This is a genomic window from Streptomyces sp. NPDC031554, assembly GCF_055580685.1.
Window position 1 is genome coordinate 662063 of the sequence record NZ_JBVIKX010000001.1, and the last position, 57285, is coordinate 719347.

General features: G+C 72.0%; 49 protein-coding genes and 1 pseudogene (1 of these 50 running past the window's edge). 24 read left to right on the forward strand and 26 right to left on the reverse strand.

Annotation, left to right across the window (positions count from 1 at the left end; translation table 11 throughout):
- Positions 1-563, reverse strand: partial view of a peptide ABC transporter substrate-binding protein gene (locus ACZ5FU_RS02870; protein WP_451525399.1) — the beginning only. 1066 nt of this gene lie to the left of the window's left edge; 563 of the gene's 1629 nt are visible here — the first part of the coding sequence; it begins with the start codon at positions 561-563; its stop codon lies beyond the left edge, outside the window.
- 699 nt (positions 564-1262) lie between these two features.
- On the opposite strand from ACZ5FU_RS02870, the gene ACZ5FU_RS02875 reads away from it, so the two are divergent.
- A complete protein-coding gene (locus tag ACZ5FU_RS02875; protein WP_469044290.1) occupies positions 1263-1700 on the forward strand; it encodes a hypothetical protein in 438 nt (145 codons plus the stop codon).
- 371 nt (positions 1701-2071) lie between these two features.
- Here the strand turns inward: ACZ5FU_RS02875 and ACZ5FU_RS02880 are convergent, their stop codons facing one another.
- From ACZ5FU_RS02880 to ACZ5FU_RS02920, 9 genes are all read right to left on the reverse strand, one after another.
- A complete protein-coding gene (locus ACZ5FU_RS02880) occupies positions 2072-3193 on the reverse strand; it encodes an ABC transporter ATP-binding protein (protein WP_451525397.1) in 1122 nt (373 codons plus the stop codon).
- 13 nt (positions 3194-3206) lie between these two features.
- Complete coding sequence (locus ACZ5FU_RS02885; RefSeq protein ID WP_451525396.1) at positions 3207-4268, reverse strand: ABC transporter ATP-binding protein; 1062 nt, start codon at positions 4266-4268, stop codon at positions 3207-3209.
- A 15-nt stretch (positions 4269-4283) separates the two neighbouring features.
- Entirely contained in the window at positions 4284-5261 is a 978-nt protein-coding gene (locus tag ACZ5FU_RS02890; protein WP_451525395.1) for an ABC transporter permease, read from the reverse strand.
- 98 nt (positions 5262-5359) lie between these two features.
- Positions 5360-7165, reverse strand: a complete 1806-nt coding sequence (locus tag ACZ5FU_RS02895) for an ABC transporter substrate-binding protein (RefSeq protein WP_451525394.1) — start codon at positions 7163-7165, stop codon at positions 5360-5362.
- Positions 7166-7266: 101 nt separating this feature from the next.
- Positions 7267-8313 carry an ABC transporter permease gene (locus tag ACZ5FU_RS02900; RefSeq protein WP_451525393.1) on the reverse strand — a complete coding sequence of 349 codons (1047 nt, stop codon included), beginning with the start codon at positions 8311-8313 and terminating at the stop codon, positions 7267-7269.
- Between the two features lie 549 nt (positions 8314-8862).
- A complete protein-coding gene (gene typA, locus ACZ5FU_RS02905; RefSeq protein WP_451525392.1) occupies positions 8863-10770 on the reverse strand; it encodes a translational GTPase TypA in 1908 nt (635 codons plus the stop codon).
- Positions 10771-10932: 162 nt separating this feature from the next.
- Positions 10933-13212, reverse strand: coding sequence for an ABC transporter family substrate-binding protein (locus ACZ5FU_RS02910; RefSeq protein ID WP_469044291.1), 2280 nt, complete (start codon positions 13210-13212; stop codon positions 10933-10935).
- A gap of 397 nt (positions 13213-13609) precedes the next feature.
- Positions 13610-14548 (reverse strand): class I SAM-dependent methyltransferase, encoded by a 939-nt coding sequence (locus tag ACZ5FU_RS02915; protein WP_451525390.1) that lies wholly within the window; start codon positions 14546-14548, stop codon positions 13610-13612.
- Positions 14549-14701: 153 nt separating this feature from the next.
- Positions 14702-15922: a glycoside hydrolase family 18 protein gene (locus tag ACZ5FU_RS02920; protein WP_469044293.1), complete on the reverse strand. Its 1221-nt coding sequence runs from the start codon at positions 15920-15922 to the stop codon at positions 14702-14704.
- Between the two features lie 90 nt (positions 15923-16012).
- On the opposite strand from ACZ5FU_RS02920, the gene ACZ5FU_RS02925 reads away from it, so the two are divergent.
- Entirely contained in the window at positions 16013-17743 is a 1731-nt protein-coding gene (locus ACZ5FU_RS02925) for a hypothetical protein (RefSeq protein ID WP_469044294.1), read from the forward strand.
- Between the two features lie 41 nt (positions 17744-17784).
- Here ACZ5FU_RS02925 and ACZ5FU_RS02930 read toward each other — a convergent pair whose 3' ends face one another.
- The 5 genes from ACZ5FU_RS02930 to ACZ5FU_RS02950 all read right to left on the reverse strand — a co-directional run bounded on the left by ACZ5FU_RS02930 (position 17785) and on the right by ACZ5FU_RS02950 (position 24407).
- Positions 17785-20427, reverse strand: coding sequence for a SpoIIE family protein phosphatase (locus ACZ5FU_RS02930; protein ID WP_469044297.1), 2643 nt, complete (start codon positions 20425-20427; stop codon positions 17785-17787).
- 654 nt (positions 20428-21081) lie between these two features.
- Positions 21082-21522, reverse strand: coding sequence for a (deoxy)nucleoside triphosphate pyrophosphohydrolase (locus tag ACZ5FU_RS02935; protein ID WP_469044299.1), 441 nt, complete (start codon positions 21520-21522; stop codon positions 21082-21084).
- A 128-nt stretch (positions 21523-21650) separates the two neighbouring features.
- Positions 21651-21818: an SPOR domain-containing protein gene (locus ACZ5FU_RS02940; RefSeq protein ID WP_451525385.1), complete on the reverse strand. Its 168-nt coding sequence runs from the start codon at positions 21816-21818 to the stop codon at positions 21651-21653.
- A gap of 465 nt (positions 21819-22283) precedes the next feature.
- Positions 22284-23036 carry a GntR family transcriptional regulator gene (locus ACZ5FU_RS02945; RefSeq protein ID WP_469044301.1) on the reverse strand — a complete coding sequence of 251 codons (753 nt, stop codon included), beginning with the start codon at positions 23034-23036 and terminating at the stop codon, positions 22284-22286.
- A 147-nt stretch (positions 23037-23183) separates the two neighbouring features.
- A complete protein-coding gene (locus ACZ5FU_RS02950) occupies positions 23184-24407 on the reverse strand; it encodes a DUF4190 domain-containing protein (RefSeq protein ID WP_469044303.1) in 1224 nt (407 codons plus the stop codon).
- Positions 24408-24735: 328 nt separating this feature from the next.
- On the opposite strand from ACZ5FU_RS02950, the gene ACZ5FU_RS02955 reads away from it, so the two are divergent.
- Positions 24736-25257 carry an AAA family ATPase gene (locus ACZ5FU_RS02955; RefSeq protein WP_451525382.1) on the forward strand — a complete coding sequence of 174 codons (522 nt, stop codon included), beginning with the start codon at positions 24736-24738 and terminating at the stop codon, positions 25255-25257.
- Between the two features lie 318 nt (positions 25258-25575).
- On the opposite strand, the pseudogene ACZ5FU_RS02960 reads toward ACZ5FU_RS02955, so the two are convergent.
- Positions 25576-26115 (reverse strand): annotated as a pseudogene (locus ACZ5FU_RS02960) (DUF234 domain-containing protein); the annotation flags it as partial.
- A gap of 439 nt (positions 26116-26554) precedes the next feature.
- Here ACZ5FU_RS02960 and ACZ5FU_RS02965 point away from each other — a divergent pair.
- From ACZ5FU_RS02965 to ACZ5FU_RS02995, 7 genes are all read left to right on the forward strand, one after another.
- Positions 26555-26806, forward strand: coding sequence for a hypothetical protein (locus ACZ5FU_RS02965; protein WP_451525381.1), 252 nt, complete (start codon positions 26555-26557; stop codon positions 26804-26806).
- A complete protein-coding gene (locus tag ACZ5FU_RS02970) occupies positions 26806-27198 on the forward strand; it encodes a DNA-binding protein (RefSeq protein ID WP_451525380.1) in 393 nt (130 codons plus the stop codon). Before ACZ5FU_RS02965 ends, ACZ5FU_RS02970 begins: the two co-directional genes overlap by 1 nt.
- 290 nt (positions 27199-27488) lie before the next feature.
- The gene (locus tag ACZ5FU_RS02975) at positions 27489-27878 is read left to right on the forward strand and encodes a CPCC family cysteine-rich protein (protein ID WP_451525379.1); all 390 of its coding nucleotides are present in this window, start codon (positions 27489-27491) and stop codon (positions 27876-27878) included.
- On the forward strand, positions 27875-28249 hold the full coding sequence (locus ACZ5FU_RS02980; protein ID WP_451525378.1) for a HEAT repeat domain-containing protein: 375 nt from the start codon (positions 27875-27877) through the stop codon (positions 28247-28249). The genes ACZ5FU_RS02975 and ACZ5FU_RS02980 overlap by 4 nt, the downstream gene beginning before the upstream one ends.
- A gap of 497 nt (positions 28250-28746) precedes the next feature.
- Entirely contained in the window at positions 28747-30039 is a 1293-nt protein-coding gene (locus tag ACZ5FU_RS02985) for a hypothetical protein (RefSeq protein ID WP_451525377.1), read from the forward strand.
- The gene (locus ACZ5FU_RS02990) at positions 30036-30305 is read left to right on the forward strand and encodes a type II toxin-antitoxin system Phd/YefM family antitoxin (RefSeq protein WP_030774626.1); all 270 of its coding nucleotides are present in this window, start codon (positions 30036-30038) and stop codon (positions 30303-30305) included. The genes ACZ5FU_RS02985 and ACZ5FU_RS02990 overlap by 4 nt, the downstream gene beginning before the upstream one ends.
- Positions 30298-30561 carry a type II toxin-antitoxin system RelE family toxin gene (locus ACZ5FU_RS02995; RefSeq protein WP_451525376.1) on the forward strand — a complete coding sequence of 88 codons (264 nt, stop codon included), beginning with the start codon at positions 30298-30300 and terminating at the stop codon, positions 30559-30561. The genes ACZ5FU_RS02990 and ACZ5FU_RS02995 overlap by 8 nt, the downstream gene beginning before the upstream one ends.
- An 84-nt stretch (positions 30562-30645) precedes the next feature.
- Here the strand turns inward: ACZ5FU_RS02995 and ychF are convergent, their stop codons facing one another.
- Positions 30646-31734 carry a redox-regulated ATPase YchF gene (gene ychF / locus ACZ5FU_RS03000; protein ID WP_451525375.1) on the reverse strand — a complete coding sequence of 363 codons (1089 nt, stop codon included), beginning with the start codon at positions 31732-31734 and terminating at the stop codon, positions 30646-30648.
- Between the two features lie 418 nt (positions 31735-32152).
- Here ychF and ACZ5FU_RS03005 point away from each other — a divergent pair, with 418 nt between their 5' ends.
- Entirely contained in the window at positions 32153-32677 is a 525-nt protein-coding gene (locus ACZ5FU_RS03005; RefSeq protein WP_469044305.1) for a DUF6542 domain-containing protein, read from the forward strand.
- A gap of 447 nt (positions 32678-33124) precedes the next feature.
- Here the strand turns inward: ACZ5FU_RS03005 and ppgK are convergent, their stop codons facing one another.
- Positions 33125-33874: a polyphosphate--glucose phosphotransferase gene (ppgK, locus tag ACZ5FU_RS03010; RefSeq protein ID WP_451525373.1), complete on the reverse strand. Its 750-nt coding sequence runs from the start codon at positions 33872-33874 to the stop codon at positions 33125-33127.
- Positions 33875-33903: 29 nt separating this feature from the next.
- Entirely contained in the window at positions 33904-34929 is a 1026-nt protein-coding gene (locus ACZ5FU_RS03015) for a 4-hydroxy-3-methylbut-2-enyl diphosphate reductase (RefSeq protein WP_451525372.1), read from the reverse strand.
- Positions 34930-35029: 100 nt separating this feature from the next.
- On the opposite strand from ACZ5FU_RS03015, the gene xseA reads away from it, so the two are divergent.
- The 3 genes from xseA to ACZ5FU_RS03030 all read left to right on the forward strand — a co-directional run bounded on the left by xseA (position 35030) and on the right by ACZ5FU_RS03030 (position 37230).
- Positions 35030-36253 (forward strand): exodeoxyribonuclease VII large subunit, encoded by a 1224-nt coding sequence (gene xseA, locus ACZ5FU_RS03020; RefSeq protein ID WP_451525371.1) that lies wholly within the window; start codon positions 35030-35032, stop codon positions 36251-36253.
- On the forward strand, positions 36250-36474 hold the full coding sequence (locus ACZ5FU_RS03025; protein WP_451525370.1) for an exodeoxyribonuclease VII small subunit: 225 nt from the start codon (positions 36250-36252) through the stop codon (positions 36472-36474). Before xseA ends, ACZ5FU_RS03025 begins: the two co-directional genes overlap by 4 nt.
- A gap of 165 nt (positions 36475-36639) precedes the next feature.
- Positions 36640-37230, forward strand: a complete 591-nt coding sequence (locus ACZ5FU_RS03030; protein ID WP_451525369.1) for a malonic semialdehyde reductase — start codon at positions 36640-36642, stop codon at positions 37228-37230.
- 162 nt (positions 37231-37392) lie between these two features.
- On the opposite strand, the gene ACZ5FU_RS03035 is transcribed toward ACZ5FU_RS03030, so the two are convergent.
- Positions 37393-37920, reverse strand: coding sequence for a DUF4245 domain-containing protein (locus ACZ5FU_RS03035; protein ID WP_451525368.1), 528 nt, complete (start codon positions 37918-37920; stop codon positions 37393-37395).
- A gap of 124 nt (positions 37921-38044) precedes the next feature.
- Here ACZ5FU_RS03035 and glpX point away from each other — a divergent pair, with 124 nt between their 5' ends.
- Complete coding sequence (gene glpX / locus ACZ5FU_RS03040) at positions 38045-39079, forward strand: class II fructose-bisphosphatase (RefSeq protein WP_451525367.1); 1035 nt, start codon at positions 38045-38047, stop codon at positions 39077-39079.
- A gap of 175 nt (positions 39080-39254) precedes the next feature.
- Here glpX and ACZ5FU_RS03045 read toward each other — a convergent pair whose 3' ends face one another.
- Both ACZ5FU_RS03045 and ACZ5FU_RS03050 read right to left on the reverse strand, forming a co-directional pair.
- Positions 39255-39629, reverse strand: coding sequence for a WhiB family transcriptional regulator (locus ACZ5FU_RS03045; RefSeq protein ID WP_451525366.1), 375 nt, complete (start codon positions 39627-39629; stop codon positions 39255-39257).
- A 121-nt stretch (positions 39630-39750) separates the two neighbouring features.
- Complete coding sequence (locus tag ACZ5FU_RS03050; RefSeq protein ID WP_469044307.1) at positions 39751-40440, reverse strand: DUF1707 SHOCT-like domain-containing protein; 690 nt, start codon at positions 40438-40440, stop codon at positions 39751-39753.
- A gap of 167 nt (positions 40441-40607) precedes the next feature.
- On the opposite strand from ACZ5FU_RS03050, the gene ACZ5FU_RS03055 reads away from it, so the two are divergent.
- The 4 genes from ACZ5FU_RS03055 (at position 40608) to ACZ5FU_RS03070 (ending at position 46939) form a co-directional block, all read left to right on the forward strand.
- Positions 40608-42275, forward strand: coding sequence for a fumarate hydratase (locus ACZ5FU_RS03055; RefSeq protein WP_451525364.1), 1668 nt, complete (start codon positions 40608-40610; stop codon positions 42273-42275).
- 124 nt (positions 42276-42399) lie between these two features.
- The gene (locus ACZ5FU_RS03060; protein ID WP_451525363.1) at positions 42400-43785 is read left to right on the forward strand and encodes a class II fumarate hydratase; all 1386 of its coding nucleotides are present in this window, start codon (positions 42400-42402) and stop codon (positions 43783-43785) included.
- Between the two features lie 72 nt (positions 43786-43857).
- Positions 43858-44550 carry a cytidylyl-2-hydroxypropylphosphonate hydrolase gene (gene fomD / locus ACZ5FU_RS03065; RefSeq protein ID WP_469044309.1) on the forward strand — a complete coding sequence of 231 codons (693 nt, stop codon included), beginning with the start codon at positions 43858-43860 and terminating at the stop codon, positions 44548-44550.
- Positions 44551-44845: 295 nt separating this feature from the next.
- Positions 44846-46939 (forward strand): SpoIIE family protein phosphatase, encoded by a 2094-nt coding sequence (locus tag ACZ5FU_RS03070; protein ID WP_469044311.1) that lies wholly within the window; start codon positions 44846-44848, stop codon positions 46937-46939.
- Between the two features lie 323 nt (positions 46940-47262).
- Here the strand turns inward: ACZ5FU_RS03070 and ACZ5FU_RS03075 are convergent, their stop codons facing one another.
- Positions 47263-49683 (reverse strand): transglycosylase domain-containing protein, encoded by a 2421-nt coding sequence (locus tag ACZ5FU_RS03075; protein WP_469044313.1) that lies wholly within the window; start codon positions 49681-49683, stop codon positions 47263-47265.
- Positions 49684-49998: 315 nt separating this feature from the next.
- Between ACZ5FU_RS03075 and ACZ5FU_RS03080 the strand changes: the two genes are divergently transcribed.
- The 5 genes from ACZ5FU_RS03080 (at position 49999) to ACZ5FU_RS03100 (ending at position 55141) form a co-directional block, all read left to right on the forward strand.
- A complete protein-coding gene (locus ACZ5FU_RS03080) occupies positions 49999-50946 on the forward strand; it encodes an SPFH domain-containing protein (protein WP_451525359.1) in 948 nt (315 codons plus the stop codon).
- On the forward strand, positions 50892-51272 hold the full coding sequence (locus ACZ5FU_RS03085) for a type II toxin-antitoxin system antitoxin (protein ID WP_468643034.1): 381 nt from the start codon (positions 50892-50894) through the stop codon (positions 51270-51272). Before ACZ5FU_RS03080 ends, ACZ5FU_RS03085 begins: the two co-directional genes overlap by 55 nt.
- Before the next feature lie 319 nt (positions 51273-51591).
- Entirely contained in the window at positions 51592-52116 is a 525-nt protein-coding gene (locus tag ACZ5FU_RS03090; protein ID WP_451525357.1) for a PadR family transcriptional regulator, read from the forward strand.
- Positions 52113-52802 (forward strand): ABC transporter ATP-binding protein, encoded by a 690-nt coding sequence (locus ACZ5FU_RS03095; protein ID WP_451525356.1) that lies wholly within the window; start codon positions 52113-52115, stop codon positions 52800-52802. Before ACZ5FU_RS03090 ends, ACZ5FU_RS03095 begins: the two co-directional genes overlap by 4 nt.
- Positions 52799-55141 (forward strand): ABC transporter permease, encoded by a 2343-nt coding sequence (locus tag ACZ5FU_RS03100; RefSeq protein WP_469044315.1) that lies wholly within the window; start codon positions 52799-52801, stop codon positions 55139-55141. The genes ACZ5FU_RS03095 and ACZ5FU_RS03100 overlap by 4 nt, the downstream gene beginning before the upstream one ends.
- A gap of 157 nt (positions 55142-55298) precedes the next feature.
- Here the strand turns inward: ACZ5FU_RS03100 and ACZ5FU_RS03105 are convergent, their stop codons facing one another.
- From ACZ5FU_RS03105 to ACZ5FU_RS03115, 3 genes are all read right to left on the reverse strand, one after another.
- Positions 55299-55727 (reverse strand): hypothetical protein, encoded by a 429-nt coding sequence (locus ACZ5FU_RS03105; RefSeq protein ID WP_451525354.1) that lies wholly within the window; start codon positions 55725-55727, stop codon positions 55299-55301.
- Between the two features lie 4 nt (positions 55728-55731).
- Entirely contained in the window at positions 55732-56127 is a 396-nt protein-coding gene (locus ACZ5FU_RS03110; protein WP_451525353.1) for a roadblock/LC7 domain-containing protein, read from the reverse strand.
- Positions 56128-56252: 125 nt separating this feature from the next.
- Positions 56253-57152, reverse strand: a complete 900-nt coding sequence (locus ACZ5FU_RS03115) for a MarR family transcriptional regulator (protein ID WP_451775286.1) — start codon at positions 57150-57152, stop codon at positions 56253-56255.
- Between the last annotated feature and the right edge of the window lie 133 nt (positions 57153-57285).

Consider the following 57285-nt stretch of genomic DNA (forward strand, 5'->3'; position numbering starts at 1 on the left):
GCGGGGTAGCCGAGGGTGTCGGGGAAGGTCGAGAACTTCTGGCTGAGCTTGACGGTGAAGGTCCTGTCGTCGACGACCTTCAGCCCTGAGAGGGTGTCGGCGGTCTGCTTGCCGCCGTCCTCGGGGTGCGTCTTGTCGTAACCCTCGATGTAGCCGAAGAAGTAGGCGTTCTTCTGGTTGTTCTTCAGGCTCGCGCCGTAGTTCCAGGCGTCGACGAAGGACTTGGCGGTGACCTTCTCGCCGTTGCTGAAGGTCCAGCCGTCCTTGACGGTGACGGTGAAGTTCTGCGAGTCCGAGGTCTCGATCTTCTCGGCGAGCATGTCCTCGGCCTTGCCGGTGTCCGGGTCGTACCTCTTCAGGCTCCGGAAGATCATGTCGAGGACCTTGCCGCCCTGCACCTCGTTGGTGTTGGCCGGCTCCAGCGGGTTCTGCGGGTCGCCCCACGAGGAGCTGAGCACCGCGCCGCTGTCGCCCCCGCCGTCGCCCCCGCCCCCGCAGGCCGTCGCCGCGAGGGCTGCGGCCGCCGCGCATGCGGCCCACCTGGCGTGCGTGGCTCCACGCATGGATGCCTCCTCTTGACCGCGCCTCACCCGAGCGCTGTGCCGTCGGTGTCGACGTCCGTATCGACGTACTGATTCCTTATCAGTAAATATCGACGCAAAAGACGCATGACGCACACGCGCGCCACCCGTCCGGGTGTGCGCGCGGTCCGGACGCCCACCCCCCCCTTCGGATCGCGTCAACGATCCGGCCGACGGATCAACCGGGTCCACCCCGGACGCGACGGGGAGAGCCGGCCATCACGGATCTGGGCAGCCGACTCACCATCGGGCCGCGGCGGCAACCTTTTCCAGAACCGTGCAGAACACCGAAGAAGCCCACTCGAGCACAAGGCAACGACACCCGGATGACCGCAGAAAATGGAATAACGCATTCATCCCGCATTCCGCAGACTCTCGACCGAGACGGTGGACACATCGAGGATCAATAACCATGCACGACATCCAGCCACCCTGGCCGGCAAAGTCACGGACACCGGCAGGTTGCGCCCGGGGCCCCATCGACCGCGACGCTCAAGTAACCCTCAAATAATCATATTCCAGCTTGCCGGACCCGACGGATCATGGAAACGTTGTCGCCACGGAGGCGCCAGCCTTCAACGTGCAGGGGGGAAAGCGAGCGTCCCGCAATAAAGGACGCGACACCCCTGTTGTCCTGCTGGATTCGCTTTATGCGAGAAGCTGGAGAACAGAGCTATGCGCATGACCAAGAAGAATACCCTGACGGGAATTGCGGGGCTGACGACCACAGCCGTCGCGATGCTCGTCCTCGCCACGCCAGGAACGGCACACGCCGCTTCCTACTGGATCGGCGACTGTGACGTATCAGCCGCCACCGCGGACCCCGGCTCCAACGACATGGTTGCCACTCTTCGGAGGCGCAACGACGCAAGCAAGCATGCCTACGCATCTTTCAGAGGCAAGGCCGAGTCCCTGTACATTTACAACAAGGCGGGGGCCTCGATGACCTTCAGGGTCGACTGGGCGAACGGCTCGCATCTCGAGAAATCCTGGGACTGGACCCTCGGCACCGGCGGGTCGAAGACTATAGACTTCAACATTCCTGAAGGACGTACGGTCTTCCTGCGGATCGGCACCCCGGGCGGGGACGACACGGCCTCGTGCAAGGGCAAGGCTTAGACATTTCTTCGACAGCCCCTGAGATCCAATCGGACCTTGAGAACTCAGGAACTGCGGGCGTCTGATCCAAACAAGAGACCCCAAGATTCCGCCACGAGGGTCGACCTCGGCAACCGTGCTCACGTGCCGTGCCGTAGGGATCTGGAAAGCGGCCAGTGGGTCCGGCTCGAACCCCTTTCTTGACAGGGGTTCGAGCCGGACCGTATGCCGATGCTGACGCGGCGGAGATCGACAGACGGCGGACGGTGACGGACTCGGACGGGCATCCCGAGTCGAACCCGGGCGGTATCGCGCGACATCAGCCATATACGCACAGGGGGTGGGAGCACGGACTCCCACCCCCTGTCTGCGTCTGCAAGCGCGCGGCGAAGCTACTCCTTGGCGGCAGGTTCCTCCAGCGCCTTGAGCGCCGGGTCGAGGACGACGTCCTCGTCGCGGGCCTCGGTGGTCGGGTCCTCCGGGAAGTGGCAGGCCGTCAGGTGGCCGGCCCGGTTGCCGGAGAGCTGGACCAGCGGCGGCTCCTGCGTCGCGCACTTGTCCTGCGCCTTCCAGCAGCGGGTGCGGAAGCGGCAGCCGGACGGCGGGTGGATCGGCGAGGGCACGTCGCCGGAGAGCCGGATCCGCTCCCGGGCGGGACCCTCGTCCTCGATCTCGACCTCGGGGACCGCGGAGAGGAGGGCGTGGGTGTACGGGTGCCGGGGCCGGTTGTAGATCGACTCACGGTCGCCGACCTCGACGATCTTGCCCAGGTACATCACCGCGACGCGCTGCGAGAAGTGCCGGACGACGGCCAGGTCGTGGGCGATGAACAGGAACGCGATGCCGAGTTCCCGCTGCACCTTCTGGAGCAGGTTGACGACCTGCGCCTGGATGGACACGTCCAGCGCGGAGACCGGCTCGTCCGCCACGATCAGCTTCGGCTCCAGGGCCAGCGCGCGGGCCACGCCGATGCGCTGGCGCTGACCGCCGGAGAACTCGTGCGGGAAGCGGTTGTAGTGCTCCGGGTTGAGGCCCACCAGCTCCAGCAGCTCGCGGACCTTCTTCTCCTGGCCCCCCGGCGGGTTGATCCCGTTGACCTCCATCGGCGACTTGATGATCGTGCCGACGGTCTGCCGCGGGTTCAGCGAGGAGTACGGGTCCTGGAAGATCATCTGGATCTCGGAGCGCACCGGCGCCATCTGGCGGCGCGAAGCGTGGGTGATGTCCTGGCCCGAGTAGGTGATCTTGCCGGAGGTGGGCTCCAGCAGGCGGGTGATGAGCCGGCCGGTGGTCGACTTTCCGCAGCCCGACTCGCCGACCAGGCCGACGCTCTCGCCGACGCCGACGGTCAGGTCGACGCCGTCGACGGCCTGGACCGCACCGACCTTCCGCTTGATCGGGAAGCCGCCGTAGATCGGGAAGTGCTTGGTCAGGCCCTCGACCGTCAGCAGCGGCTCGGGGGACGGGGTGTCGGTCGGTCCCTGCTGTGTGGGGAGGGTGAGGTTGTCGCTCATGTCTCGGTGCTCCCTAGCGCAGCCGGGGCTGGATCTTGTCGATGAAGATGGTCTGCTTCTGCTCGGCCGTCAGGTGACAGGCCGCCGCGCGCCCCGCGGCCAGCGCCGGCCGCTCCTGCGAGCAGAGGTCACCCGCGACCTGGTCCTTGAAGGCGCAGCGCGGGTGGAAGGGACAGCCCGAAGGCGGGTTGAGCAGCGAGGGCGGGCTGCCCGGGATCGGGTCCAGGGCCTGGTGGATGTCCCCGTCCAGACGCGGCATCGAGCTGAGCAGGCCCCAGGTGTAGGGGTGCTTCGGCGTGCGCAGCACCTCCTTGACGGAGCCGCGCTCCACCGCCCGGCCGGCGTACATCACCAGCAGGTCGTCGGCCATGTTGGAGATGACGCCGAGGTCGTGCGTGATGAAGATGATCGCGGAGCCGAACTCCTGCTGGAGGTCCTTGAGCAGGTCCAGGATCTGGGCCTGCACGGTGACGTCCAGCGCGGTGGTCGGCTCGTCGGCGATCAGCAGCTCGGGGTCGCACATCAGCGCCATGGCGATCATCGCGCGCTGGCGCATGCCGCCGGAGAACTGGTGCGGGTAGTCGTCGAAGCGGACCTTGGGCTGCGGGATGCCGACCTTCTCCAGCATCTGGACCGCCCGGTCCTTCGCCTCCTTCTTGGAGGCGCCCCGGTGCTTCATGAAGGGCTCGGACAGCTGCCGGCCCACCGTGTAGAACGGCGACAGGGCGGTCAGCGGGTCCTGGAAGATCATCGCCATCTTGTTGCCGCGGAGCTGCTCCAGCTCCCGCTCGCCGGCGGTGACGAGTTCCTTGCCGTCGAGGAGGATCTCGCCCTCGACGGTCGTGGTGCGCGGGTTGTGCAGGCCCAGCACCGTCAGGTTGGTGACGGACTTGCCGGAGCCGGACTCGCCGACGATGCCCAGGGTCTTGCCGCGCTCGACGTCGAAGGACAGGCCGTCGACCGCCTTGACGATGCCGTCCTCGGTGGAGAACCGCACCTTCAGATCACGCACCGACAGGAAGCTCTCCGGGCCGGTCGGGGCCGGGGCGTCCTCGGTCTTGGTCAGTGTGGTCACGGTGGTTCGTTCTTCCTAGGAGAGCCGGACGCGCGGGTCGATGTAGGCGTACGCGATGTCGGTGAGGATGTTGAAGATCAGGATGAAGAAGGCACCGAACAGCATGACGCCCATGGTCAGCGGCAGGTCCTTGGTGGTCGCCCCGTCGACCGCGAGACGGCCGATGCCCTGGAGCGAGAAGGTCAGCTCGGTGACGACGGCGCCGCCGAGCATGCCGCTGATGTCCATGCCGAGGACGGTCACGATCGGGATGAGCGAACCGCGCCAGGCGTAACGGAAGAACACGTACTTCTTGCTCATGCCCTTGGCCCGGGCGGTGCGGACGTGCTCCTCCGCGAGCTGCTCGATCATCGAGGAGCGGGCCATACGCGTGTACTGGGCGGTGAAGATGGTGGCCATCACCAGCGTGGGCAGCAGCATGCCCATGAACCAGCCGAAGGGATCCTCGGTGATCGGCGTGTACTTGGGGTTCTCCATCAGGCCCGAGCTGTACACGAAGATGATCAGGACGATGGGGCCGAGGAAGTAGATCTGGAAGGAGCTCAGCACCATCGACGCGCCGGTGGCGAACTTGTCGATCAGCGAGCCGCGCCGGTAGGCGGCGAGCATGCCCGCGCCGACACCGACCACCAGGAAGACGACGGCGCCGCCGGCGGTGAGGGTCAGCGTGGTCGGGAAGCGGTCCAGGATCGTCGACCACACCGGGTCGCCGGAGTAGAACGACATGCCGAGGCACGGGGCGTCGCAGTGACCGGTCGGGAACTCGCGGCCCGTCACGATCCCGGACATGAAGTCCCAGAACTGCGTGTGCAACGGCAGGTTGAGGCCGAGAGCGGCTCGGATGTCCTCAAGTCTCTGGGGAGAGCAGTCCTTGCCACAGGCCAGGGAGGCATAGTCGGAGGGTGCTGCGACGAACAGGAAGAACGTGGCGGCGCCGATGAGGAACAGGGTGACGAGGGCACCGACTGTGCGCCGGATGATGAACTGAAACATGGCGGGAGGGCTGCTCTCTGCGGAGACGGTGGGAGGTTTCACGGAGGTGCGGGGGTGCGCTCCGCCTGGTGCGCACCCCCGCGATCAGCCGTAGAGAGTTACGACTTCAGGAACAGGCGGTTGATGTCGAGCAGGCTGGACACCGAGCCGTAGCGGGTGCCACCGACGTTCGAACCGGAGAGCTGGAACTGCTTCGTGTACCACAGCGGAGCGGCCGGGAGGACGGTCTCCAGCAGGTAGTGCTGGGCTTCCTTCCAGGTCTTGGCGGCCTCGGTCGGGTCCTGGGTCAGGGCCTTCTGGATGAGCTCCTTGACCTTCGGGTCCTTGACGTGCGCGTAGTTCGGCGAACCGTCGGCGACCTGCGCCGGGTCGTAGACCGGCGTGATGACGGTGCCGGGCGACGGCCAGTCCTGGCCCCAACCCGTGATGTACATGTCGTACGGGTTGCTGAGCTTGCCGATCTGCTCGTAGTAGCTCGCGGAGTCGACCTCCTTGGAGACGACGTCCAGGCCGACCTTGCTCAGGGCGTCCTCGATCGCGACCTTGCGCTTCTGGCCGGCCTCGCTGTTGGAGTAGGCGAAGACGACCTTCTTCTCGGCGGCCGGGACGTCCGCCAGCAGCTCCTTGGCCTTGGCGATGTTGCCCTGCGGCGTCTTCATGCGGCCGTAGGGGTCGTACGTCTTCTCGTAGCCCGGCAGGGTCGGGGCGAAGTAGTTCGGGGCCACGTCGCCGCCGTAGGCGCCACCCTCACCGGCGATGAGGGACTTGGAGTTGACGGCGTAGGTGACGGCCTCGCGGACCTTCTTGTTCTTCACGCGGTCCAGGTTGAAGGTCAGCTGCATGACGTAGGGCTGGTAGCCCTTCACCGTGCGGGCGTTGACCGCGGCGTTGCCGATGACGTCCTGGATCTGCGTGGCCTCGACGGCGCCGGTGAGCTGGATGGCGTTCTTGTCCTCACCCTGGTCGGCGATCAGACGCTTGGTCTGGGTCGACTCGGTGATGCCGAACTGGAAGTTGAAGCCGTCCGGGTACTGGTGGCGCACGGAGTCGGTCTTCGGGTCCCAGTTGGTGTTCTTGGTGAGCACCAGGGACTTGCCGACCTTGTACGAGGCGATCTTGTACGGGCCCGTGGCGACCGGGGCCTTGTCGTACTTCTCCTTCGTGTCCGTCTTCGCGGGCACGACGGCGTAACCGGCCATGGCCAGCGTCTGCGGCAGGTCGGGGCGCGCCTGGTCGAAGTGGAAGACGACCGTCTTCGCGTCCGGGGTGTCCAGGACCGAGGCCGGCAGGTGCTTGCCGTCGTAGCCGCCGCCGGGCAGGAGCTTGCGGTAGTCGTCGGCGTACTTCTGGCCGGCGAGCCAGGTCTGCAGGTAGGGCGGGCCGTCGAAGATGAACTTCGCGAACTGGCGCTCGACCGTGTGGCGGATGTCGGCGGACGTGATGGCGGCGCCGTTGGCGTCCTTGATGCCGTCCTTCAGGGTGAAGGTCCAGGTCTTGCCGCCGTCGCTGGACTTGCCCGAGTCGGTGGCGAGGTCGCCCGCGACCGAGACGTTGCCCTTGTCGTCCTCCTGGAACTGGGTCAGGCGGCGGAAGAGCAGGTTGGCGACCTGGCCGGCGTCGGAGACGTAGATCTGGCTCGGGTCCAGGTGGGACAGGCCCGCCTCCTGGTAGACCTGGATGGTGCCGCCGGCCTTGGCGCCGGGCACCTCCTTGGCGGGGCCGGTGGAGCCGGCCGCGTCGATGTAGGCGACCGCCTTCGACTGCGTCGCGGCCTCCTTCTGGTCCTTCTCGGAGTCCGCGGTGGACTTGCCGCCCTTGTTCTCGGAGCAGCCGGTGAGCGCCAGGGAGCCGGCCGCTATGGCGACCACGATGGCACGCGTTCTGCGTGAGGTGAACGACTTCATGTGGCGAATGCACCTACCTGTCGGTTGTTATCCATGAGTACTGCCTGACGCGGCTGGTAGGCCGACGCGGGGGCGGCAGCCACCCCCCACCAATGGACGATCTACCGCCCGGACTTGGGGTCGAAGGCGTCCCGGACCGAGTCTCCGAGGAGGTTGAAGGCCAGGACGAAGATCACCAGCGCCACACCCGGGAAGAAGATGAAGGCGGGGTCCTGCTGCGCGTAGTCGGAGCCGGCGGCGAACAGACGCCCCCAGTCCGGGGTCGGCTCGACGAAGCCGACTCCCGCGAAGGAGAGGAAGGCGATGGTGAGGATGGTGCTGGGCAGCTGGTACGTGAACTGCACCAGGATCGGCGTCACCACGTTGGGCAGGATCTCCTTGCGGACGATACGCCACGGCGAGGCGCCGGAGACCTTGGCGGCCTCGACGAACTCCCGCTCCCGCAGGGACAGCACGGTGGAACGGACCAGTCGGGACATGCCCATCCAGCCCAGCAGCCACAGCACGATCAGCATCGCGAGGGCCCGGAAGTAGGTGGGTGTCTCCTCCCGCGGGTCCACGAAGAACGAGGTCACCACGGGCATGAAGGCGATGAAGAAGAGCTGCTGCGGGAACGACAGGAAGAAGTCGGTGACGCGGCCGATCCAGTAGTCCGTCCGGTTGCCGAAGTAACCGCCGATGAGGCCGATGACGACACCGGTCGTCATCACCAGGACGGTCACGCCGAGCGCCATGAGCAGCGACGTCCGCATGCCGTACACCAGCATGGCGAAGACGTCCCGGCCGAACTGCGGCTCCACACCGAACCAGTGGTCCCCGGAGACCCCTCCGAACCAGCCCAGGGGCAGTCCGAAGTCGTCCAGCACCGGCGTGTCCGCGTAGGTGGGGTCCTGGCCGTACAGCGTGTACGGGTCGGTCCCACTGATCTTGGTCAGCAGCGGCGCCGCGAGGGCGACCACGACGTACAAAATCACTATCGCCGCGCAGACGACACCGGTACGGTCACGCTTGAAGCGCTGCCACATCAACTGGCCGGGAGAACGACCCTCCAGCTTCGCCTCACCCTTCGCGGGCTCGGGTGTCGACTCGAGCTGGGGGTCCAAGGCGATCGCGGGCCCGGAGCCTTCAGCCTTGGCTGGACTGGTCATGTGAGTACTTCCCCCGGGGGGTTGGAGAGTTGAGCGCAGCACAGATACCGGCAGGTTCTGTGGTTTGGGGGAACTTTCGCCAAAGTGTTCAACGCGCGTCAAGGGCGAATGACATAGGGATCTCCCTACCGCGCATATTTTGAGGAAAAATTGCAAAGATCGACACCTGCGCGCGCTTGACAGGTGGGACAATGAACGGTCATTTCGGACATACATTGACTATTTTTTGTTTACATGTCCGAAACGCGTTGGCTGGTTAACCGATAAACGGACGGCTGTTCCTGGGGCGCGGACAGCGGGTCCACAGGCTTCCCGCCCCGCCCCACGCCCCACCTCACGTCACACTCCGTGCCGCCGCCGGAGCCGGCGTCGAGCGCCCGGACGCGCCCCGCCCGCACCGCCTCCGCGGGCTCTCGGCCGGAGCCCGCACCGTCCCCCTCGCCACGGCCCCGCCCGGAGGCCGCCCGCACCCCCGCCACGGCCCGCCGCGCGGGCACGGCGAAGTCCCGGCCCTCCGCCGAGGAGGGCCGGGACTTCGGCGTCGGGACGTCAGCCGTGCTTGGCGCGGCTCGCGGTACGGGCGCGGTCACGCTGGTCGAGGACGACCTTGCGGATGCGAACCGCCTCCGGGGTCACCTCGACGCACTCGTCGTCGCGGCAGAACTCCAGCGACTGCTCCAGCGACAGCTTGCGCGGCGGGACGATCGCCTCGAACGAGTCGGCCGAGGAGGACCGCATGTTCGTGAGCTTCTTCTCCTTCGTGATGTTCACGTCCATGTCGTCGGCGCGCGAGTTCTCGCCGACGATCATGCCCTCGTACACCTCGGTGCCGGGCTCGGTGAACAGCACGCCGCGCTCCTGGAGGTTCGTCATCGCGAACGCGGTGACGGCACCGGAGCGGTCGGCGACCAGCGAGCCGTTGTTACGGGTGGTCAGCGTGCCGAACCACGGCTCGTGGCCCTCGTGGATGGAGTGGGCGATGCCCGTGCCGCGCGTGCCCGTCAGGAACTCGGTGCGGAAGCCGATGAGGCCGCGGGAGGGGACCACGAACTCCATGCGGACCCAGCCCGAGCCGTGGTTGGACATGTTGTCCATCCGGCCCTTGCGGACGCCCATGAGCTGCGTGACGGCGCCCATGTGCTCCTCGGGCACGTCGATCGTCATGCGCTCGACCGGCTCGTAGACCTTGCCGTCGACGAGCTTGGTGACGACCTGCGGCTTGCCGATGGTCAGCTCGAAGCCCTCGCGGCGCATCTGCTCGACCAGGATGGCCAGCGCCAGCTCACCGCGGCCCTGCACCTCCCAGGCGTCGGGACGCTCGGTGTCCAGGACGCGGAGGCTGACGTTACCGATCAGCTCGCGGTCGAGGCGGTCCTTGACCTGGCGGGCGGTCACCTTGCGGTCCTTGACCGCGGCCTTGTTGTCGGCGCCCTTGCCGGTGCCGCCACGGCCGACCAGCGGCGAGGTGTTGGTGCCGATGGTCATCGAGATGGCCGGCTCGTCGACCGTGATGAGCGGCAGCGCGACCGGGTTCTCGGGATCGGCGAGGGTCTCGCCGATCATGATGTCCGCGATGCCCGCGACGGCGCAGATGTCACCCGGGCCGGCCTTCTCGGCGGGCTTGCGGGTGAGCGCCTCGGTCATCAGCAGCTCGGTGATGCGCACGTTGGCCATCGTGCCGTCGCGCTTGATCCAGGTGACCGTCTGGCCCTTGCGCAGCTCGCCCTGCTCGACGCGCAGCAGCGCGATGCGGCCGAGGAAGTTGTCGGCGTCCAGGTTGGTGACGTGCGCCTGGAGCGGGGCCTCCTCGTCGTACTCGGGGGCCGGGACGTGCGACAGGATCGTGGAGAAGAACGGCTCCAGGTTGTCGCTGTCCTTCGGGACCGTGCCGTCCTCCGGCTTGGTCAGCGAGGCGACGCCGTCGCGGGCGCAGGCGTAGACGATCGGGAACTCGATCTGGTCCTCGTCGGCGTCGAGGTCGAGGAAGAGGTCGTAGGCCTCGTTGACGACCTCGTCGATGCGCGAGTCCGGGCGGTCCGTCTTGTTGATGCACAGGATGACGGGCAGGCGGGCCTGGAGCGCCTTGCGGAGCACGAAGCGGGTCTGCGGCAGCGGACCCTCGGAGGCGTCCACCAGCAGGACGACGGCGTCGACCATCGACAGACCACGCTCGACCTCACCGCCGAAGTCGGCGTGACCGGGGGTGTCGATGATGTTGATCGTGACGACGTCCCCCCCGTCCTTGGGGTGGTACTTCACCGCCGTGTTCTTGGCGAGGATCGTGATGCCCTTCTCACGCTCCAGGTCGTTCGAGTCCATCATGCGGTCGTCGAGCGACTCGGCGGCGTGCGCGGCGAAGGCGCCGGCCTGCTTGAGCATGGCGTCGACCAGAGTCGTCTTGCCGTGGTCGACGTGGGCGACGATGGCTACGTTGCGAATGTCGTGGCGCGTGGCCATAAAGCGGCGATCTCCCGGAGTGTGAGGGCGGCCCTGCTGCGTACGTCTGTGTTACGCGGGCCCTGCCGGGCTTGACACGCCACGGCCTCACCCCATCGTACGTGGCCCGGCGGGGGACGGCCTCCGCAGGGGCGAACGGTTCATCCGGCGATCACCGCACGCTCACTTCCGCGAGGGACTCGTGGAGACCTTCGCGGGCACCTTCACACCCTTCCTCAGGAAGCCCATGTCCTCGTAGACGGGGGTCTGGAAGCCGAAGGAACCGGCGTTGACCACGGTCTTTCGTACGGCGGTGAGCTGGGGGCGCTGGTAGAGGGGAATCGATCCGGCGGCCGCCCAGATGCGGGAGTCCGCCTTGCGGATCAGGGAACGGCCCTCTTTCTCGTCCAGCGTCGAGACCGCTTGATCGAACAATTGATCGACCTGGTCGGTGCCCACCCTCGTGTAGTTCTGCTCGACGCTCAGCGACCCGTCGGCGCCGGGGACCGGCTTGGCGTAGATCGGGCGGGCGTCGGTGGCCGGGAAGGCGGAGGCGGGCCAGGAGTACAGGGCCAGGTCGTACTCGCCGGAGGCGATGTGGTCCTTGAAGTAGCTCTCGTCGGAGACCTTGGTGGTCTCGGTGCGGATGCCCACCTTCTCCAGCATCCGCGTGATCCGCCCGGCCACCAGGTGCAGGGACTCCGAGCCGGGGCCGGTCGGCAGCACGAACCGCAGGGTGAGCGCCTTGCCGTCCTTGGCGAGCGCCTTGCGCGCGGCACCGGCCGGGGCGGCGGTGCCCCGGGGGGCGTAGGCGCCGGGCACGCCCTGCCGGCTGGAGTACTGCTTGCCCTCCTGGGCGAGCTGTCCGCCGCGGTCCTCGTGGTCGCGGCCGTGTTCCGCGGGTGCCTTGCCGTCCTGGCCGACGATGTACGTGCCGTCGTCGCCCCCTTCGGACAGGTCGTCGTCCTCGGACTTGCCGTCGCGGTCGGACTTCCCGTCGCCCTCCGCCTTCTTGCCGTCCCCCGTCTTCTTCCCGCCCTCGGACTCCTCCTCGCCCTCGGACCCGGCGGCCTTCTCGCCCTTCTCCCCCTTGTCGCCCTTGTCCACCGGGCCGCCGGCCACCCAGCCGGCGTCCGCGAGCAGCGCCTGCGCCTCCTCGGTGTCCTGGCGGCCGAGCGCGCCGCTGCTGTCGGCGTACGCGGCCTGCCCGGCGAGCGACAGATGGCTGCCGACCGGTTCGGCGGGCAGGCCGAGCGGCTTCAGCACCGCCTTCGCCAGTTCCCCGCGGTCGAGCGCCCTGGCCACCGCCCGGCGCACCCGCTCGTCGGCGAGGGGCCCGTCGGCGCCGTTGAGGGCCAGCTGCGTGTAGGCGGGCTCCAGCGACCTGCGCACCTCGTAGCCGCGCAGCTGCTTCTGCCGCCCTTCCCGGGCGGCGGCGGCCGTGCGGGCCTGCCCGCCGGAGCCGTCCCCGTCGGAGCCGTCCTCGTCGGAGTCGTCCCCGTTGGAGTCGTCGGCGGCGGCCGAGGAGTGCGGTGGTCTCGACGCGGAGCGGCCGGCGCCGGGTCCCGTGGGCGGTCCGGCGGCGCCCGCCGCGCCGTCGACGGCGCGGGCGGCGGCCGGGTCGATCTCGGCCAGGTCGAGATCGCCGTCGGCGAGCCGGGCCTCCCGCTCCTTGCGCGGTACGGCGACCAGCTCGATCTCGGTGAGCTTGGCGGGCCGGCCCCACCAGCGCGGGTTGCGGGTGAGCCGGATCCGGTCGTTCTCGCGGTCGACCTGCTTCACGGCGAACGGCCCGGCGGTGACCTTCAGCTTGCGCCGTGCCCCGTCGTTGAAGGCGTCGGGGGTGCCCATGACGTCCTTGGGGTACAGCGGGGAGAACAACGACCGCCAGTCGGCGTAGGGGCGGGCGAAGGTGACCCTGACCTCCAGGTCGGAGGCGCCCCGCTCGATCTTCTCGATGCGGTCGTAGCCGGCGTTGCGGGCGGTCCAGTAGGCGCTGTCCTTGCCGGACAGGGCGCGCCACTGGGCGGCGAAGTCGGCGGCGCCGATCTCACGGCCGTCGCTCCAGACGGCCTGCTGGTCGAGCCGGTACAGGACGACCTGCTTGGGCTCGGTGTCGACGACCTCGGCGGACTCCAGGAAGTCCGGGTTCGGCCGGGGCCGTCCGGTCGCGTCGAGCCGGTACATCGACGGCAGGACGGCCTGGGCGACCCGGGTGGTGGTGGCGTCGGCGTCCGCCTGGAAGGTGTTGAAGGTCTCGGGTACGGCGTCCACGGCCCAGCGCAGGGTGCCGCCGTCGGCGATCAGGGCGCGGGCGGCGGGGGCGATGTCCTGGGGGGCCGGCGGCTTGCCGGCCTCGTCCTCGGAGGAGCAGCCGGCCAGCAGGGGCACCGCGAGCGCGCCCGCGGCGAGGAGGGCGACCGGGCGCATGACCGCGCGGGGTCCGAGGCCGTCGTGGGACATCTCTGCATACCTCCGGGAGCCGCGGGCCGGTGATCACTTCTGGCGGTATAGGGAGCTGATCACATCTATCCGGCCACTGAAGAGGAAAGGATTCGGCAGCGTTCGGAGACACGGCGGCGGCAGCCGGGAAGCCCACTCGTGCGGCGCAACACCCAGGGGCGCACGACCGGTGCCCCGCCATCGGCGGGGCGAGGGGTACGCGGCGGGAGGGGGCGGGGACGGGGGCGACCGCATGCCGGTGTGCGGCCGGGACGGGACGATCACCGTGACGGCGCCGGGGCGGCACCCCGGCGGTCGAGGCCGGCGGCCGACGGCCGGGTCCCGGCCGTCGGCCTTCGACTGTCGCGGAGGGGGGCGGGGACGTTCCGGCGCCCGTGCCGAGGTCCGCCCGCGGGCTTCAGACGGAGGCGCGCAGGTACCCCGAATGCGCCACGCCGCCGAGGAACGTGAACCGGGTCTCCCCGGCCATGTGCTGGTCGAACGCCTCCTTGATGCCCGGCCACTTGGGGTGTCCGAAGTCGTCCAGCACGACGACGCCGCCCGGCGCGACGATCCGCTCGGCCCACTCCAGGTCCGCCGCGACACCGGCGGCGGAGTGGTCGCCGTCGACGACGATCACGCCGTAGGAACGGTCGGAGACCAGGGCGCGCACCTCGGGGTCCTCGGAGAAGCCCTGCTGGATCCGGGCCGCGGCGCCGGCCGCGCCCGCCAGGGAGAGGTTGGTGCGCACGGCGGCCTCCCGCACGGGGGTGCCCGAGGCGTCGTCCGACATGGTGGCGCCGGGCTGCAGCTGCGTGCCGGCGAGCGGGTCGACGATCGTCAGGCGGGGGTCGCGGCCGGCGCGTTCCATCATGCGGATGAGGGCCGCGCCGAACATCCCGTACAGGGTGCCGATCTCCAGCATGTCGTCGTTCGGCGGATCGAGCAGCGGTACGGCGGACAGCTTGCCGACGATGTTCATCGTGCCGCCGGCGATGCGGCCCACGCCGAGCGCCTCCAGGGCGACGAGCAGCCGGAAGGCCTGGGCGGCGGCGCGCTCCGCCTCCTCCCGGTTCCCGGTCACCGCGGCCAGTTCGTCGACGAGCCGGTCCAGGTGGGTCGCGGACGGCATGCGCGCCATGCCGCGTCCGGTGCCGTCGAGGAGGAGTTCCAGGGGGCGCTGCCGGGCGCGGAGCGCCCGGAGCTCCTGCCGCACCGCGTCGAGGGAGGCGTCGGTGGTGGTGCGCCCGTCGTCGCGGACGGCACGGCGCACCTGGCGTTCGACGCGCTGGTCGATGAGTTCGGCCACCGGGCGCAGGGCTCGGCGGACGGCCTTACTGGTGAGGAGCGATCGCATCAGAGTGTGGCCCTTACGGGGACGGGGGCTGTGGACGCTAGGGCGCTCACAGCCCCCGCACAACCAACACCGGTGGCCCCGGAGACGAAGGACGCGTGACGTCCGCGCGACGCCCCGATGGCGCCGCAGGTGGCACGGCGGCCGGTGCCGGGGTCAGCGCACCCAGCCGTCGCGGTACGCCGTCCAGTCCGCCTCCTCGGCCGCGAAGTCCACGTACAACGCGACCCCGAAGTTCGCGCGGTCGGCGTCCGTGCGGGACAGGCCCAGGCGGGCGCCGCGGACACCGGCGGGGACGGTCTCCGCGTGGTTCCAGTGGCCGAACCGGTTCTCGTGGTAGAAGGGCAGGCCCATCAGCAGGTCGGTGGTGGGCGGGGTGATCTCCAGCGCGAGCGAGGTCTGCTGGGCGACGTAGCCGCCGTAGGTGCTCTCCAGCGGCTGCATGGTGTCGTACGACATGACGGCGATCTGGTCGACGCGGCGGGCCACCTCGCCGAAGAACTTCTGCGACCACCACTTGGGGTGGCCGGTGGTCGTGCCCCAGAAGGAGTGGAAGGCGGGCACCGGGTCGATCTGGTGGGCGGCGACGGACAGGGGCGCGTCCCGGGCGGCGGTGACGCGGTGCAGGGCGTCGAGGAGGGCCAGGTAGTTCCGGTCGCCGGAGTGCAGGGGCTCCAGGTCGAAGTGGACCCCGTCGAACCCGGTGGCGAGGATCTCGCGCGTGGACCGTACGACCGCCGCGCGGGTCGCCGCGCGCTCCAGCCGCATGCCGTGCGGGCTCTCGCTGGCGAGCACGTCACCGAGCCAGGCCTGGACCCGGACCTTCGGCATCTCCCGGTGGACGGCGGCGATGAACCAGCGGGCGTTCGGGTACGACGACCCGGGGAGCGTGCCGTCGTGCTCCAGGGGCCCGGAGTGGACGTACAGGTCGCGGATGCCGGTGTCCTTCAGCCGGGCGGCCAGGGCGGTGACGTCGGCGTCCTTCTTGCGGCCGTCCACCCAGGCGTGGCCGAGCCAGAGGGCGTCCTTGCCGCGGGTGTACGTGCCGTCGGCCGGATCGCCCAGGTAGTTGACGCGCAGGGCGGCGAGGGCGACGAGGACCGGGAGCACGACGAGGAGGAACGGGACGGCCAGCGCGATGCGCACCGTCCGGCGCCTCCGCCGGCGCCGGCGGAGGACCGCCGCATCGGGCTCGGTGGCCGGGTCGGTCCCGGCGGGCCCGTCCGCCCCGGCGGCCGAGCCGGGATCGGTGGCCGTGCCGGGATCGGTGGTCCCGTCCGCCCCGGTGGCCGTACCGGCGTCCGTGCCGGCCCCGGCGGCCGGCGTGGCCGTGTCGGGCGTGGTCTCCGCGTCCGTACCGGTCGAGTGGTCCGTCACCTGTTCCCCCTCCGTGTCGCCCGCCCCACGTGCCCCGTCCCGGGCGCATCCCGGTCGCGTGGCCGCAAGTGCGGCCATACGCTCCCGAATGTGACGTCGTCCAAGCTCCGGAACCGGCCGCGGCGGGCCGGTCCGCAGGTGTCCGCGCGGGTGCTGCACACGGTGCTGGGCGGAGCGACGGGCATCGTGTGGCTGGTGTTGCCGGGGATGACGACGCGGACGGACGTTCCGGTTGCGATCACCCGTCCCGCCGTGCCGGCCGTCTCCGCTCCGGCCGCCGCGCCCGCGGAGGACGAAACGTCCACCACCGACCTGGTCCTGCCGCTCGTCGCACTCGCCGCGGCCGGGGCCCTCGCGGGCTACGGCCACCTGCGCCGCGTCCGCCGCGCCCGCACCCGGACGACACCGGGCGGCGCCGCCCCCTCCCCGGGCGCGGGCACCGGCGTACCCGACGAACGGGTCCGCGCGGCCCTCGTCACGGCCGACGACCGCGTCCGTGCCGCCCGCGACGAACTCGGTTTCGCGCGCGAGCTGTTCGGCCCGCGGGCGGTGGCGTCCCACACCGCCGCCCTGCGGGAGGCCGAGACGGAACTGGCGGCGGCCTTCCGGATGCGGCAGCGCCACGACGACGGCGTGCCGCAGGACGCGGCGGCCCGGCGGCAGGCGCGGGCCGGGATCGTCGGGCGGTGCGCGGAGGCGGTGCGGCGGCTGGACGCGGCGGGCGACGGCTTCCGGCGGCTGCGGGGGCTGGAGGAGGGGGTGGGCGGGGCGCTGGGCGTGGCGGAGGCGCGCTTCCGGGAGCTGACCGGCCGGACGGCGACGGCGGAGGCGGTCCTCGACGACGTGCGGGCGGCGTACGCGGCCACGGCGAGCGCGTCCGTCGTCGGGTACGTCGAACAGGCCAAGGACCGGCTGGTGTTCGCCACCCTCCGGCTCAACCGGGCCCGTCAGGCGGACGACTCGGGCCGTCCGGCGGAGGCGGCCCGGCACCTGCGGGCCGCCGAGGGCGCCGTCGCCCAGGCAGCCGTCCTCGTCGGGGCGGTGGAACGGACGGCCGCCGAGCTGCGGGAGGCCGCGGATCTGGTCCCGGCCGCGCTGGCGGCCGCGGAGGCCCGCCTGGCCCCGCTGCGGGACACCGCCGGCCCCGGCGACGAGGCCTTCGCCCCCCTGCTGCACGCCGACGCGGTCCTGTCCTCCGTGCGCCGGGAACTGGCCTCGGGCCGTCCGCACGATCCCCTCGGCACGCTCCGCCGCATCACGACCGCCGTCTCGGGCCCGGCCCTCGCCGCCATGAGCCCGGCACCGGCCGCGGGACCGGCCCGCGGCCCCGTGGGCTCCCCGCCGGCCCCGGATCCGGCCGTCCCCCACGCGGCCTCGCCGACGGCTCCGGGCGGGACCGGCGCGCCCCCGCGGGCCCCGCACGCACCGCCGGCCCCGGAGGGGGCCGACGTGGCCGCGGCCGCCGGCCTGCTCGTCGCACGCGGTGCCACCGCCGCCGCCGACGACTTCGTCGCGACGCACCGGGGGGCGGTCGGCGCCACCGCCCGTACCCGCCTCGCGGAGGCCCGGCGCCTGCTGGCCGCCGGTGACGGCCCGGGGGCAGACGCCCTGGCCCTGGAGGCCCGCGCCCTGGCCGAACAGGACGTGCGGGTCCGGGGCACCCCGTACACCGCGCCGCCGTCCGCCCCCGACGCCGCCCTTCCGGTGCCCACGGCCGGCACGGCCGGTGCCGTCCTGGGCGGCATCCTCCCCGCCGACGACCCGGAGAACGCCGAGCCGGCGGGCTTCGCGGGCCGGCCCCCCGGGACACCGCCCGGGTAGGAGCGGGGCGGGGCGCCGGGACGGTCCGGCGGGGCCGCCCGTCAGAACAGGCTCAGCAATGCCTCCGCCGGGTCCACGAGCCCCGTCTCGCCGTCGGGGAGGGGGAGTTCGAACCAGACCGTCTTGCCGCGGGGGGTGCGGCGGGAGCCCCAGGCCGCGGAGAGCAGGCCGACGAGCTGGAGGCCCCGGCCGCCCTCGTCGGTGTCGCGGGCACGGCGGCGGCGCGGCTGGACGAGCCCCGCGTCCCACACCTCGCAGACCAGCGTGCGGTCCAGCAGCAGCCGCAGTCTGATCTCGCCCTCGCCGTACCGGAGCGCGTTGGTCACCAGTTCGCTGACGAGGAGTTCCGCGGTGTCGACCAGCGGTTCCATGTCCCAGCCGAGCAGCTGTCCGCGGGCGTACTCGCGGGCCCGGCCCACGCTGCGCGGCTCGCGCGGCAGGGACCAGTCGCCGACGGACTCGGCGGGCAGTCCCTGGACGCGGGCCATCAGCAGCGCGATGTCGTCCTCGCCGTGATGGGTGTCGAGGGTGTTGAGGACGTGGTCGCAGACGTCCTCCAGAGGGCTCGTGGGGTCCGTCAGGGCGCCCACGAAGGCCTGGAGTCCCTCGTCGAGGGGGTGGTCGCGGGATTCGACGAGTCCGTCCGTGTAGAGGGCGAGCAGCGCGCCCTCGGGGAGTTCGACCTCGACCTCCTCGAAGGGCTCCCCGCCGACGCCGAGCGGCATGCCGGGCGGCACGTCGAGCATCAGCGCGGCCTCGCCGGGTTCGACCAGCACGGGCGGCAGGTGGCCCGCGTTGGCGAAGGTGCACCGGCGCGTCACCGAGTCGTACACGGCGTACACGCAGGTCGCGAGGTACACCTCGGACAGGTCGGCCTCGCGGGGCCGGCGGGCGGCGCGGGTGGCCTGCTGGACGCCGCCGGGGGTGCCGAGGCCGCGCGCGATCTCGTCCAACGCGGAGAGCACCTCGGCCGGTTCCAGGTCGAGGAGGGCGAGGGTCCTCACGGCGGTGCGGAGTTCACCCATCGCGACCGCCGCCCGCAGCCCGCGCCCCATCACGTCCCCGACGACCAGCGCCGTGCGGTGGCCGGGGAGTTCGATGACGTCGAACCAGTCGCCGCCGACCTCGCCGGTGCGGCCCGAGGCGACGCTGCCGGGCAGGTAGCGGCAGGCGATGTCCAGGCCGGAGGCGACCGGGTCGCCCGGCGGCAGCAGCGACCGCTGGAGCATCAGCGCCCGCTCGTGCTCGCGCCGGTACAGCCGCGCGTTGTCGATGCAGACCGCCGCCCGCGCCGCCAGCTCCACCGCGAGGTCCCGGTCCCGGTCCCCGAAGGGCTCGCTGCCCTTGGTCCGCGAGAACTGCGCGAGGCCCACGACCGTGTCGTGCGCGACCATCGGAACGGCGAGGGTGGACTGCACGAGGCCGCCCTCCTCGCCGGGAACGGTCACCGGGCGGGCGGTGCGCAGGGCGTCCGCGCCGGGCGAGTTGAACGGGAAGTGGTGGACCGCGCCGACCGCGACGGCCGCGCCGCCGCCGGGGAACGGCGCGTCGGACACGGCGGACGAGAAGGCCACGCGGCGCAGTTCGGCGCTGCCGTCGGCGAGGCCGGGCGGGGTCTCGTCGCCGGCGAGGAGCCCCTGGTAGAGGTCGACGGTGGCCAGGTCGCAGAACCCGGGCACGACGACGTCGAGGAGTTCGCGCGCGGTCGTCTCGAGGTCGAGGGAGTTCCCTATGCGGGCCCCCGCCTCGTTCAGCAGGGCGAGGTTGCGCCGTGCGGCGGCGGCCTCGCGGGCGGCCGCGCGGCGGGCGGTGATGTCGACGCCGAGCCAGGCGATGCCGATCGGCCGGCCGGAACCGCTGTGCACGCGGTACAGGTTGATGGACCAGTGCCGGCGTTCCTCGGAGTCCGGCACGAAACCCGTGACGTGCATGTCCGTGATGGAGTCGCCGGTCTCCAGCACCCGGCGCAGCACCGCGCTGACCCGCTCGGCCTCGGGCCTCGGCAGGTAGTCCTGGACGCCCTTGCCGCGGTGGTCGTCGGGGGTGCCGCCGAAGATGGACGCGAACCGTTCGTTGGCCCGGCGGACCCGCAGGTCGGGGTCGATCAGCAGGAAGCCGAACGGGGATTGGCCGAATATGGCCTGTGAGGCGGCCAGGTCGGTCTCGATGCTGCGCAGGGTGCGTACGTCGACGACGATGCAGACGGCGGCCTTCTCGCCCTCCTGGGTGCGCGTCGGCATGACGTACACCTCGGCGAGGCCCTGCTCGCGGCGCGCGCCGTCCCCGTCCGCGGGCAGCCGGAAGGGGACGACGCCGGTCCACTCGCGGCCGTCGAGGATCTCGGCCATCTTGCGCTGGCCGCGCTCGCGCTGACCGGCGTCGACGAACGCGTCGATCGGGTCCATGCCGACGGCCCGGTCGGCGGGGATGCCGAAGATCTGCTCGGCGCGCAGACTCCACTGGTCGACGAGTCCGTCGGGGCCGATCGAGAAGGAGGCGACCCTGATGTAGTCGTAGATGGAGCCGGGCGGACTGCTCTGCCACAGCGCGTCACCGGCCGGCGTCTCGGCCCCGCCGGCGGCAGGGGTGCGTCCGGCGTCGCCCGCGAGCGCACCCGCGGTCTCCGCCCTCGCGCCGCCCGACGGGTCCTCGGACTCCGTGGCCTTCGCTGGTATCTCGCTCACGCGAACCGTCCCCTCCAGCTCACCGCGCCCGGCACCGGTCACCGGTTGCGGCTGCCCGCAGTATCCAGCACTACGGCGCCGCACGACACGGTGTTCACGATCACAGCACGGTCCAGGCTTTTTTCGGACCGTCCCGCGACAACACTTCCAGTCTTCTAACCAGCGGACACGTCGTCGAACCACCCCGGACGGCACGGTTCGCCGGACTGGTGTCCGGGCCGCCGCCGGCGGGACCGCGAAAGCGCCGGTTCCCGGCCGGTGTCCGGCCCCGCCCGCGGCCTCCTGAGCCGCGCCGCGGACGCGTGCCGTCAGGCGGGGACCGCCGGTTCGCGCCACACCGTCCCGCCGGTGCCGCCGGGCCTGCTCCTAGGGCGGCGCGCGGCGGAGGCGGCCGAGGCGGCCCTGCGCGGTCCGCGGCCGCTCCCGTCCCCGGGCCCGGGGCGGGCGGCACGCTCGCGGGGCGTCTCGGGGACCGGGGCGAAGAGCTCCCCGAGGCGCACCCCGGGAGACCGGCGGGACGGCGACCTCACCGAGGCCGTGGAGGCCATGGACGCCGTCGAGGCCGTGGAGGCCCCGCGGGAAGCGGCCCCGCGGTGACGGGGGTGAGAACGGTGGCAGGGGGTGGCCGGGGGGAGTGACGACGGGTGGCGGTGATCAGCGGGCGTCGGCCGCCGCCCCCGGCGGCTCCCCGGGTCCGTCGCGCAGCCGCGCGGCCACCTCCCGCACCGCCGGGACGTCCTGGTCGAGCCAGTCGACGTCCCAGATCTCCTCCGGCGTCAGCCAGCGCAGGCCGTCGTGGTCCTGGAGGGGGGTGGGGGCGGCGGAGGCGGGCTCCAGACGGGCGGTCCACACCTGCAGGGCGTAGGGCGGCCTCAGCGGCCACTCCCCCGGGACGCGCTCCAGCGTCCTGGCGTCGACGCCGAGTTCCTCGCGCAGTTCGCGGACGAGGGCCTCCTCGGGCCGCTCGCCCGGCTCCACCTTGCCGCCGGGCAGTTCCCAGCGTCCGGCGAGTTCGGGGGGCGCGCTGCGGCGTGCGGCGAGCAGGCGGCCGCCGTCGAGGAGGGCGGCTCCGACCACCACGATCCGTTCCGTCATGCGCGGGAGCCTACGGGAGCGGCCTGGCGCGAATTCCGCGCGCCGTGCGCCGTGCGTCTTACGCCGTACGCCGTCGCCGCGTCGGGCGATACGTCGGGCGAGGTGTCGAGCGACGTATCGGGCGACGCTCAGGCGACGCGTTCGACCCAGTAGAGCTGTTTGTGGCCGCGGCTGTCGAGGCTGTCCGCGATCTTCTGGGCCTCGGCACGGGTCGCGTACCGGCCGACGCGGTAGCGATTGCCGTTGTCGTCCTGGCGTATGACGAGCCAGGGCAAGGAGACCGTGCTCTCGTTCATCGCGCCCCACGCCCCCTTCTCGCCCCGGCCGGGCCGGATCCCGTCCGTGGCGCGACCCGTGTCGCGCCCTGTGAGGAAACCGCAATCCGCATATGCCCGAGCGTACGCCCAACCTTTACGGAGCGAATACGGCTTTTCACAAACAGGTACGCAACCAGCCAACCCGCAGGGGGCGCACGGGACTGAACGCGCCGTCCGCGCGGAGCGATGTCTCCGGTCGGCGCACCACCAGACACCCGGCGGTCGACCTGCGAGAACGTGCGAGAAAGACCGGATTCCGACGGCTCGCGGACGGCCGCGCGGCAGGCCGTTTCCGGGGGCAACTGCCAGGGGGGTGTGCGCTGTCACCATGAGGGTGTGCGCCACCTCACCCGGCGTCCGGGCAGCGCCGCCCCCGCACCGCGGCGGGACGGCCGGGCACCGTGGCGGGACGGCGGCCCCGTTCCTTCCCGCCGGGGCGGGTGGTCATCTCACCGGCAGGTGGTAGGAGACCCGGTAGCGGTCGGCGGGGATGACCACGTCCGCCGTCTCCACCGGGCGGCCGGAGGCGTAGTAGGTGCGCTGGACGACCAGGACGACGTGCCCCGGTACGCCGCCCAGGGTGAGGAGCTCCTCCGCGAGGCCGGGGCGGGCGCCGACGTCCTCGGTGACGTTGTCCACGACGACGTCGATGGCGCGCATGCGCTCGACCACGCCCATGCCGCCGAGGGGGCCCTCCTCGGGCAGCATGACGGGCGTGCGGCCGGTGACCGCGAGGGGCTCCCAGGAGGTGGAGAGCATCATCGCCTCGCCGGCCTCCCGGAAGACGTACTTGGTGCGCATCACGCGGTCGCCGGGCTTGATGCCCAGCCGCTCCGCCACGGCCCGGCCGGCCTCCACCTGCTCGCTGCCGGACTCCCAGGTGCCGCGCGCCCCCGCCTGCGCCTGCTCCTGCCGGAACGGGGTCGCCCCGGACTCCGGGCGGTACCCGGAGCGGGCGATCCGGCGCGGCACCGGCCGCTCGCGCACGTACGTCCCCGACCCGGACCGGCCCTCGACCAGCCCCTCCGCCATCAGCACCTTGCGCGCCTCCAGCGCGACGGTGTCGGAGACGCCGTACTCCTCGCGGATGCGGGCCTGGGACGGGAGGCGGGTGTGCGGTGGCAGCGAGCCGTCGACGATCTGCTTGCGGAGATCGCCCGCGACCCGCAGGTACGCAGGCTGCTCACCGAATGTCACTGGCCGCTCCCATCAGGTTGTACAGACAGCAACAGCGTGGCAACCATCAGTTGTCCTGTGCAAGCAAAGGCCAGGGAATCACTCGATGTGATGACTTATGCCGGGGGAGGGCTTCACGCAGGCAGTTTCTCCCCGCTATGGACGCGATCACACGTCCAGGCCGTCGTCACTTCCCCCGGCGCTCCCGTCCCCGCCGTCCTCGTCGTACACGGGAGGGCTGGTGGCCAGACCCAGAGCCTTGCGGGCGGTGACGGTGGCGGCGCCGTCGACGTACTCGTAGGCGGTGTCGTAGTGCTCGTAGAAGGTGTCCGCGTCCGCGGCGGTCGACGCCGCCTTCCACTCCTCGCCCGCCTCGCCCATCTCCTCGACCAGGGCGGCGACGGGCCCGCGGGCCTCGGCCTGCCAGGTGTGCCCGTCCAGCGCCCCGGACTGCCGGCCGGTCGTGACCGCGACCTCGCCGGCCCAGGCCTTGTTGGCGTCCAGGTCCTCCTCGGCGTATTCCTCGGGCTCCTCGTAGAGCGCGTCGTCCAGGGCGTTGACCGCCCCGAGGAAGACCAGTTGGTCGGCGGTCAGCGTCGTGCCGTCGGAGCGCAGCGAGCCGGTCAGCGCGGACCGCCCGTCGGTGTGGGCGAAGACGCAGACGATCTGGCGGTCGCCCCACTTCCAGCTCTCCCGGGTGGGCGTGAGGTGGTAGACGTCGATCTCCTCGGTCAGCGTCCAGGTGTCCATCGCGTACTCGGCCTCGAGGGGGTGGCACCCGTCCTCGGCCTCGGCCGCCACGAAGTCGTCGCCCGGGTAACTCCCGCCGTCCAGGGGGACGGTGCCGAACACCTCGCCCTCGTGCTCGCCGGCGCAGTCCACCGTGTCGACGTCGTAGACGTCCTCGCCGATGGAGTCGCCCGGCACGTCGAAGCAGTCGCCCTTGACCAGGGAGAGGCTGGAGTCGCCCCGCGCGCCCTCCTTGAAACCCTCCCAGAACGAGGAGGCGCCCCCCGTGGCGAGCGCCAGCACCCACAGCGCGAGCCCGAGCGAGGACAGCACGGCCCCGCCGATCGCCATGCCCGAGCCGCGCTCCCCGCGCTTCTTGATCTGCACCAGCGCGATGATCCCGAGCACCAGGCCGACGGCCGGCAGGAAGCACAGCACACCGAGGACGAGCGCGGCGATCGCGATCCCGTTGACCGGCGCGGGCCGGTTGAGGGGCAGGTACCCCTGCCCCCAGACCGCGTACGGCGCCCCCGCGTACGGCCCCTGGGGGGCCTGCGGGCCGTACGGCTGCTGCGGCGGCGGATACGGTCCCGGTCCCTGCGGCTGCGGGGGCCCGTACGGGTCCTGAGGCTGCTGGGGCCCGGGGGGCGGGGGTATGGACACGAGTGGCGTGCTCCTGGATCGGACGGGTCGGGCGGGGCGCGCCGCACGGGCCGCACACGGCGGTGCGGGACTGACGTACGACTGCGCGCATGGTAAGCGCGATGCGAGCCGGGACGTCACGGGGGTCGCGAACGTGACGATCCGGGCGGCGGGGACGCCCACCGGAGGCCGTCGCCCTCACCACGACGATCACCTGCCGTACGAGCCCCTGCTCCCGAGCGTTCCCGTGTGGCGAGGCGGGTGAGGGCGTCCCGGCGTCGACGTGAACGGCGAGGCCGGCCGGGCGGCGTGGCCGAGCCCTCGTCGCGGGGCGCTACCGTTGGGTCCCGTGATCGTATGGCTCAACGGGACCCACGGCGTGGGCAAGACGACGACCAGTGCCCTCGTGCAGCGATCGATCCCGAATTCACGCGTGTTCGACGCCGAGAAAGTCGGCGAGACACTCATGGACATCACGCCGGCACTGCCCGAGACGGACAACTTCCAGCACTGGCCTCCGTGGCGGCCGCTCGTCGTCGAGACCGCCCGCCGTGTTCTCGACTACACCGGCGGCACCCTGGTGGTGCCCATGACCGTCCTCGTCGAGCAGTACTGGCGCGAGATCAGCACCGGCCTCGCCCGACACGGCGTTCCGGTACGGCACTTCGTTCTCCACGCCGACCAGGACACCCTCCGCGGACGCATCGAGGGGGACACGGTCCTCGGCCCCTCCCCGTTCCGCCTCCGGTACCTCGAGCCCTACGCCGAGGCAGCCCGCACGTGGCTGCACGCCGAGGCCGAGGTCGTCGACACCACGCACCTCACGCCCGCCCGGGCCGCCCTGCAGATCGCGGAGGCCGTCAGGGGCTGAGGTCCGCCCGCCGCGCGAAAGCAGCCGCAGGGGGCGACGGAAGCGGAACCCGTTCCTTGCGGGCTTCACCCGCGGTGATCGACATGACCCGGCCTCTCCCTCGAGTGGTACCCGATGACGTGCCGCTCCCGGTGCCGTTCGGGGGAGAACGACTGACGGGCGATCGGCTGTCCCGGCATCGGTCCGGCGGGGGTGAGGCCGGGATCACCAACGCCGCACAACGGTCCGGGCTGCGGGCCGAGGCCTGGTGGACCTCTCCGCGACGTCCGCGACCTGATCGCGCTCACCGATTCCCGTACCCGGCCTGCCGTCCGCCCCTCACAGCGGCCAGGCGGTCAGCAGGTCGTCGGGGCCGTAGGCGGCGTCGAGCCCCGGACGGTCGACTCCGCCGCGCGAGACCGCCACGACGGGAACGGGTTCGTCGGTGAGGGCGGCTCGGTGGCGGTGGAGAGCCGCCAGGTCGTGCCGGTCGAAGGGCGACCGCTCCAGCCACTTGACCGAGCCGACGAAGAACAGCCGCCCGGCGACGGGGGCGCGGTCCGCCCCCACGATGTCGATCTCGACGTCGTTGGGGCGGGTCCAGTAGCCGCCCACCGCGAGGGCCGCGGGCAGCCGGTCGTCGGGCAGCATCCGTGCCAGGGCCTCGCGGACGACCGGTTCGACAGCCCGGCCACGCCGGCTGGTCCAGCTCTCCCGGATGCGCGCCAGGGCCGTGTCACCCCGTCCTCGTTCGATCTCCTCCATGGACGGGCCGAGCAGGTGCAGCCAGAACCGCAGGTAGGGGTCGGCCACCCGATAGCGGCGGTCCTTGGACGGACGCGGCGACACGGGCAGCTCCGCAGCGACGAGCCGCTTGTTTCTCGACACGTACCGCAGGGTGCGCGCCCCGGCACGGGCGTTCCCCACCATCCCGTCCCGGCACGGGAAAGACCAAGGGCCCGACCCCGAGGAGCCGGACCCCCTTCTCCTCACCGGAGGAGCCACAGCCGCTCACCCCTGCGAGCGCCGGCGCCAGGAGAGATGCGCACCGGCGGAAAAGATGCGGCGCATCGGATCACCTCGCGGAGCGGATCGCACTCACTTCAGCGTGCGTCGCCCGACTCGGCGACGCCTGCGAACCCTGGTGACTCCTCCGGCCCTGAAGGGATGGCTTCTCGCTGAGCGGGTTGGACTTCGCCACGGACCAGCCCGGCCCGTGGAACGTCGATCCCCATCCCCCCGCCGACGCCACTGCGTCCAATCTGTCCATGGGCCGTTCGCCTCACGAAGCCTTACCACCACTGGTAGGATCGGCGTCATGAGCGGTAGCAGGAAGTACTCGATCAGCCTGCCCGAGGACCTCGCCGAGGCCGTACGCACCCACGTCGGCCCGGGCGGCTTCTCCGCCTACGTCGCCGAGGCCCTCGAACAGAGAGTCGCCATGGACAAGCTGCGGGAGATCGTCGCCGACTTCGAGACCGACAACGAAGCTCTCACTCGCGAGGAGGTCGAGGCCGCCCGGGCACTGCTGCGCCACGACCACCGACAGGCCGGCGGGGCCGCCGCCTGATGCCCGGCACCCTCCTGCTCGACAGCGAAGGCCTCTCGAAGCTCTACCGCAAGGACCGTACCGTCGTGGCTCTGGTACAAGCGGCGTCGGAAGAGGGCATCCGCGTCGCCACCAGTGCCATGACCACTCTTGAGGCCGACTACGAGCGCATCCACCCGGCCCGCGTCAAGTGGATCCTCTCCCGCGTCGACGTTCACGACGTCACCAAGGAGATCACCGACCAGGCCGCCGCGCTTCTGCGCACCCATCACCTCCACGGCCACAAGTACGCCATCGATGCCGCCTTCGCCGTCATCGCCCGCAACGCATCTCGGCCGGTCACGGTCCTCACGTCCGACCCCGAGGATCTGACACTCCTGTGCGGCCCCTCCGTGGAGGTCGTCAAGGTCTGAGGCGACCTGACGCCGACCGGACCTGCCGCTGCCCCGCATCGCGGGGCAAAGACTCCACACGCGCAGACGCCTGCGCCCGACCCGCCAACAGGCGGGTCGGGCACGGTTCTCGACGAGACGTCAGACGTTGAAGCGGAATGCCTGCGGCCCGCTCCTGACCTGCGACGGAGGCTCACCCAGGGCTCTGAGCCGGGATTTCCTCGTTGGCAGGCGTTGGCACCCGACGGCCGTTTACGGGTGTCCCACGGACTGGTTGCGGACTGGCTGGGCACGCCGAGGCAGAGAAATCCATGGCGCACCGGCGGGACCTGCAACGAGACTGCGCAGGTGAGGGACTCCTCCCCCTGTCCCTGCTGCGGGCACCGCGTGCTGGGCGCGATGCCCGGCTCGTACGAGATCTGCCCGTCTGCTTCTGGGAGGACGACGGGGGCCAGTTCCGCCGGCCGACCATGGCAGGCGGGGCGAACAAGGTCTCCCTGATCGAGGCCCAGCGCAACTACCAGGACTTCGGCGCCTGCGCCGAGGACGAGCCGCTCGACCCCGCCTGGCGTCCCATCGACCTGACACGCGACTCCTTCGAGGACCGGGCGGCCGAGGACCGCGCCCCGTGGCCCGACGACCACGCGGTGCTCTGCTGGTGGCTCCCCACCTTCTGGCGCCGGGACCACTCCGCGTCATGACCTCCCACATCGAGACACTCGTCCAACAGCTCGACGGCAAGGCCGACGAGTCCTCCGACGCCCGCGCGGAGCTGATCTGGATCGGCGCCGACGCCATACCCGCCGTCATCAACGGCCTGCCCTCCCTCGGCGGCTTCGGTCGGCTGACCGCCATCGAGGTCTTCGAAGAGGTGGGCGATCCACGCTGCGGCCCCGCTCTCATCGGCCTGCTGGACAGCGACAACCCGACCGTCCGCGAATGGGCGGCCATGGCCCTGGCAGCCTGGAGATCGACGGCGCGGTCGAGCCCCTGTGCCGCGCCTGCCGCGCCTACCTGGAACGCGCGACCCCACCGGACCGGACCGAGCCCGACGGCATCCGCTGGGCCCTGACCGAACTCGGCGTCCGCAAACCTGTCGTCCCGGCGCTCACCGTGCGCCTACGAGCCACCGCGGCGGACGACGCCCCGGGCTGGCCCTCGGCCCACTTCACCGAAGTCATCGACGACCTCGCCGACCACGCCCAGGTGATCCTCTGCTCCCAGTTCTGGTGCGTGGACGCCGGCAGCACGTACGGCATCTCCGGCACCGGACTGGACTGGGAACTCGACTGGACCGCGCCCTGGGAGCACCTGGTCGAAGAGTCCCGCGCGTGGGACGCCTCGGCTACCCCAGCCACATCCCCGCCGGACAGCGCCGCTGGGCGGACCTCCGATGCGAGTTCGCCAACGGCTGGACCCGGCCGTAACCGCAGCGGCCTCGCCGGCCGTGAACAGCCTGCCTGCCGCAGGCTGCCTGGATGTGCTCGCGATCCCTCTCCGCGACGGGCGTCTGCCAGGACCACCGTGCGACCGCGCCGGGCTGTCGGTGGCGGCTGCTTTCATGGCGCCATGAGCACTGTGCACGAGGTCGCCTCACTCCTCCCCGGCCCTGCCGAACTCCGCGCCCATCTGAACGCGTTGGCGGTCCTGGACGCCACGATCGGCGACGATCCACGGTTCTGCGTCTACACCTTCGATGCCACGCGAGGCCCTGGTGAGGAAACGGCCCTGATGGTGAACGGGTCGGGGGACGACTTCTCCGTCCACTTCACCCCGGCCGGTGTGCTCATACGCGGCTTCGACCACGAGTCGGAGATGAGCCCGTACGGGACGAACGACGAGCAGGTCTGGCCTGGCGTCATCGATGGAGTGCCCGCCGCGCTTCGCCCCATCCTGGACGAACCCGCCTTCCGTGACGAGGGCATCGACGCCCCGCGCGTCACCGCCTGCCTGTGGCGGGAGACCGGCGACACCTCCTGGCGGACCGGCCCGGCCGTCTCCTTCCCCTCCGGCAGCGAGGACCCGGATGGCTCCGACTTCCTCTTCCATCTCCTCACCGACCGGTCACCCGAGGCCGTACAGGCTCACTTCGCGGACTACTACGAGCGCCCTGTCCCCCTCGACGCCGTCCGCCACGTCCTCGCAGGGCGTCCCCTCACCCCTGCGATCATCACAGCCCTCAACCCGGTCACTCTCTCGGACGACGTGCTGCTCCGCAGACTCGCCGCGCATCGCGAGGCCGCCGCCTACCTGGCCTGCGACGGTGAGTTCGACTTCGACCGTACCGACCCGATCGACCCGATCGCCCTCCCCAACGGCCTCCCGGTGGAGCCCATCGCCGGCTGCAACGCGGGCGGCACCCACTACCTCTGCGGCCCGGCCGTTCCCGGCGCCCCCCGCCCCGTCCTCTACACCGACTCCGAGGGCCGGGCCTCCCTCATCGCCGAGTCCCTCGCCGAGGCCCTGACCCTCGCCATCGTCCTCCCGTCCTGGCACGACGCCCTGGCCGGCATCCGCCCCCCGGCCCTCAACGCCGACCACCTCGCCGACCACCCGGACCACCCCGCCGTCCGCGACCGCCTCATGGCCGCCCTCCGACTCCCCTCGGCCACCGGGCAGGAAGTCCTGACCCGCCTCCTCACCACAGCGGCTCGCACCGTCCCCGACGGTTTCCTCCCTCACGACCCGAACGAGAAGAACTCCGCCTTCGAGCCGATGCTCGAACCGTCTGTCGAGCAGGGCCGACCACCAGCACCCGTCCAGCCCGGTGGGAAGTCGTCCAGTACATCCAGCCCTGCTCGGCCCGGCCCCACCTTGGGCGATGGTGTACACATGGCACACTCGGTACGCTTGAGCGCATGACGCAGCCGCTGCCCATAGAGTCCATCCGCGACGTGCGCGCTCACCTGGCCGAAGTCGTCGAACGGGCCGACCGCGACGACGTACCCACTGTCATCACCCGTCGCGGCAAGCAGGTCGCCGCCGTGGTCTCGATCGAGGTGCTTCGCAAGTACCAGGAGTGGGAAGAGCGCGAGATCAACCGCATCATCGACGAGCGCATGGCGAGCCCGGCCGTCGGCGTCCCGATCGAGGACGTGATGAGGGAGACGCTGGCACGCAGTGAGTGACTACCGCGCGGTGTTCCGGCCCGAGGCCCAGGCCGAGCTGCGCAAGATCCCGCGTGACATGGCGCTTCGCATCCTGGCCAAACTGACAGAGCTGGAAAGCGACCCCTTCGGTTTCGACACCACCCCACTCGTGTCCCAGCCCGAGCGTCGCCGCCTACGGGTCGGCGACTACCGCGTCGTCTACACGATCGACAACGGGGAACTGGTGGTGTGGGTCGTCCACGTCGGACACCGCTCCACGGTCTACGACACGTAGCTGCTCCAGGCTCTGCGGACTGCCGCGGACAGCACAACGGCCTGACCTGCTTTCTCGCAGGTCAGGCCGTTTGTCCACGTCCAATCAGACGTTGAAGCGGAACTCCACCACGTCGCCGTCCTGCATCACGTAGTCCTTGCCCTCCATGCGGGCCTTGCCCTTGGCGCGGGCCTCGGCGACCGAGCCGGTCTCCACCAGGTCGGCGAAGGAGATGACCTCCGCCTTGATGAAGCCCTTCTGGAAGTCGGTGTGGATGACGCCGGCGGCCTCGGGGGCGGTGGCGCCCTTCTTGATCGTCCAGGCGCGGGACTCCTTGGGGCCTGCCGTGAGGTAGGTCTGGAGGCCGAGGGTGTCGAAGCCGACGCGGGCGAGGGTGGTCAGGCCCGGCTCCTCGGCGCCGACCGACTCCAGCAGCTCCATGGCGTCCGCCTCGTCGAGTTCGGCGAGGTCCGCCTCCAGCTTGGCGTTGAGGAAGATCGCCTCGGCGGGGGCGACCAGGGCGCGCTGCTCGTCCTTGAAGTCCTCGTCCATCAGCTCGTCCTCGTCGACGTTGAAGACGTAGAGGAAGGGCTTGGTGGTGAGCAGGTGCAGGTCGTGCAGCAGTTCGCTGCGCTCGGTGCCCTGGGCGATCCCCTGCGAGAAGAGCGTGTCGCCCCTCTCCAGGATCTCCTTGGCCTCCTCCACGGCCTTCACCTTCGGGCCGATGTCCTTCTTGATCCGCGACTCCTTCTGGAGCCGGGGCAGGACCTTCTCGACGGTCTGGAGGTCGGCGAGGATCAGCTCGGTGTTGATCGTCTCGATGTCGTCCTTCGGCGAGACCTTGCCGTCGACGTGCACGACGTTCTCGTCCTTGAAGGCGCGGATGACCTGGCAGATCGCGTCGGACTCGCGGATGTTCGCCAGGAACTTGTTGCCCAGGCCCTCACCCTCGGACGCGCCGCGCACGATGCCCGCGATGTCGACGAAGTCGACCGTCGCCGGGAGGATCCGCTGCGACCCGAAGATCTCCGCGAGCTTGGTGAGCCGGGCGTCGGGGACGCCCACGACGCCCACGTTCGGCTCGATCGTGGCGAACGGGTAGTTGGCCGCCAGCACGTCGTTCTTGGTCAGGGCGTTGAACAGGGTCGACTTGCCGACATTCGGCAGACCGACGATTCCGATCGTGAGCGACACGTTGCGACTTCCCGTAGTGAGAGGGCCAGGGGGCCAGGGGGCTGGCCGATCCCCCAGTTTACGGCGTGCCCGCGCCCGCCCCGGCGGACCTGTCGAACGCTTGGCCAAGGTCGCCCCTCCGGCGTGTCCCGTGCCCGATTCGGCATATGAACCGACTTAGGTTGGTCCGGTGGAGCAACACAGGACGCGACCCCCGCAGAACGGAACACGACGCGGCGGCCCGCCCCTGCCGCCCCGGGCCGGCCGCCGCCGGGCCGGTACCCCCCGCCGCGGGAAGGGGCCGGCGCGCGCCGGCCGGGAGGACGCGCCACAGCTCTCCGGTCCCGGGTCCCGCTCCGGTGCGCCGCGCGGCTCGGGTCCGGGTGCGCCGCCGCGGTCCGGCGGTGCGCCGCGGCTCCCGAAGCCGGCCCGCGCACCCGTGTCGCCCCCGGCGGCGGCCCGGCGGCTGCCCGGTCCCCGGCTCACCGGCCTGGGCACCGGACTGTTCGGCGTGCTGCTGATGCTGGCGCTCGGCCTGCTCGCCCTGCTGCTGGGCGCCTCGCAGACGGCGTACGGCGTGCTGTTCCTGCCGGTGTGCGTGCTGTGCGGGCTGTGGGTGCGGCAGGCCGAACTGCTCGCCGCACCCGTCGTGGTGCCGATCGCCTTCGCGGCGGGCGTCCTGCCGCTGGCCGAGGACGGCGACGGACTCGGCGCCCGGCTCATGGCACTGGCCACCGCCCTGGCCACCCAGGTGGGCTGGCTGTACGGCGGCACGCTCCTGGCCGCGCTGACCGTGCTGGCGCGCCGGGTGGTCCTGGTGGCCCGGCGACGGGCCACCACCCGCCGCCAGGTCGTGTCCGACGGGCTTTTCGCCCGGACGGACCGGCCGGAACCTGCCGGAGTCAGCCCGGGTCGGATCGGTCCGGGCGGGCCGGACCAGGCCGAGCCGGATCGGCTCAGGTAGAGCCGGATCCGCTCAGGTAGAGCCGGATCCGCTCAGGTAGAGCCGGATCGAGTCGAGCCGGACCAGAACGGTCCAGGCCGGATCGGGCCAGAACGCTCCAGGCCGGGGCGGGCAGGATCAAGGAGCCGGGCCGGAGCCCCGGCGACCGGCGGCAATGCCGCGAGAGGCTGCGCCGGGCCCCGCGAACTCGGCCGATCCGGCCGACAGGCCCCTGGTTCCGGACCCGCCGACCGGGCCCCGGCCCGAACCGCCGACGGTTCCGACCACGGGGGGGGCAGGGCCGGCCCGGACTGTCGTCGGCTCCGGTCCCCGCCGCCCCGGCCCTCGGGCCCGGCGACGGGGCCGGTCCGGGCCACCGTGGCCCCCAACCTTCGGGGACGGGACCTGCCCGGGCCGCCGTGGCCCCGGCCTCCCCGGCGACGGGGCCGGACGGGGCCGCCCCGACCGCTAGCGGCTCTCCTTCGCCGCCCGCATCGCCGCGCCGACGATCCCCGCGTTGTTCTGGAGCTGCGCCGGGACGATCTCGGCCTTGATGCCCTCGATGTGGTGCAGGAACTTCTCGGACTTGCGGCTGACGCCGCCGCCGATGATGAACAGCTCGGGCGAGAAGAGCATCTCGACGTGCGCGAGGTACTTCTGGACGCGGTGCGCCCAGTGCTCCCAGGTCAGCTCGCCGTCCTCCCTGGCCTTGCTGGAGGCGCGCTTCTCGGCGTCGTGGCCGTTCAGTTCGAGGTGGCCCAGCTCGGTGTTGGGGACGAGGGTCCCGTCCACGAAGACGGCGCTGCCGATGCCGGTGCCGAAGGTGAGGAGGATGACCGTGCCCCGGCGGTCGCGGCCGGCACCGAAGGCGACCTCGGCGACACCCGCCGCGTCGGCGTCGTTGACCACCGTCACCGGCAGTCCGCCCAGCCGCTCGCCGAACAGGGCGCGCGCGTCCGTGTCGACCCAGCTCCTGTCGACGTTGGCCGCCGTGCGGATCGTGGAGCCGCCGGTGACCACGCCCGGGAAGGTCAGGCCGACCGGGCCCGTCCAGCCGAAGTTCTCGATCACCTGCCGCACGCCGTCGGCCACGCCGTCGGGCGTCGCCGGTTGCGGGGTGAGCACCTTGAAGCGCTCCTGGGCGAGGTCGCCCCTGTCCAGGTCCACAGGGGCGCCCTTGATCCCGGATCCACCGATGTCCACGCCGAAGATCTGCATGGCCCCACGTTACGACGGCGGACGGACCGTCACTCTCCCGAGGTCGGCGCCGGGCCGCTCCCGCCCCGCCCGGCCACCAGCGCGGCGGCCTCCTCGCGCAGGTCGCGGCGGAGTTCCTTGGGCAGCGAGAAGACGATGTGCTCGTCGGCGGCCTTCACCAGCTCCACGTCGTCGTAGCCGTGCTCGGCGAGCCGGCCGAGGACCTCCTCGACGAGGATCTCGGGGACGGAGGCACCGGAGGTGACGCCGACCGTCGTCACCCCTTCCAGCCACGCCTCGTCGATCTCGCTCGCGAAGTCCACCAGGTAGGCCGCGCGGGCACCGGCGAGCTTGGCGACCTCGACGAGCCGCTTGGAGTTCGAGGAGTTGCGCGAGCCGACGACGATGACCAGCTCGGCCTCGGCGCCCATCTGCTTCACCGCGAGCTGACGGTTCTGCGTGGCGTAGCAGATGTCGTCGCTGGGCGGGGAGATGAGCTGCGGGAACTTGTCCTTGAGGGCGTCGACGGTCTCCATCGTCTCGTCGACGGAGAGGGTGGTCTGCGACAGCCAGACGACCCTGGAGGGGTCGCGGACCTCGACCTTGGCGACGTCCTCGGGCCCGTCGACGAGCTGGATGTGGTCGGGGGCCTCGCCGGAGGTGCCGATGACCTCCTCGTGGCCCTCGTGGCCGATCAGCAGGATGTCGTAGTCCTCGGCGGCGAAGCGGACGGCTTCCTTGTGGACCTTCGTGACGAGCGGGCAGGTCGCGTCGATGGTGGCCAGCCGGCCGCGCTCGGCCTCCTCGTGGACGACCGGGGCGACGCCGTGCGCCGAGAACATGACGATGTTGCCCGGCGGGACCTCCTCCGTCCGTTCGACGAAGACGGCGCCCTTCTTCTCCAGGGTCTGCACGACGTACTTGTTGTGCACGATCTCGTGGCGGACGTAGACGGGAGCGCCGTACTGCTCCAGGGCTTTCTCGACGGCGATCACGGCGCGGTCCACTCCCGCGCAGTAGCCCCGGGGGGCGGCGAGCAGGACACGGCGGCCAGACGAAGCGGTCATGCGTCCCATCGTAAGGCCGGGTGCGGAGGCGTGGAGATCGCGTACGGGTCCGGGCCGGCGGGCCGTGCGCGTGCGGGGTGTTGTCGGTGCCGGCCACTACTCTCGCGGCATGGCTGTCAATACGTCCGCCGAGGCCCCGCTGCCCGTCGGCGAGGTCTCGCGGCTCATCGGCGGGTGGATCGAGCGGCTCGGCGCGGTGTGGGTCGAGGGGCAGATCACCCAGTTGTCGCGGCGTCCCGGCGCGGGCGTCGTGTTCCTGACGCTGCGCGACCCGTCGCACGACGTCTCCGTGAGCGTGACCTGCTTCCGGCAGGTCTTCGACGCGGTCGCGGACGTCGTCGGCGAGGGCGCCCGCGTCGTCGTGCACGCCAAGCCGGAGTGGTACGCCCCGCGGGGGCAGCTGTCGCTGCGGGCCGTCGAGATACGGCCCGTGGGCGTCGGGGAGCTGCTGGCGCGGCTGGAGCAGCTGAAGAGGTCGCTGGCGGCCGAGGGCCTCTTCGCCGCCGAGCGGAAGAAGCCGCTGCCCTTCCTGCCGCAGCTGGTCGGGCTGGTGTGCGGGCGGGCCTCGGCCGCGGAGCGGGACGTGCTGGAGAACGCCCGGCGCCGCTGGCCCGCCGTCCGCTTCGAGGTGCGCAACGTCGCGGTGCAGGGCGTGCACGCCGTGGCGCAGGTCGTCCAGGCCGTGAAGGAGCTGGACGGCCTGGAGGAGGTGGACGTGATCGTCGTCGCGCGCGGGGGCGGCAGCGTGGAGGATCTGCTGCCGTTCTCCGACGAGCAGCTGGTGCGGACGGTGGCGGCCTGCCGTACGCCGGTGGTGTCGGCGATCGGGCACGAGCCCGACAATCCGCTGCTGGACCACGTGGCCGACCTGCGGGCCTCCACGCCGACCGACGCGGCGAAGAAGGTGGTGCCGGACGTCGGCGAGGAGCTGGAGCGGGTGCGGACGCTGCGCGGCCGGGCGAGGAGGTCCGTGGAGGCGTTCGTGGAGCGCGAGGAGCGCGGGCTGGACCACGCGCTGGGCCGGCCGGCGCTGCGGGATCCGCACCGGATGGTCGACGAGCGCGCGGACCACGTCTCCTCGCTGGTCGACCGCTCGCGGCGGACGCTCGGGCACCTCCTGGACCGCGCCGACTCCGAGCTGGCGCACACGCACGCGCGCGTGGTGGGCCTCTCCCCCGCGGCGACGCTGAAGCGGGGGTACGCGGTGCTGCAGAGGGCCGACGGGCACGTGGTCCGGGATCCGGGCGAGGTGACGGCGGACGAGGCGCTCCGGGCGCGGGTCGCCGCAGGTGAGTTCACGGTTCGAGTCGACGATCAGGGAATGGGTGCATGACGGGCAGGACGGACGAGGCGCCGGGGTACGAGCAGGCGCGCGACGAGCTGATCGAGGTGGTGCGCCGCCTGGAGGCGGGGGGCACGACGCTGGAGGAGTCCCTCGCCCTGTGGGAGCGCGGGGAGGAGCTGGCCAAGGTGTGCCGGCGCTGGCTGGAGGGCGCGCGGGCCCGGCTGGACGCGGCGCTCACCGAGGAGGAGGGGGCCGCCGAGGAGGAGTAGGCGGCGGCGCGGGCCGGGGCGGACGGACCGGCCGGCGACGGTGGGTGTGAGGCGGGTCACTGACGCCTCAGTTTTTGTTGAACGTTGAATTTCTTTGGCGTACTGTCGAGCACGTCAACCGGCCCGGCGCCGGGCCACCGACGCCCACCCCGAGGAAGATCCCCCATGTCTCTCGTTCTTGACCCCGCCGCCCAGGACCTGCTGTTCCGCGAGGCCCACACCGCCAACACCTTCACCGACGAGCCGGTGACGGAGGAGCAGGTCCAGGCGATCTACGACCTGGTCAAGTTCGGCCCCACCGCCTTCAACCAGAACCCGCTGCGCGTCACCCTGGTCCGCTCCCCCGAGGCCCGCGAGCGCCTCGTGCGGCACATGGCCGAGGGCAACCGGGCCAAGACGGCCACCGCCCCGCTGGTCGCGATCCTCTCCGCGGACAACGAGTTCCACGAGGAGCTGCCGACCCTGTTCCCGGCGTTCCCGCAGGCCAAGGACGCCTTCTTCGCCGAGCGCCCGGTCCGCGAGGGCTCGGCCGCGCTGAACGCCGCCCTCCAGGCCGCCTACTTCATCGTCGGCGTCCGCGCCGCCGGTCTCGCCGCCGGCCCGATGACCGGCTTCGACGCCGAGGGCGTCCGCAAGGAGTTCCTGGACGACGACCACGCCCCGCTGATCGTCGTCAACATCGGCAAGCCGGGCGAGGGCGCCTCCTACCCGCGCTCCCCGCGCCTGTCGTACGAGCAGGTCTTCACCACCGTCTGAGACGCGGGAACCGCCCCCGGGCGCGAGGCCCCTCCCGAGAGGCGGCGCCCGCCCCGGGGCGCGAGGACCGGCGCCCCGGACGCGGCGCGCTCCGTGTACGACGAAGGCACCCGGCGGATCCGCCGGGTGCCTTCGTCGTACACGGAGCGCGGGCGGGGAGGCTCACGCGAGCTTCAGGGCGCCCGCCATCTCGGCCAGCTGGGCGAACGGCGCCGTACCCGCGACGACCGTGGTGGCGCCGTCGGTGCCCTCCAGCACCAGGGCGTCGTAGCGGCCGCCGGTCCAGCGGGTCCAGGTGCGGCCGGCGATGTCCTCGGTCACCTTCGTCTCATGGGAACCCTGACTCGCGTCGTCGATGAACGGGGCGCGCTCCTGAGTCGACTGCTCCACCGTCACGTACTCCCCGTCGGGAGAGTGGAAACCGAGGTGCCAGGCGTCGAACTCGGCGCCGTCGAAGCGCACCGAGGTCGCCTTCCAGTCCGGGGACAGCCCCTCGGGCGCGGCCACCGGGTACGAGGCCGCGCGGCGCGCCGTCAGCAGCTCCACGCGGTAGTCGACCCGCTTCACGTCGGGGGCGGCACTGTCGTCGTGCGGGATGAAGAAGTACATCACCAGACCGGCGACCATGATCAGGCCCAGCGAGAGCACCATGTCCCGGACCGTCTGCGTCTTGCCTTTCGAACCTGCCACGCCCCTATCGTCGCAGGTGCCGGGTCCGCTCATCCGTGGGGTCCCCTGCTCATTTTGTCGTACTGACGATAGAGTCGAGCCGAACCCTCATCCGGCCGTCGTCGTATCAGAAAGGTGCGCTCCGATGACCGAGCATCATCATCTGCCGTCCGAACTCGATGTCCCCTCCGAGGCTCCCGACCGCAACCTCGCCCTGGAACTGGTCAGGGTGACCGAAGCCGCCGCCATGGCGGCGGGCCGCTGGGTGGGACGCGGCGACAAGAACGGCGCCGACGGCGCGGCGGTGCGCGCGATGCGGACCCTCGTCTCCACCGTCTCGATGAACGGCGTCGTCGTCATCGGCGAGGGCGAGAAGGACGAAGCCCCGATGCTCTTCAACGGCGAGCGCGTCGGTGACGGCACCGGACCCGAGGTCGACATCGCCGTCGACCCCATCGACGGCACCACGCTGACGGCCAAGGGCATGCCGAACGCGATCGCCGTCCTCGCGGCCACCGAGCGCGGCGCCATGTTCGACCCGTCCGCCGTGTTCTACATGGACAAGCTGGTCACCGGCCCCGAGGCCGCCGACTTCGTCGACATCGACGCCCCCGTGGCGGTGAACATCCGCCGGGTCGCCAAGGCCAAGCGGGCCACCCCGGAGGACGTCACCGTCGTCATCCTGGACCGGCCGCGGCACGAGGGGATCATCGACGAGATCCGCCGGACCGGCGCCCGCATCAAGCTCATCTCCGACGGTGACGTCGCCGGGTCCATCCTCGCGCTGCGCGAAGGCACCGGCGTCGACCTCCTCCTCGGCATCGGCGGCACCCCGGAGGGCATCATCTCGGCCTGCGCCGTGAAGTGCCTGGGCGGCACCATCCAGGGCAAGCTGTGGCCGAAGGACGAGGAGGAGCGGCAGCGGGCGGTCGACGCCGGGCACGACCTCGACCGCGTGCTGACCACCGAGGACCTGGTCACCGGGGAGAACGTGTTCTTCGTCGCCACCGGCATCACGGACGGCGAGCTGCTGCGGGGCGTGCGGTACCGGTCCGAGACGGCGGTCACCGACTCGATCGTGATGCGGTCGAAGTCGGGGACGGTGCGCAGGATCGACTCCGAGCACCGCCTGAGCAAGCTGCGGGCCTACAGCGCGATCGACTTCGACCGGGCGAAGTAGCTCCGCCACCCGCCGGACGGGGCCGCGGACCACGGGCACGTGCGAGCCCGCCGCGACCGGTCCCGCCCGCACGCCGGGCGGGCCCCGCACCCCGAGGGGTGCGGCGGCCGTCCCGCCGGAAAGGGCGCCCCCGGTGCGGTGGGGGCGCCCTTTCCCGTGAAGGTCGCTGTCGGCCCTAACCGGCCGCCGCTATGCGGTCCGCCGGTCTGGCCGTCTTCTTCAGTTCCACGTCCCGGCGACGGCGGCGGGCGAGGACCACCCGGCGTTCCGCCGCGGTCAGGCCGCCCCAGACGCCGTAGGGCTCCGGTTGCAGCAGGGCGTGTTCGCGGCACTCCACCATGACCGGACAGCGGGCGCAGACCCGCTTGGCCGCCTCCTCACGGGACAGGCGGGCCGCGGTGGGCTCCTTGGAAGGGGCGAAGAACAGGCCCGCCTCGTCGCGCCGGCACACCGCTTCGGTGTGCCATGGCGCGTCCTGGTCCCTGTCTCGCGTCGGCAGCCGCTGGGCCGGCACGACAGCGACCTGGGACGAATGCGGCGATTGCAGCACGGTCTACTCCTGACGACGGCTTCGCGAGCGAGAGACGATGCAGCAAGGCCTACCCGCTGTGCGTGCGCCTATGCACTGAGTTCCCGCCCGCCGCCTCCGCCACCTGCCGCACCCCCGGCCGTCAGTGCTCCAGGTGCTTGCGCCGAACCCGGTCGACCCGGCGGTGGACCCGGTCGAGGATGTCCGCGACGACCCTGCCGCGCCGGGGCCGGGCGTCGACGCTGCCGAGGACGGACCAGCCGTCGACGTAGACGACGGGGGCGTCGGGATCGGGCGAGTCCAGGGTGCGCACCTCGAAGGTGCCGAGGACGCCGCCGCCGGTGCCGCGCAGCGACACGTTCTCCGGGACGCGGATGTCGACGCTGCCGAAGACCGCGAACGCCTTGATGACGACCTGCCGGTACTCGAAGACCGCCTCGCTCAGGTCGATGTCGACGCTGCCGAGGACCGCGTAGGCGTGGATGCGGCGGCCCGCGCGCCAGCGGCCCTTGCGGCCGGCGGCGCTGAGGACCGCGACCAGGGTGTCGTCCGGGTCGGCCGGGACGGACCCGGCCGTCGGGCGGTTGGGGGCCGGGACGGGCGCCGACACCTGCGGCCGGTGCGCGGCGGGCAGGTCCCTCACGAACACGTCCAGCTCGCCGACCGTCTTCGCGGCCAGCACGCCCTCGACGCGCTCGGCGTGCTCGTCGGCCGTCAGGCGCCCCTCGGCGAGAGCCTCGCGCAGGATGTCGGCGATGCGGTCGCGGTCGGCGTCCGAGGCACGCAACTCGCTCACCGCGGCGCGCGGTCCGTTCTGCTTCTCAAGGTCCACGACGGCAGCGTACCGAAACACGATAGATCGCGATAGCCCTCCTCGCCGGCGGGGCGACGGCCGACTGAGCCTTACCTCACAAGCTCGCCGCGGCCGGCAGGTTCTACCCTGGTGGGCGCCGCCAACGGAGGCCGGCCGCGCTGTCTGTCGAGTGAGGAATGGGCGACATGCCTGAGTTCGCGTACACCGATCTGCTCCCCATGGGAGAGGACACCACCCCCTACCGGCTGGTGACCTCCGAGGGTGTCTCCACCTTCGAGGCCGACGGGCGGACGTTCCTCAAGGTGGAGCCGGAGGCGCTGCGCAAGCTCGCCGAGGAGGCGATCCACGACATCCAGCACTACCTGCGCCCGGCCCACCTCGCGCAGCTGCGCCGGATCATCGACGACCCCGAGGCGTCGGGCAACGACAAGTTCGTCGCGCTGGACCTGCTGAAGAACGCGAACATCGCGGCCGCCGGCGTGCTCCCCATGTGCCAGGACACCGGCACCGCCATCGTCATGGGCAAGCGCGGCCAGCACGTCCTCACCGAGGGCGGCGACGAGGAGGCCCTCAGCCGCGGCATCTACGACGCCTACCTCAACCTCAACCTGCGCTACTCGCAGATGGCCCCCCTCACCATGTGGGAGGAGAAGAACACCGGCTCCAACCTGCCGGCCCAGATCGAGCTGTACGCCGCCGACGGCGGCGCCTACAAGTTCCTCTTCATGGCCAAGGGCGGCGGCAGCGCCAACAAGTCCTTCCTCTACCAGGAGACGAAGGCCGTCCTCAACGAGGCCTCCATGATGAAGTTCCTGGAGGAGAAGATCCGCTCCCTCGGCACGGCCGCCTGCCCGCCGTACCACCTGGCGATCGTGGTCGGCGGCACCTCCGCCGAGTACGCCCTCAAGACCGCCAAGTACGCCTCCGCGCACTACCTCGACGAGATCCCCGCCGAGGGCTCGCCGCTCGGGCACGGCTTCCGGGACAAGGAGCTGGAGGAGAAGGTCTTCGAACTGACGCAGAGGATCGGGATCGGCGCGCAGTTCGGCGGCAAGTACTTCTGCCACGACGTGCGGGTGGTGCGGCTCCCGCGGCACGGCGCCTCGTGCCCGGTCGCGATCGCCGTGTCGTGCTCCGCCGACCGCCAGGCCGTCGCGAAGATCACCGCCGAGGGCGTCTTCCTGGAGCAGCTGGAGACGGACCCGGCGCGGTTCCTGCCCGAGACCACGGACGAGCACCTGGACGAGTCCTCCGACGTGGTGCGGATCGACCTGAACCAGCCGATGGACACGATCCTCGCCGAGCTGACCAAGTACCCGGTGAAGACCCGGCTGTCACTGTCCGGACCGCTCGTCGTGGCCCGCGACATCGCGCACGCCAAGATCAAGGAACGCCTCGACGCCGGTGAGGAGATGCCGCAGTACCTGAAGGACCACCCGGTGTACTACGCCGGCCCGGCGAAGACCCCCGAGGGCTACGCGTCCGGTTCCTTCGGCCCGACGACGGCCGGCCGCATGGACTCCTACGTCGAGCAGTTCCAGGCCGCCGGCGGCTCCCGGGTCATGCTCGCCAAGGGCAACCGCAGCAAGCAGGTCACCGACGCGTGCGGCACCCACGGCGGCTTCTACCTCGGCTCCATCGGCGGCCCCGCCGCCCGGCTCGCCCAGGACTGCATCAAGAAGGTCGAGGTCGTCGAGTACGAGGAGCTCGGCATGGAGGCGGTCTGGAAGATCGAGGTCGAGGACTTCCCGGCGTTCATCGTGGTCGACGACAAGGGCAACGACTTCTTCCAGGATCCCGCCCCGGCGCCGACGTTCACCACCATCCCCGTGCGGGGCCCCGGCCTGGTGTAGGGCCGTGGGGCGGCGGGTCTCGCGCCCGCCGTCCCGCCCCTCCCTCCCGGTTCCGACCGGGACGGGCCTCCCCGGACGGCTCGTCGGCCGGAACAACCGGGGCCCGTCCCACGCTGTACCCCGTATGACCGAATACCGCATCGAGCACGACTCCATGGGCGAGGTCCGCGTCCCGGCGGACGCCAAGTGGCGGGCCCAGACCCAGCGCGCCGTCGAGAACTTCCCCGTCTCGGGGCAGCGCCTCGAGCGCGCCCACATCGAGGCGCTGGCCCGGATCAAGGGGGCCGCCGCGAAGGTGAACGCCGGGCTGGGGGTGCTCGACGGGGAGATCGCCCGCGCGATCCAGGAGGCGGCCGCCGAGGTGGCCGAGGGGGCGTGGGACGCGCACTTCCCGGTGGACGTGTTCCAGACGGGTTCGGGGACGTCGTCGAACATGAACGCCAACGAGGTGATCGCCACCCTGGCGACCGAGCGGCTGGGCCGGGACGTCCACCCGAACGACCACGTGAACGCCTCGCAGTCGTCCAACGACGTCTTCCCGTCGTCGATCCACATCGCCGCCACCGCCGCCGTCACCCGTGACCTGATCCCCGCCCTGGAGCACCTGGCCGCCGCCCTGGAGCGCAAGGCGGAGGAGTTCTCCGACGTGGTGAAGTCGGGGCGCACCCACCTCATGGACGCCACGCCCGTGACCCTGGGGCAGGAGTTCGGCGGGTACGCCGCGCAGGTGCGGTACGGCGTCGAGCGGCTGACGGCCTCCCTGCCCCGGCTCGCCGAACTGCCGCTGGGCGGAACGGCGGTGGGGACGGGCATCAACACGCCGCCCGGTTTCTCCGCGGCCGTCATCGGGGAGGTCGCCTCCGTCACCGGGCTGCCGCTGACGGAGGCGCGCGACCACTTCGAGGCGCAGGGCGCGCGCGACGGCGTCGTGGAGACCAGCGGGCAGCTGCGGACGATCGCCGTGGGGCTGACGAAGATCGCCAACGATCTGCGGTGGATGGCCTCGGGGCCGCGGACCGGGCTGGCGGAGATCTCGCTGCCCGACCTGCAGCCGGGGTCCTCGATCATGCCGGGCAAGGTCAACCCGGTGGTCCCGGAGGCGGTGCTGATGGTCGCCGCGCAGGTCGTCGGGAACGACGCCACCGTGGCGACGGCGGGCGCGGCCGGCAACTTCGAGCTGAACGTGATGCTGCCGGTCATCGCCAAGAACGTGCTGGAGTCGGTCCGGCTGCTCGCCAACGTGTCGCGGCTGCTCGCCGACCGGACCGTGGACGGGATCGTCGCCCACCGCGAACGCGCCCGCGAGTACGCCGAGTCCTCGCCGTCCGTCGTCACCCCGCTGAACAGGTACATCGGGTACGAGGAGGCCGCGAAGGTCGCCAAGAGGGCGCTGGCCGAGCGCCGGACGATCCGCGAGACGGTGCTCGACGGCGGGTACGTGGAGCGCGGCGACCTCACGCTCGAGCAGCTCGACGAGGCGCTCGATGTCCTGCGGATGACACGGCCGTGACGTTTCGCGCCCGGCGCGAGAACCGTGACGCGTACCGCAGCGTCGTATGCCCATGACACCTAATATCTGTGCATGGCAGACGGCGGAGCGGTGAGGCGCGTAGGGACGGGCGGGGCGACGGGGTTCTGGCGGCCCGGGGACCAGATCCTGTGGCGGTATCGGGAGAACGGCGGTCCGGGTGTCCACATCGCCCGTCCGGTCACCGTCGTCCGGGACGACGAGGAGCTGCTCGCGGTGTGGCTGGCCCCCGGCACCCAGTGCGTCAGACCCGTGCTCGCCGACGGCACTCCCCCGCACCAGGAGCCGCTGCGCACGCGCTACACCAAGCCGCGGAGGGTGGTGCCGGGCCGCTGGCTCGGCACCGGTGTGCTGAAGCTGGCCCGGCCCGGTGAGCCGTGGTCGGTGTGGCTGTTCTGGGAGCCGGGCTGGCGCTTCAAGAACTGGTACGTCAACTTCGAGGAGCCGCTGGCCCGTTGGGACGGCGGGGTGGACTCGGAGGACCACTTCCTGGATCTGTGCGTCTATCCCGACCGTTCCTGGGACTGGCGCGACGAGGACGAGTTCGCGCAGGCCCAGCGGGACGGGCTGATGGACGCGCCGGTGGCCGAGCGGGTCCGGGAGGCCGGCCGGTCGGCGGTGGAGGTGGTCCGTGCCTGGGGCGCGCCGTTCGCCGACGGCTGGGAGGACTGGCGCCCGGATCGGTCCTGGACCGTGCCGTCGCTGCCGCGGGACTGGCATCGCACGCCCGCGCGCCTGTCCACATGAGACCCTTGATGTGCCCCCGGGCGGCAAACGTAGGATCGTCCTCCGCAAGGGCGCTCCACCGTAACTCCCGGAGCGGGTGCCAGGTCTGACCGAACGTCACCGAGGGGCGGCAGGACGTGAGCGAGGGGTACGAGGGCAGTACCGGCAGGGGCCGCGGTGGGCCCACCGGTGGCACAGGAACAGCCTCTGACCACACGGGAAATCCGTTCCGGGGACACGTGTTCCGGGTATCGGGTTCTCTGCGGGACCGACTGCACGCGCGGCGCGCAGCCCCGGACGGACGGATTCGACACGCGTGACGGAGCAGCCCACCTCCTACGAACGCCCTCAGGGCGTGGACCCCACGGACGACCGCGGGGCGCTCCTGCGTGCCCAGGAGCCCGCACCGGGTGCCGCCGCCTTACCGCCGGCCGCCCAGGCCCGTACCGACGGCGCGCCGGGCACCACCGCGCCGGGCGGCCCGGCGCCTCGTCCCCAGGGGAAGGATCAGGCCGTTTCCGACGCCGAGCACGCACAGCCCGCGGCGGGCACCGGGCCGGACTCCCACCGGCCGCGCCCCGCGCCCGAGGCCGTACCGCTCCAGCCGGGCGCCGAGGCGCGCCCGGACGGCCGGGAGCGGCGGACCGGGCAGGCGCCCGCGGCCGGCCGGCAGCCCACGCCGATGCGGCGGGACGGCGACCGGCTGCGTTTCGTGGGCGCGGCGACCCGGCGGATCGCCCGCGGCCTGGACCTGGACGAGATCGTGATGGGGCTGTGCCGGGCCACCGTGCCGACCTTCTCCGACGCGATCCTGGTCTACCTGCGCGATCCGCTGCCGGTCGGTGACGAGCGGCCGGTCGTCGACCGGGTCGTGCTGCGGCTGCGGCGCACCGACCGGATCCCCGAGGAGCGCGAGCCCGAGCCCGGGTTCGCGCAGCTCGGTCTGCCGCCGCCCGAGGCGCCGGAGCTGTCGGAGCTGTCGGCGGCGATCGCGGAGCTGTGCGAGGTGCGTCCGGGCGGGGCCCTCGCCGAGGTGCTGCGCGGGGTGCGTCCGGTGTTCGCGGACACTCCGGCGGCGACCGTCGCGCTGCCCGAGCTCCTCGGTGCGGAGAGCCGGCTGGACATTCCGGGCGGGCAGCGGGCGATCCTCGCGCCGCTGCGCGGCCGGCGCCGGGTGATCGGGGCCGCGGTCTTCATCCGCCGTCCCGAACGCATCCCGTTCGACGCGGACGACCTGCTGGTGGCCGCGCAGCTCGCCACGCACAGCGCGCTGGGCATCGACAAGGCGGTGCTGTACGACCGCGAGGCGTACATCGCCGACGAGCTCCAGCGCACGATGCTGCCGGAGACCCTGCCGCGGCCCACGGGTGTGCGGCTGGCCTCCCGCTATCTGCCGGCGGCGGAGACCGCGCGGGTGGGCGGCGACTGGTACGACGCGATCCCGCTGCCGGGCAGCCGCGTCGCGCTGGTGGTCGGTGACGTCATGGGGCACTCCATGACCAGCGCCGCCATCATGGGCCAGCTGCGCACCACGGCGCAGACGCTGGCCGGGCTGGACCTGCCGCCGCAGGAGGTCCTGCACCATCTGGACGAGCAGGCCCAGCGGCTGGGCACCGACCGCATGGCGACCTGCCTCTACGCCGTCTACGACCCGGTGGCGCACCGCATCACCATCGCCAACGCCGGTCATCCCCCGCCCGTCCTGCTGCACCTGGGCGGCCGGGCCGAGGTGCTGCGGGTGCCGCCGGGCGCCCCGATCGGGGTGGGCGGCGTCGACTTCGAGGTGGTCGAGCTGGACGCGCCCGCCGGTGCCACCCTGCTGCTGTACACGGACGGTCTGGTGGAGTCCCGGCTGCGGGACGTGGCGACCGGCATAGAGCAGCTGCGCGAGAAGCTCGCCGCGACCGCGCAGCTGACCGGTCCCGACCATCCGCCGCCGCTGGAGGCCCTGTGCGACGAGGTCCTCGACATGCTCGGCCCCGGGGACCGGGACGACGACATCGCGCTGCTGGCCGCCCGCTTCGACGGGATCGCGCCCAGTGACGTGGCGTACTGGTTCCTGGAGCCGGAGGACGCGGCTCCGGGGCGGGCCAGACGCCTCGCCCGGCAGGCGCTGGCCCGCTGGGACATGGAGGAGATGACGGACTCCGTCGAGCTGCTGGTGAGCGAGGTGGTCACCAACGCGGTGCGGTACACCACCCGGCCGGTGTCGCTGCGGCTGCTGCGCACCGACGTGCTGCGCTGCGAGGTCGGCGACGACGTGCCGCAGCTGCCCCGGCTGCGGCAGGCCCGTGCCACCGACGAGGGCGGCCGCGGGCTGTACCTGGTGAACCGGCTGGCCCGGCGGTGGGGGGCGACCCGGCTGAGCGCCGGAAAGGTGGTCTGGTTCGAGTTGAACCAGGGCTCGTAGGGGCCGGAGCTCGTGGGAGCCGGAGCTCGTGGGCCGTCCCGGCGGCAGGACGGCGGTACGGCAGGGGACGGCGGTACGGCGGAGGGGGGGGCCCCCCAGTTTGCGGGGGCCCCCCCCCCCCCGTCGGCCCACCCCCGGGGCGCCCCCCCCGCAGGGGGGCGCCGCCGCACATCCGGTCCACGGGGGGGGGGGGGGGGGGGGGGGGGGGGCGCCGGGGGGGCGGCGGGGGGGGGGGGGGGGGGGGGGGGGGGGGGGGGGGGGGGCCCCGGTCTCGCGGCGGGCCCCCCCCTCCGCCGTGTCCGCTCCCGCCGTGTCCGCCCCCGCTACTGGTCGCCGCTGCCGAACTGCGGATCCAGCGGGTTCTGGGGCTGCTCGGTCGTCGGCGTCCCCGTGGTCGGTGTCTGCGACGGTTCCTCCGTCGTGGGTTCCTGTGACGGTTCCTGCGTGGTCGGCGACTGTGACGGGGTCTGCGTCTTCGACGGCTCGCTCGACGGGGAGGCCGTGGTCGGTTCCTCCGACGGTTCCTCCGAGGGCGACTGCGAGGGGCTCGCCGTGGCGCTCGGCTGGACCGCCGCGCCCTGGTCGGTCTCCAGGTCGAACGCGCTGACCTTGCCGGACACCCCGAAGGTGTACGCCGCCCAGATCTGCGCCGGGTAGCCGCCGCCGTTGACGCGGCCCTTGCCGGGGAGCAGGCCGGTCGCGCCGGTCATGGTGACCTGGGGGTGCGGCGCCTCGGCGGACTCGCCGAACAGGCCGACCGAGGTGACCAGGTCGGGCGTGTAGGCGGTGAACCAGGCCGACTTGTTGTCGTCGGAGGTGCCCGTCTTGCCCGCGACCTTCTGCCCGTTGCGCAGGGGGTTGTCCCGTACGGACTTGCGGGCCGTGCCGTCGTCGACCACGCCGGTGAGCACCGAGGTGACCGTGTCGGCGGCCTTGCGGCTGACGACCTGGTCGCCGATCGGGTCGGCCGGCTCGACCGCGTGGGCGCTGTTCTCCGCGGACTTGATGAGGGTCGGGGTGACCTTCTTGCCGTGGTTGTCGAGGGTCGCGTAGACGCCGGCCATCTGCAGCGGGCTCGCGCCCATGGTGCCGAGGGTCTGCGCGGGCACGGCCTTCAGGTCCGCGGTGTCCATGCCGAGGTCGGAGGCGGTCTTGAGGACCTTGTCCATGCCGACGTCGACGCCCAGCTGGGCGAAGACGGAGTTGACGGACTGGTTCATCGCCGTCTGGACGGTGACGTCCCCGTAGTCGACGTCGTCCTCGTTCTCCGGGGCGAAGCCGATGTCGCTGCCGACGACGGGGCGCTTGCTGGTGCCGTCGTAGACCGTGTTCACGTCGATCTTCTCGTCGTCCTGGGTCACCGCGCCCTGGTCCAGGGCGGCGGCCAGGATCACCGGCTTGAAGGTGGAGGCGGGCTGGTAGTCGGTGCGGGTGGCGTTGTTGGTGTAGTGCTTGACGTAGTCGACACCGCCGTACATCGCCACGACCGCGCCCGTCCCGGGGTCGACCGAGACGGCGCCCGCCTGGATGTCGCCGTCGACCGGGCGCTTCTTCGCGTCCAGCTTGCTGGTCAGCTGTTCCTTGACGGACTTCTCCAGCGCCTTCTGCTTCTTCTTCTCGACGTTGAGGGTGATGTTCCAGCCGCCGGCGCTGACCATCGCCTCGGCCTCCTGGGCGCTGTCGGCGACGCCCTGGGCGACGAGCTGCTTCTCCAGCTCGCTGTTGGCGGCCTTCACCAGATAGCCGACCTGGCCCTCCTGGCCGGGGGCGGGCTTGGGCTCCTCGGGGACCGGGAACTCCATGCCGTCGCGCTCGGTCCGGTCCAGCCAGTCCTCCTCGACCATGTTGTCGAGGACGTAGTTCCAGCGCTGCTGGACCAGCTTCTTGCCGGTGTCGGAGGCGGCGGCCCAGTCGTACTGGCTGGGGGCCTGGAGGAGGGCCGCGAGGTAGGCGCCCTGGGGGACGGTGAGCTTGTCGGCGTCGACGCGGTAGTAGGCCTGGGCGGCGGCCTGGATGCCGTAGGCGCCGCGGCCGTAGTAGCTGGTGTTGAGGTAGCCGGCCAGGATGTAGTCCTTGGACTTCTCCCGGTCCAGCTTGAGGGAGATGACCAGTTCCTTGAGCTTGCGGGTGACCGTCTGTTCCTGGGTCAGGTAGTAGTTCTTGACGTACTGCTGGGTGATCGTCGAACCGCCCTGGGCGCCCTTGCCCATGACCGTGTTGAGGACACCGCGCGCGGTGCCCCTCAGGTCGACGCCGGCGTCGTCGTAGAAGCTCTTGTTCTCGGCGGCGACGAAGGCGTGCTGGACCTCCTTGGGGACGTCGGCGAGGTCGACGTTCTCGCGGTTGAGCTTGCCGTCGCGGGCCAGCAGGGTGCCATCGCTGTACTTGTAGACGTTGCTCTGCAGCTGGGCGTCGGCGTTCGCGGTGTCCGGGATCGGCGTCGTCATGTAGAGGAGGACGAAGGCGCCGATGACGAGCACGCAGAAACCCAGGAAGCCGCCGAGCACCTTCTTCCAGGTGAACAGGCGGCGTATGCGGCCCTTGCCGCCCTCGGCACCCCTGCCGCCCTTCCTCGTGCCGCGGCGGGCCGCCGCGCGTCCGCCGGCCGCGGCGTGCGTCGCACCCTGCGCGGACGGCGCCGGCTCGGTGCGCGACTCGGGGGCCGCCGGCTGCGACGAGTGGTTCCCGGGCGCCGCGCGACGACCACCACGCTGCCGCGCCCGTCTCTCTTCCGCTCGTCCCATGAGTCCGCTCGCTCCGCTTCCTGTTCGGCAGTCACACCAGTGCCCGGAGGCAGGTCAGCTCAGAAAGCTAACACCGCTCTCTGTGACGAACGGGTCTCGATCCGGCCCCACGGGGGCGTGAGAATCAGCACCCCGCGCGGGGGAACCGGCGCACCGTCGCACCGAGACCGACACACCGTTCCACCGAGACCGACGCCCGGGAGGGCCCGAGGGTTGCCGACATGCGATAAAGTGATATCACTTAGATAGACCACAGTTCGTCCGCGGACGGCCGCCGGACCACCGGCCCGCGCGTCCGCGAGAAACGGGGGACCCATGTCCGCGAACGAGTCCGCGCACGACCCGTCGGCCACCGCCGACGTGCCCGAGATGCCCGCCCCGCGGGTGCGCGAGTTCCCGGCCCGCAGCGTCGGCGGCGGCCTCGCGCTGCTGTCCGGCCTGGCCGGGCTGCTGGCCGGCGCCGGGATGATCGCGGCCGCCACCACCGTGACCGCGGCCGGCGGCAAGGCCGCGCTGATCGCCGGCGGCGTCCTCGTCGCGCTCGCCGCGTTCCTCGCGATGTGCGGGCTGAACACGGTGGCGCCGGGCGAGGCCCGCGTGGTGCAGCTGTTCGGCCGCTACCGGGGGACCATCCGCGAGGACGGACTGCGCTGGGTGAACCCCTTCACCTCCCGCGAGAAGATCTCGACCCGCGTCCGCAACCACGAGACCGCCGTCCTCAAGGTCAACGACGCCTACGGCAACCCCATCGAGCTGGCCGCGGTCGTCGTGTGGAAGGTGCAGGACACCGCGCAGGCCTCCTTCGAGGTGGACGACTTCGTGGAGTTCGTCTCCACCCAGACCGAGGCCGCGGTCCGGCACATAGCCATCGAGTACCCCTACGACGCCCACGACGAGGACGGGCTCTCGCTGCGCGGCAACGCCGAGGAGATCACCGAGAAGCTCGCCGTCGAGCTGCACGCGCGCGTGGCGGCCGCCGGCGTGCGGATCGTCGAGTCCCGCTTCACCCACCTCGCCTACGCTCCGGAGATCGCCTCCGCGATGCTCCAGCGGCAGCAGGCCGGCGCGGTGGTCGCGGCGCGGCGCGAGATCGTGGACGGCGCGGTCGGCATGGTGGAGGCCGCGCTCGGCCGGATCGCCGAGCAGGGCATCGTGGAACTGGACGAGGAGCGGAAGGCGGCGATGGTGTCCAACCTGATGGTCGTGCTGTGCGGGGACCGGGCACCGCAGCCGGTGCTGAACACGGGGACGCTCTACCAGTGACCTCGCCCGAGGAGGGGGCCGCCCCCCGGCGTCGGCCGCAGCAGCGCAAGCAGGTGCTGCTGCGGCTCGATCCGCTGGTGTACGACGCGCTGGCCCGGTGGGCCTCCGACGAACTGCGGTCGGCGAACGCGCAGATCGAGTTCCTGCTCCGGAGGGCGCTGAAGGAGGCGGGCAGGCTGCCCGGCGAGGCCGGCCCCCTGCCCCGCCGGGGAAGGCCTCCCGGCTCCCCCGGTCCCGGCTCCCCCGGCTCCTCCCCGCCCGGCCCCCCGGGCGCCCCCGGCCCCGGCTCCCCCGGGGGCGCCACGCCGGGGCCCCCGCCGGCCTGACCGCTCGAACCTCCCGGACGGAGGCCCGTCGAGCCGGCCGCGACCTCCGGCAGCCGCCCCCGGCCACCCGCCCCTCCCGTTCCCGGCCGGCCCGCTCACCCGGCCCGCTCGCCCGCCCCCCGGCCGGCCCGCTCGTCCGCCCCCCGTCCGGCCACCTCGTCCGACCGCCGTGCCCGGCTGCCGCACCCCGGACGACCCCGGACGACCCCTGTGGCGAACCTGTGACAATCGGCCCCCACCTGCGGCGTCACCCGCTTCGCCCCCACTTCGCCGCCCCACGTATACACACCGCGTATACACCGTGTGTACAGTCCTCCTCATGTCCATCGGTCACACACTCCTGGGACTCCTGGAGTCCGGGCCCCGCCACGGTTACGACCTCAAGCGGGCCTTCGACGAGAAGTTCGGTCACGACCGGCCGCTGCACTACGGCCAGGTCTATTCGACGATGTCCCGGCTGCTGAAGAACGGCCTGGTCGAGGTCGACGGCATCGAGGCCGGCGGCGGCCCGGAGCGCAAGCGGTACGCCATCACCGACGCCGGGATCACCGACGTCGCCCGCTGGCTCGCCACGCCCGAGAAGCCGGAGCCGTACCTCCAGTCGACGCTCTACACCAAGGTCGTCCTCGCGCTGCTCACGCACCGCGACGCGGCCGACATCCTGGACACGCAGCGCTCCGAGCACCTGCGCAGCATGCGCGTCCTGACCGACCGCAAGCGCCGGGGCGACCTCGCCGACCAGCTGATCTGCGACCACGCCCTGTTCCACCTGGAGGCCGACCTGCGCTGGCTCGAACTGACCGCCGCGCGGCTCGACCGGCTGCGAGAGGCGGTGACCTCGTGAACGCCCCCGCCGGTTCGCTGCTCGCCGCGCAGGACCTCCGCAAGGCCTACGGGCCGACGCTCGCGCTGGACGGCGCCGAGTTCTCCATCCACCCCGGCGAGGTCGTCGCCGTCATGGGCCCCTCCGGGTCCGGCAAGTCCACGCTGCTGCACTGCCTCGCCGGCATCGTGCAGCCCGACTCCGGCTCGATCACCTACGACGGGCAGGAGCTGGCGACGATGAGCGACGCCCGGCGCAGTGCGCTGCGACGCTCGGAGTTCGGGTTCGTGTTCCAGTTCGGGCAGCTCGTGCCGGAGCTGACCTGCGTGGAGAACGTGGCGCTGCCGCTGCGGCTGAACGGCGCCCCGCGCAAGCAGGCCGAGCGGACCGCTCTGGGGTGGATGGAGCGGCTGGAGGTCGACGACCTGCGCGGCAAGCGGCCCGGCGAGGTGTCCGGCGGGCAGGGGCAGCGGGTGGCCGTGGCGCGGTCGCTGGTGACCGGCCCGCGGGTGATCTTCGCCGACGAGCCGACCGGCGCGCTGGACTCGCTCAACGGCGAGCGCGTGATGGAGCTGCTCACCGAGGCGGCCCGGTCCGCCAACGCGGCCGTGGTGCTGGTCACGCACGAGGCGCGGGTGGCGGCGTACTCCGACCGCGAGATCGTCGTACGGGACGGGAAGTCGCGGGACATGGAGCGGATCGTATGAGCCTGCGCCAGTGGGGCCGCGACCTGGCCCTGGGGACCCGGTTCGCCTTCGCGGGCGGACGGGAGGGGTGGATCCGGGCGGTGCTGACGGCGGTGGGCGTCGGCCTCGGCGTCGCCGTCCTGCTGCTGACGACGGCGGTGCCGAACGCCCTCGCGGCGCGCCACGACCGTGAGGACGCCCGGCTCGACTGGCCGTTCGGGTCGAGCCGGCCGGCCAGGGCCGACGACACCCTGCTGATCGCCGACTCCGACACGACGTTCCGCGACAAGGACGTACGCGGCCGGCTGGTGGAACCGGAAGGGGCGCGGGCCCCCCTGCCGCCCGGTGTGAACCGGTTCCCGGCCCAGGGCGACATGGTGGTCTCGCCCGCGCTGAGGGAGCTGCTCGCCTCCGACGGCTCGGCGTTGCTGCGGGAACGGCTGCCGTACCGGATCGTCGGCACGATCGGGGAGGCCGGACTGATCGGCTCCCGGGAACTCGCTTACTACGCGGGCACCTCCGGGCTCGCCGCGCACCTCGACGACGGGGTGGGGGCGATCCGGCTGAAGGAGTTCGGGAACCCGCAGCCGACGGAGGAGGAGACCGACCCGGTGCTGCTCCTGCTCGTCCTCGTCGTCATCGTGGTGCTGCTGATGCCGGTGGCCGTGTTCATCGCCGCGGCCGTGCGGTTCGGCGGCGAGCGGCGCGACCGCAGGCTCGCGGCCCTCCGGCTGATCGGCAGCGACGGGCGGATGACGCGGCGCATCGCGGCGGGCGAGGCGATGGCCGGGTCGCTGCTGGGCCTGGCCCTGGGCGCGGTCTTCTTCCTGATCGGCCGTCAGGCGGCCGGTTCGGTCGAGGTGATGGGCATCAGCGTGTGGCCCAGCTACCTCGACCCCTCCCCCGCGCTGGCCGCCCTGATCCTGCTGGCGGTGCCGACGGCCGCGGTCCTGGTCACCCTCTTCGCGTTGCGCGGTGTGGTGATCGAACCCCTCGGCGTGGTGCGCACGGCCAGGCCCGCACGGCGACGGCTGTGGTGGCGGCTGCTGATGCCGGTGGTCGGCCTCGCGATGCTCTACCCGATGATCGGGCAGGGCCGCGACAACGGCGACTTCAACCAGTACCTGGTGGTCGGCGGTGTGCTGCTGCTGCTCGTCGGCGTCACCGCACTGCTGCCGTGGCTGGTGGAGACGGTCGTCGGCCGACTCGGCGCCGGTGGCGTCGCCTGGCAGCTGGCGGTGCGGAGGCTGCAGTTGAGCAGCGGTACGGCGGCCCGGATGGTCAACGGCATCGCGGTGGCGGTCGCCGGGGCGATCGCGCTGCAGATGCTGTTCGCGGGCGTGGACGACGACTACACCAAGTCCACCGGCCAGGACGTCACCCGGGCGCAGATGCAGGTCGAGCTGCCGAAGGGCGCGCCGATGGCCGGGACCGCCCGGAAGTTCGCCGACACCGAGGGCGTCCGCAAGGTGACGGCCCTGTGGGAGGGCTACCTGGGCGACTCCTCCTGGAACACCGAGGACGGCCCGGACCTGAGCACGGCGCTGACCGTGGGCGACTGCCCGGCTCTGCGCGAGTTGGCGAGGCTCCCCTCGTGCGGGGACGGGGACGTCTTCGTGATCGGCGCCACCGAGGACGCCCCGGGGGAGCCGGAGCTGAACAAGCCCGGTACGAAGCTGTACCTCGAGCAGTCCACGCCGGAAGGCAGCCGGGAGGCCGTCTGGACCGTCCCCGCGGGCGTCGCCACTGTCAAGTCGCTCGGGGGCCTCACCGGGTGGGAGCGGGGCGGCTTCCTGATGACGCCGGGTGCGCTGCCCGAGGCGGCCGAGGGACTGGTCAGCGGGCAGCTGTACCTCTCGTTCGACGAGTCCGTGCCCGACGCGTACGACCACGCCCGCAACACGGCGTTCCACGTGGACCCGATGGCGATCCCGATGAACTGGTACGCCACCGAGGAGGACGACAAGTTCGCCTCCATCCGCACCGGGCTGCTCGTCGGCGCCACCTGTGTGCTGGTGCTGATCGGGGCGAGCCTGCTGGTGTCGCAGCTGGAGCAGTTGCGCGAACGCCGCAAGCTGCTGTCCGCGCTGGTCGCCTTCGGCACCCGGCGCCGCACGCTGGGCATGTCGGTGCTGTGGCAGACGGCGATCCCGGTCGGGCTCGGTCTGCTGCTGGCCTCGGTGGTGGGCGTCACGCTGGGCGGGGTGCTGCTGCGGATGACGGGCACGCCGGTGGGCGTCGACTGGCCGAGCGTGCTGACGATGACCGGCATCGGTGCCGCGGTCGTCCTCGGGGTGACGCTGCTGAGCCTGCCGCCGCTGCTGCGGCTGATGCGGCCGGAGGGCTTGCGCACGGAGTGACGCGCGAGCCGCGACGCGCGCTCAGCGGTACGTACGAGGTGGTACGCACGCGGTGGCGCGCGCCGGGCGGAGCCCGGGTGCGGCGCACGGCACCGGACGGGCCGGGGGCACCTGCCAGGAGGGCGGGGTCCCCGGCCCGTTCAGTGCTGCCGCGCCCTCACAGCCGGTACTCCTTCACCACCCTGCGGACCTGGGCGAACAGCATTCCCACGTTCACGGACTTGCGGCAGACGACCACCGCGACCACGTCCTGCTGCTCCGTCATCCGCACGAACAGGTGGGTGAGGTTGTCGCTGTTGACGAGGATCTCCTGGAAGAAGTGGTTGTCGCCGGAGATGCCGCGGCGCTCCTTGAAGACGTCCTCGATCATCACGACGGTCCGCCCCTGGAAGAGGTCGAGGGTCGCGCCCGCGAGGAGGTCCAGCACCTCCGGCGGATGGTTGTCGACCGTCTCGTACGACAGCAGCATGCCGGTCGCCATGTCGACGACGCCGGAGGCGACGCAGTCGGGGGCGTCCGTGCGGAGCGTTTTGACCAGGCCCATCACCTGGTCGGAGAAACCTGGGGTCATGCGTTTCGTCGCCATCCCTTCAGACTCCCCCGGGCGTCTTCGCGGCCCGGTCGGTGAGGATCAGATCGATGCGGCGCAGGGTGGGCTGCGTCGCCGTGTGCAGCCGGTCCACGTCCATGCCCTCGTCGCCGAGGACGACCATGAGCGCGGTGTCGCCGACCGCGTAGAAGGCGGCACAGCCGTGGCTGCCGTAGGTCACCGTGCGGTGCAGGGCGCCGCGGTCGGTGGCCTCGGCGGTACGGCGGGCCAGGCCCAGGCCGGCCGCGGCGAGGGCGGCGAGGCCCTCGGGGTCGATGGAGTCGGCGGTGTCGGCGGCGATGAGCAGGCCGTCGGCCGCCGCGACCGCGGTGTCGGTGATGCCGCTCACCTGCTCGCGCAGGTCGCGCATCTCCCGCGCGAGGGCTTGGTGGTCCATGTGGGCAACTCCCCTGTGTTCGAAGGACGTGGGGGGGACGGTGGGATGGGGGGACGGCGGGAGGGGGACTGTCGGACGGGCCCGGCGGGCGGGGCGCGGTGCGGGGGACGTCGCCGGGGGGGCGGTCAGTCGCCCGTCGGGCCGCGCAGCCGGAAGAACTCCTTGATGCCGCTGGCGCCGGGCCGGCGGCGGGGCAGAGCGGCGGGCTCCGGCGGCGGGGCGGGCGGCCGCCGGGGCAGGAGCGGGACCGCGGGCGACGGTGACGGTGGAGGCGGGGGCGGCGGCTGGGCCCGGTCGCGGGGGCGTACGGCCTCCCCGCCGGGCGGCAGCCGGACCGGGATCGGGACGGGGGCGCGCGGGCACTCCAGGAACCCCTCGGCGAGCATCCGGGCCACCTCGACGGTCACCGTGTAGACCCCGCGCCCGGCGCGGAAGGCGAGGTCGCGGGCGGTGCGCCGGCCGTCGGCGTGGGTCAGCAGCTCGCGTCGCAGCCCGGTCAGGCGGACGGCGGCGTACGTCAGGGAGGCGGGTACGGGGCGTTCCCGTTCGGGACGGACCGGGTAGGGCAGCGCGAGCAGGGCGGCCAGTCTGCGGGAGGCGCCCTGGAGCAGTCGGGTGGGCGGTTCGCCGACGGCGACCGCGCCGGGCGGCGGGCCTTCGCCCGGGACGCGTTCGCAGCCGTCCACCTCGCCCGCGACGAGCGCGAACGCGGCGTCCTGGAGGGCCATCAGGCAGACGACCCTGAGCTGGGCGACTCCCGTGTAGCCGTGCGCGACGAGCCCGGCGGCGGGCCAGCGCGCCCCGTCGGAGGCGCGCACCAGACCGGCCCACTCCTCGCCGCCGATCCGCCCGGAGCGCAGCAGCAGGGCGTCCGGTCCGGGCGCGCCCGGCGACTCGACGGCGACGACGAGCCCGTCGCGCAGGTGGACGGTGCCGCCGGGGGAGCCGGACACGCGCAGTTCCCCGGTGAAGCCGTCGCGCCCGCACGCGGCCAGGTCGCGCGCCAGCAGTTCGTAGCCCGACATCACTCCCCTTGGTCTGTCGCACACACGCCTGACGCGTAGCGCTCAGGGGGGAAGGTGTATCAGCCGGAACGGGTGTTCCCGTGGCGGGTTTCCGACCTGCCCTCAGTTGTCGGAAGTTGCTCCGTCGCGGTCC

Coding starts and splice junctions, on each gene's coding strand:
- ppgK (WP_451525373.1), bottom strand. CDS start 33,874: ATGCAGATCTTCGGCGTGGACATCGGTGGATCCGGGATCAAGGGCGCC.
- ACZ5FU_RS03080 (WP_451525359.1), top strand. CDS start 49,999: ATGTCCGCGAACGAGTCCGCGCACGACCCGTCGGCCACCGCCGACGTG.
- ACZ5FU_RS03105 (WP_451525354.1), bottom strand. CDS start 55,727: ATGGCGACGAAACGCATGACCCCAGGTTTCTCCGACCAGGTGATGGGC.
- ACZ5FU_RS03015 (WP_451525372.1), bottom strand. CDS start 34,929: ATGGGACGCATGACCGCTTCGTCTGGCCGCCGTGTCCTGCTCGCCGCC.
- ACZ5FU_RS03115 (WP_451775286.1), bottom strand. CDS start 57,152: ATGTCGGGCTACGAACTGCTGGCGCGCGACCTGGCCGCGTGCGGGCGC.
- ACZ5FU_RS02915 (WP_451525390.1), bottom strand. CDS start 14,548: ATGCGATCGCTCCTCACCAGTAAGGCCGTCCGCCGAGCCCTGCGCCCG.
- xseA (WP_451525371.1), top strand. CDS start 35,030: ATGGCTGTCAATACGTCCGCCGAGGCCCCGCTGCCCGTCGGCGAGGTC.
- ACZ5FU_RS03055 (WP_451525364.1), top strand. CDS start 40,608: ATGCCTGAGTTCGCGTACACCGATCTGCTCCCCATGGGAGAGGACACC.
- glpX (WP_451525367.1), top strand. CDS start 38,045: ATGACCGAGCATCATCATCTGCCGTCCGAACTCGATGTCCCCTCCGAG.
- ACZ5FU_RS02935 (WP_469044299.1), bottom strand. CDS start 21,522: ATGACGGAACGGATCGTGGTGGTCGGAGCCGCCCTCCTCGACGGCGGC.
- ACZ5FU_RS03060 (WP_451525363.1), top strand. CDS start 42,400: ATGACCGAATACCGCATCGAGCACGACTCCATGGGCGAGGTCCGCGTC.
- ACZ5FU_RS03075 (WP_469044313.1), bottom strand. CDS start 49,683: ATGGGACGAGCGGAAGAGAGACGGGCGCGGCAGCGTGGTGGTCGTCGC.
- ACZ5FU_RS03030 (WP_451525369.1), top strand. CDS start 36,640: ATGTCTCTCGTTCTTGACCCCGCCGCCCAGGACCTGCTGTTCCGCGAG.
- ACZ5FU_RS02910 (WP_469044291.1), bottom strand. CDS start 13,212: ATGTCCCACGACGGCCTCGGACCCCGCGCGGTCATGCGCCCGGTCGCC.
- ACZ5FU_RS02895 (WP_451525394.1), bottom strand. CDS start 7,165: ATGAAGTCGTTCACCTCACGCAGAACGCGTGCCATCGTGGTCGCCATA.
- ACZ5FU_RS02880 (WP_451525397.1), bottom strand. CDS start 3,193: ATGAGCGACAACCTCACCCTCCCCACACAGCAGGGACCGACCGACACC.
- ACZ5FU_RS03110 (WP_451525353.1), bottom strand. CDS start 56,127: ATGGACCACCAAGCCCTCGCGCGGGAGATGCGCGACCTGCGCGAGCAG.
- typA (WP_451525392.1), bottom strand. CDS start 10,770: ATGGCCACGCGCCACGACATTCGCAACGTAGCCATCGTCGCCCACGTC.
- ACZ5FU_RS02875 (WP_469044290.1), top strand. CDS start 1,263: ATGACCAAGAAGAATACCCTGACGGGAATTGCGGGGCTGACGACCACA.
- ACZ5FU_RS02900 (WP_451525393.1), bottom strand. CDS start 8,313: ATGACCAGTCCAGCCAAGGCTGAAGGCTCCGGGCCCGCGATCGCCTTG.
- ACZ5FU_RS02980 (WP_451525378.1), top strand. CDS start 27,875: ATGACCTCCCACATCGAGACACTCGTCCAACAGCTCGACGGCAAGGCC.
- ACZ5FU_RS03090 (WP_451525357.1), top strand. CDS start 51,592: ATGTCCATCGGTCACACACTCCTGGGACTCCTGGAGTCCGGGCCCCGC.
- ACZ5FU_RS02940 (WP_451525385.1), bottom strand. CDS start 21,818: ATGAACGAGAGCACGGTCTCCTTGCCCTGGCTCGTCATACGCCAGGAC.
- ACZ5FU_RS03025 (WP_451525370.1), top strand. CDS start 36,250: ATGACGGGCAGGACGGACGAGGCGCCGGGGTACGAGCAGGCGCGCGAC.
- ACZ5FU_RS02985 (WP_451525377.1), top strand. CDS start 28,747: ATGAGCACTGTGCACGAGGTCGCCTCACTCCTCCCCGGCCCTGCCGAA.
- ACZ5FU_RS02990 (WP_030774626.1), top strand. CDS start 30,036: ATGACGCAGCCGCTGCCCATAGAGTCCATCCGCGACGTGCGCGCTCAC.
- ACZ5FU_RS02965 (WP_451525381.1), top strand. CDS start 26,555: ATGAGCGGTAGCAGGAAGTACTCGATCAGCCTGCCCGAGGACCTCGCC.
- ACZ5FU_RS02975 (WP_451525379.1), top strand. CDS start 27,489: ATGGCGCACCGGCGGGACCTGCAACGAGACTGCGCAGGTGAGGGACTC.
- ACZ5FU_RS03100 (WP_469044315.1), top strand. CDS start 52,799: ATGAGCCTGCGCCAGTGGGGCCGCGACCTGGCCCTGGGGACCCGGTTC.
- ACZ5FU_RS02970 (WP_451525380.1), top strand. CDS start 26,806: ATGCCCGGCACCCTCCTGCTCGACAGCGAAGGCCTCTCGAAGCTCTAC.
- ACZ5FU_RS02890 (WP_451525395.1), bottom strand. CDS start 5,261: ATGTTTCAGTTCATCATCCGGCGCACAGTCGGTGCCCTCGTCACCCTG.
- fomD (WP_469044309.1), top strand. CDS start 43,858: ATGGCAGACGGCGGAGCGGTGAGGCGCGTAGGGACGGGCGGGGCGACG.